General features: G+C 70.4%; 59 protein-coding genes and 2 pseudogenes. 30 read left to right on the forward strand and 31 right to left on the reverse strand.

Annotation, left to right across the window (positions count from 1 at the left end; all coding sequences use genetic code 11):
- Positions 1 to 164: 164 nt before the first annotated feature.
- On the reverse strand, positions 165 to 620 hold the full coding sequence (locus tag ABD120_RS05195; RefSeq protein ID WP_343948532.1) for a hypothetical protein: 456 nt from the start codon (positions 618 to 620) through the stop codon (positions 165 to 167).
- A 143-nt stretch (positions 621 to 763) separates the two neighbouring features.
- Between ABD120_RS05195 and ABD120_RS05200 the strand changes: the two genes are divergently transcribed.
- Positions 764 to 1,000 (forward strand): hypothetical protein, encoded by a 237-nt coding sequence (locus ABD120_RS05200; protein WP_343948533.1) that lies wholly within the window; start codon positions 764 to 766, stop codon positions 998 to 1,000.
- 35 nt (positions 1,001 to 1,035) lie between these two features.
- Here the strand turns inward: ABD120_RS05200 and ABD120_RS05205 are convergent, their stop codons facing one another.
- The 4 genes from ABD120_RS05205 to ABD120_RS05220 form a co-directional block, all read right to left on the reverse strand.
- Complete coding sequence (locus ABD120_RS05205) at positions 1,036 to 1,473, reverse strand: acyl-CoA thioesterase (protein WP_343948534.1); 438 nt, start codon at positions 1,471 to 1,473, stop codon at positions 1,036 to 1,038.
- A 2-nt stretch (positions 1,474 to 1,475) separates the two neighbouring features.
- Positions 1,476 to 2,108 (reverse strand): TetR/AcrR family transcriptional regulator, encoded by a 633-nt coding sequence (locus ABD120_RS05210; protein ID WP_343948535.1) that lies wholly within the window; start codon positions 2,106 to 2,108, stop codon positions 1,476 to 1,478.
- Between the two features lie 10 nt (positions 2,109 to 2,118).
- The gene (locus ABD120_RS05215; RefSeq protein WP_343948536.1) at positions 2,119 to 3,024 is read right to left on the reverse strand and encodes a TIGR03619 family F420-dependent LLM class oxidoreductase; all 906 of its coding nucleotides are present in this window, start codon (positions 3,022 to 3,024) and stop codon (positions 2,119 to 2,121) included.
- 150 nt (positions 3,025 to 3,174) lie between these two features.
- A complete protein-coding gene (locus ABD120_RS05220; RefSeq protein WP_343948537.1) occupies positions 3,175 to 4,356 on the reverse strand; it encodes an SUKH-4 family immunity protein in 1,182 nt (393 codons plus the stop codon).
- Positions 4,357 to 4,570: 214 nt separating this feature from the next.
- Between ABD120_RS05220 and ABD120_RS05225 the strand changes: the two genes are divergently transcribed.
- The 3 genes from ABD120_RS05225 (at position 4,571) to ABD120_RS05235 (ending at position 7,467) form a co-directional block, all read left to right on the forward strand.
- Positions 4,571 to 4,966 (forward strand): hypothetical protein, encoded by a 396-nt coding sequence (locus ABD120_RS05225; protein WP_343948538.1) that lies wholly within the window; start codon positions 4,571 to 4,573, stop codon positions 4,964 to 4,966.
- A gap of 265 nt (positions 4,967 to 5,231) precedes the next feature.
- Complete coding sequence (locus ABD120_RS05230) at positions 5,232 to 6,746, forward strand: amidohydrolase family protein (RefSeq protein ID WP_343948539.1); 1,515 nt, start codon at positions 5,232 to 5,234, stop codon at positions 6,744 to 6,746.
- A 34-nt stretch (positions 6,747 to 6,780) separates the two neighbouring features.
- On the forward strand, positions 6,781 to 7,467 hold the full coding sequence (locus ABD120_RS05235) for a hypothetical protein (protein ID WP_343948540.1): 687 nt from the start codon (positions 6,781 to 6,783) through the stop codon (positions 7,465 to 7,467).
- A 106-nt stretch (positions 7,468 to 7,573) separates the two neighbouring features.
- Here the strand turns inward: ABD120_RS05235 and ABD120_RS05240 are convergent, their stop codons facing one another.
- On the reverse strand, positions 7,574 to 8,152 hold the full coding sequence (locus ABD120_RS05240; RefSeq protein WP_343948541.1) for a hypothetical protein: 579 nt from the start codon (positions 8,150 to 8,152) through the stop codon (positions 7,574 to 7,576).
- 60 nt (positions 8,153 to 8,212) lie between these two features.
- Between ABD120_RS05240 and ABD120_RS05245 the strand changes: the two genes are divergently transcribed.
- The 3 genes and pseudogenes from ABD120_RS05245 to ABD120_RS39685 all read left to right on the forward strand — a co-directional run bounded on the left by ABD120_RS05245 (position 8,213) and on the right by ABD120_RS39685 (position 9,087).
- Positions 8,213 to 8,722 carry a DUF4240 domain-containing protein gene (locus ABD120_RS05245; protein ID WP_343948542.1) on the forward strand — a complete coding sequence of 170 codons (510 nt, stop codon included), beginning with the start codon at positions 8,213 to 8,215 and terminating at the stop codon, positions 8,720 to 8,722.
- A gap of 66 nt (positions 8,723 to 8,788) precedes the next feature.
- A pseudogene (locus ABD120_RS39680) lies at positions 8,789 to 8,886 on the forward strand (phosphotransferase-like protein); the annotation flags it as partial.
- A gap of 81 nt (positions 8,887 to 8,967) precedes the next feature.
- A complete protein-coding gene (locus ABD120_RS39685) occupies positions 8,968 to 9,087 on the forward strand; it encodes a phosphotransferase-like protein (protein ID WP_425563926.1) in 120 nt (39 codons plus the stop codon).
- 49 nt (positions 9,088 to 9,136) lie between these two features.
- On the opposite strand, the gene ABD120_RS05250 is transcribed toward ABD120_RS39685, so the two are convergent.
- Positions 9,137 to 9,472: a hypothetical protein gene (locus ABD120_RS05250; RefSeq protein ID WP_343948543.1), complete on the reverse strand. Its 336-nt coding sequence runs from the start codon at positions 9,470 to 9,472 to the stop codon at positions 9,137 to 9,139.
- A 660-nt stretch (positions 9,473 to 10,132) separates the two neighbouring features.
- Here ABD120_RS05250 and ABD120_RS39690 point away from each other — a divergent pair.
- Positions 10,133 to 10,549: pseudogene (locus tag ABD120_RS39690) on the forward strand (discoidin domain-containing protein); the annotation flags it as partial.
- Positions 10,550 to 10,588: 39 nt separating this feature from the next.
- Positions 10,589 to 11,824: a cellulase family glycosylhydrolase gene (locus ABD120_RS05260; RefSeq protein WP_425563935.1), complete on the forward strand. Its 1,236-nt coding sequence runs from the start codon at positions 10,589 to 10,591 to the stop codon at positions 11,822 to 11,824.
- A 66-nt stretch (positions 11,825 to 11,890) separates the two neighbouring features.
- On the opposite strand, the gene ABD120_RS05265 is transcribed toward ABD120_RS05260, so the two are convergent.
- Together ABD120_RS05265 and ABD120_RS05270 are read right to left on the reverse strand one after the other, a co-directional pair.
- Positions 11,891 to 12,289: a nuclear transport factor 2 family protein gene (locus ABD120_RS05265; protein WP_343948544.1), complete on the reverse strand. Its 399-nt coding sequence runs from the start codon at positions 12,287 to 12,289 to the stop codon at positions 11,891 to 11,893.
- The gene (locus tag ABD120_RS05270) at positions 12,280 to 13,497 is read right to left on the reverse strand and encodes a trans-sulfuration enzyme family protein (RefSeq protein WP_343948545.1); all 1,218 of its coding nucleotides are present in this window, start codon (positions 13,495 to 13,497) and stop codon (positions 12,280 to 12,282) included. Before ABD120_RS05270 ends, ABD120_RS05265 begins: the two co-directional genes overlap by 10 nt.
- Before the next feature lie 68 nt (positions 13,498 to 13,565).
- Here ABD120_RS05270 and ABD120_RS05275 point away from each other — a divergent pair, with 68 nt between their 5' ends.
- Entirely contained in the window at positions 13,566 to 14,141 is a 576-nt protein-coding gene (locus ABD120_RS05275; protein WP_343948546.1) for a helix-turn-helix domain-containing protein, read from the forward strand.
- Between the two features lie 162 nt (positions 14,142 to 14,303).
- On the opposite strand, the gene ABD120_RS05280 is transcribed toward ABD120_RS05275, so the two are convergent.
- Entirely contained in the window at positions 14,304 to 15,449 is a 1,146-nt protein-coding gene (locus ABD120_RS05280; RefSeq protein WP_343948547.1) for an alpha/beta hydrolase family protein, read from the reverse strand.
- Positions 15,450 to 15,501: 52 nt separating this feature from the next.
- Complete coding sequence (locus ABD120_RS05285; RefSeq protein WP_343948548.1) at positions 15,502 to 15,966, reverse strand: MarR family winged helix-turn-helix transcriptional regulator; 465 nt, start codon at positions 15,964 to 15,966, stop codon at positions 15,502 to 15,504.
- A gap of 91 nt (positions 15,967 to 16,057) precedes the next feature.
- Here ABD120_RS05285 and ABD120_RS05290 point away from each other — a divergent pair, with 91 nt between their 5' ends.
- Positions 16,058 to 16,906, forward strand: a complete 849-nt coding sequence (locus tag ABD120_RS05290; protein ID WP_343948549.1) for an alpha/beta fold hydrolase — start codon at positions 16,058 to 16,060, stop codon at positions 16,904 to 16,906.
- A 178-nt stretch (positions 16,907 to 17,084) separates the two neighbouring features.
- Here the strand turns inward: ABD120_RS05290 and ABD120_RS05295 are convergent, their stop codons facing one another.
- The 4 genes from ABD120_RS05295 to ABD120_RS05310 form a co-directional block, all read right to left on the reverse strand.
- The gene (locus ABD120_RS05295) at positions 17,085 to 18,134 is read right to left on the reverse strand and encodes a serine hydrolase domain-containing protein (RefSeq protein WP_343948550.1); all 1,050 of its coding nucleotides are present in this window, start codon (positions 18,132 to 18,134) and stop codon (positions 17,085 to 17,087) included.
- Positions 18,135 to 18,423: 289 nt separating this feature from the next.
- Positions 18,424 to 19,221: a polyphosphate kinase 2 gene (ppk2, locus tag ABD120_RS05300; protein WP_343948551.1), complete on the reverse strand. Its 798-nt coding sequence runs from the start codon at positions 19,219 to 19,221 to the stop codon at positions 18,424 to 18,426.
- Positions 19,222 to 19,288: 67 nt separating this feature from the next.
- Positions 19,289 to 20,146, reverse strand: a complete 858-nt coding sequence (locus ABD120_RS05305) for an alpha/beta fold hydrolase (RefSeq protein ID WP_343948552.1) — start codon at positions 20,144 to 20,146, stop codon at positions 19,289 to 19,291.
- Between the two features lie 34 nt (positions 20,147 to 20,180).
- Positions 20,181 to 20,774, reverse strand: coding sequence for a TetR/AcrR family transcriptional regulator (locus ABD120_RS05310; RefSeq protein ID WP_343948553.1), 594 nt, complete (start codon positions 20,772 to 20,774; stop codon positions 20,181 to 20,183).
- A gap of 279 nt (positions 20,775 to 21,053) precedes the next feature.
- Between ABD120_RS05310 and ABD120_RS05315 the strand changes: the two genes are divergently transcribed.
- Positions 21,054 to 22,238, forward strand: a complete 1,185-nt coding sequence (locus tag ABD120_RS05315; protein WP_343948554.1) for a hypothetical protein — start codon at positions 21,054 to 21,056, stop codon at positions 22,236 to 22,238.
- Here the strand turns inward: ABD120_RS05315 and ABD120_RS05320 are convergent.
- Positions 22,219 to 22,983, reverse strand: coding sequence for a CPBP family intramembrane glutamic endopeptidase (locus tag ABD120_RS05320; RefSeq protein ID WP_343948555.1), 765 nt, complete (start codon positions 22,981 to 22,983; stop codon positions 22,219 to 22,221). The two genes, ABD120_RS05315 and ABD120_RS05320, sit on opposite strands and share 20 nt — an antisense overlap.
- 155 nt (positions 22,984 to 23,138) lie before the next feature.
- Here ABD120_RS05320 and ABD120_RS05325 point away from each other — a divergent pair, with 155 nt between their 5' ends.
- Together ABD120_RS05325 and ABD120_RS05330 are read left to right on the forward strand one after the other, a co-directional pair.
- The gene (locus tag ABD120_RS05325; protein WP_343948556.1) at positions 23,139 to 24,230 is read left to right on the forward strand and encodes a sensor histidine kinase; all 1,092 of its coding nucleotides are present in this window, start codon (positions 23,139 to 23,141) and stop codon (positions 24,228 to 24,230) included.
- Positions 24,227 to 24,865 carry a response regulator gene (locus ABD120_RS05330; protein WP_343948557.1) on the forward strand — a complete coding sequence of 213 codons (639 nt, stop codon included), beginning with the start codon at positions 24,227 to 24,229 and terminating at the stop codon, positions 24,863 to 24,865. Before ABD120_RS05325 ends, ABD120_RS05330 begins: the two co-directional genes overlap by 4 nt.
- Here the strand turns inward: ABD120_RS05330 and ABD120_RS05335 are convergent.
- From ABD120_RS05335 to ABD120_RS05345, 3 genes are all read right to left on the reverse strand, one after another.
- Positions 24,850 to 26,946 carry a polysaccharide lyase 8 family protein gene (locus tag ABD120_RS05335; protein WP_343948558.1) on the reverse strand — a complete coding sequence of 699 codons (2,097 nt, stop codon included), beginning with the start codon at positions 26,944 to 26,946 and terminating at the stop codon, positions 24,850 to 24,852. The genes ABD120_RS05330 and ABD120_RS05335 overlap by 16 nt on opposite strands.
- A gap of 88 nt (positions 26,947 to 27,034) precedes the next feature.
- Positions 27,035 to 27,829: a PrsW family intramembrane metalloprotease gene (locus ABD120_RS05340; RefSeq protein WP_343948559.1), complete on the reverse strand. Its 795-nt coding sequence runs from the start codon at positions 27,827 to 27,829 to the stop codon at positions 27,035 to 27,037.
- A gap of 94 nt (positions 27,830 to 27,923) precedes the next feature.
- Positions 27,924 to 28,088, reverse strand: coding sequence for a DUF3073 family protein (locus ABD120_RS05345; RefSeq protein ID WP_343948560.1), 165 nt, complete (start codon positions 28,086 to 28,088; stop codon positions 27,924 to 27,926).
- 87 nt (positions 28,089 to 28,175) lie between these two features.
- On the opposite strand from ABD120_RS05345, the gene ABD120_RS05350 reads away from it, so the two are divergent.
- From ABD120_RS05350 to ABD120_RS05365, 4 genes are read left to right on the forward strand one after another with little or no spacing between them, the layout of a single operon-like run.
- A complete protein-coding gene (locus tag ABD120_RS05350; protein WP_343948561.1) occupies positions 28,176 to 28,511 on the forward strand; it encodes an ArsR/SmtB family transcription factor in 336 nt (111 codons plus the stop codon).
- A gap of 38 nt (positions 28,512 to 28,549) precedes the next feature.
- Positions 28,550 to 29,074 carry a PadR family transcriptional regulator gene (locus ABD120_RS05355; protein WP_343948562.1) on the forward strand — a complete coding sequence of 175 codons (525 nt, stop codon included), beginning with the start codon at positions 28,550 to 28,552 and terminating at the stop codon, positions 29,072 to 29,074.
- Between the two features lie 10 nt (positions 29,075 to 29,084).
- Positions 29,085 to 29,963, forward strand: a complete 879-nt coding sequence (locus ABD120_RS05360; protein WP_343948563.1) for a 1,4-dihydroxy-2-naphthoyl-CoA synthase — start codon at positions 29,085 to 29,087, stop codon at positions 29,961 to 29,963.
- 7 nt (positions 29,964 to 29,970) lie between these two features.
- Positions 29,971 to 30,894 (forward strand): aminoglycoside phosphotransferase family protein, encoded by a 924-nt coding sequence (locus tag ABD120_RS05365; protein WP_343948564.1) that lies wholly within the window; start codon positions 29,971 to 29,973, stop codon positions 30,892 to 30,894.
- A gap of 70 nt (positions 30,895 to 30,964) precedes the next feature.
- Here ABD120_RS05365 and ABD120_RS05370 read toward each other — a convergent pair whose 3' ends face one another.
- Positions 30,965 to 31,825 carry an alpha/beta fold hydrolase gene (locus ABD120_RS05370; protein WP_343948565.1) on the reverse strand — a complete coding sequence of 287 codons (861 nt, stop codon included), beginning with the start codon at positions 31,823 to 31,825 and terminating at the stop codon, positions 30,965 to 30,967.
- Between the two features lie 88 nt (positions 31,826 to 31,913).
- Here ABD120_RS05370 and ABD120_RS05375 point away from each other — a divergent pair, with 88 nt between their 5' ends.
- Positions 31,914 to 32,411 (forward strand): CGNR zinc finger domain-containing protein, encoded by a 498-nt coding sequence (locus ABD120_RS05375; protein ID WP_343948566.1) that lies wholly within the window; start codon positions 31,914 to 31,916, stop codon positions 32,409 to 32,411.
- Between the two features lie 177 nt (positions 32,412 to 32,588).
- On the opposite strand, the gene ABD120_RS05380 is transcribed toward ABD120_RS05375, so the two are convergent.
- The gene (locus tag ABD120_RS05380) at positions 32,589 to 33,515 is read right to left on the reverse strand and encodes an NADP-dependent oxidoreductase (RefSeq protein ID WP_343948567.1); all 927 of its coding nucleotides are present in this window, start codon (positions 33,513 to 33,515) and stop codon (positions 32,589 to 32,591) included.
- Between the two features lie 97 nt (positions 33,516 to 33,612).
- On the opposite strand from ABD120_RS05380, the gene ABD120_RS05385 reads away from it, so the two are divergent.
- Both ABD120_RS05385 and ABD120_RS05390 read left to right on the forward strand, forming a co-directional pair.
- Positions 33,613 to 33,798 carry a hypothetical protein gene (locus tag ABD120_RS05385; protein ID WP_343948568.1) on the forward strand — a complete coding sequence of 62 codons (186 nt, stop codon included), beginning with the start codon at positions 33,613 to 33,615 and terminating at the stop codon, positions 33,796 to 33,798.
- Positions 33,799 to 33,844: 46 nt separating this feature from the next.
- The gene (locus tag ABD120_RS05390; protein ID WP_343948569.1) at positions 33,845 to 34,345 is read left to right on the forward strand and encodes a DUF1269 domain-containing protein; all 501 of its coding nucleotides are present in this window, start codon (positions 33,845 to 33,847) and stop codon (positions 34,343 to 34,345) included.
- A gap of 522 nt (positions 34,346 to 34,867) precedes the next feature.
- On the opposite strand, the gene ABD120_RS05395 is transcribed toward ABD120_RS05390, so the two are convergent.
- From ABD120_RS05395 to dapA, 5 genes are all read right to left on the reverse strand, one after another.
- Positions 34,868 to 35,488 (reverse strand): ATP-binding cassette domain-containing protein, encoded by a 621-nt coding sequence (locus ABD120_RS05395; RefSeq protein WP_343948570.1) that lies wholly within the window; start codon positions 35,486 to 35,488, stop codon positions 34,868 to 34,870.
- 2 nt (positions 35,489 to 35,490) lie between these two features.
- Complete coding sequence (locus tag ABD120_RS05400; protein ID WP_343948571.1) at positions 35,491 to 35,781, reverse strand: ATP-binding cassette domain-containing protein; 291 nt, start codon at positions 35,779 to 35,781, stop codon at positions 35,491 to 35,493.
- The gene (locus tag ABD120_RS05405) at positions 35,778 to 36,170 is read right to left on the reverse strand and encodes a GntR family transcriptional regulator (protein ID WP_343948572.1); all 393 of its coding nucleotides are present in this window, start codon (positions 36,168 to 36,170) and stop codon (positions 35,778 to 35,780) included. Before ABD120_RS05405 ends, ABD120_RS05400 begins: the two co-directional genes overlap by 4 nt.
- Positions 36,171 to 36,201: 31 nt before the next feature.
- Positions 36,202 to 37,875, reverse strand: coding sequence for a ribosomal protection-like ABC-F family protein (abc-f, locus tag ABD120_RS05410; RefSeq protein ID WP_343948573.1), 1,674 nt, complete (start codon positions 37,873 to 37,875; stop codon positions 36,202 to 36,204).
- A 146-nt stretch (positions 37,876 to 38,021) separates the two neighbouring features.
- Positions 38,022 to 38,894, reverse strand: a complete 873-nt coding sequence (gene dapA / locus ABD120_RS05415; RefSeq protein WP_343948574.1) for a 4-hydroxy-tetrahydrodipicolinate synthase — start codon at positions 38,892 to 38,894, stop codon at positions 38,022 to 38,024.
- Positions 38,895 to 38,965: 71 nt separating this feature from the next.
- Here dapA and ABD120_RS05420 point away from each other — a divergent pair, with 71 nt between their 5' ends.
- The 4 genes from ABD120_RS05420 (at position 38,966) to ABD120_RS05435 (ending at position 42,234) form a co-directional block, all read left to right on the forward strand.
- Entirely contained in the window at positions 38,966 to 39,874 is a 909-nt protein-coding gene (locus ABD120_RS05420; protein ID WP_343948575.1) for a LysR family transcriptional regulator, read from the forward strand.
- A gap of 4 nt (positions 39,875 to 39,878) precedes the next feature.
- Positions 39,879 to 40,853 (forward strand): polyprenyl synthetase family protein, encoded by a 975-nt coding sequence (locus tag ABD120_RS05425; protein WP_343948576.1) that lies wholly within the window; start codon positions 39,879 to 39,881, stop codon positions 40,851 to 40,853.
- A 97-nt stretch (positions 40,854 to 40,950) separates the two neighbouring features.
- Positions 40,951 to 41,613: a hypothetical protein gene (locus tag ABD120_RS05430; RefSeq protein WP_343948577.1), complete on the forward strand. Its 663-nt coding sequence runs from the start codon at positions 40,951 to 40,953 to the stop codon at positions 41,611 to 41,613.
- A complete protein-coding gene (locus tag ABD120_RS05435) occupies positions 41,614 to 42,234 on the forward strand; it encodes a thymidylate synthase family protein (RefSeq protein WP_343948578.1) in 621 nt (206 codons plus the stop codon).
- Here the strand turns inward: ABD120_RS05435 and ABD120_RS05440 are convergent.
- On the reverse strand, positions 42,214 to 42,921 hold the full coding sequence (locus ABD120_RS05440) for a class I SAM-dependent methyltransferase (RefSeq protein ID WP_343948579.1): 708 nt from the start codon (positions 42,919 to 42,921) through the stop codon (positions 42,214 to 42,216). The genes ABD120_RS05435 and ABD120_RS05440 overlap by 21 nt on opposite strands.
- Positions 42,922 to 43,046: 125 nt before the next feature.
- On the opposite strand from ABD120_RS05440, the gene ABD120_RS05445 reads away from it, so the two are divergent.
- From ABD120_RS05445 to ABD120_RS05460, 4 genes are all read left to right on the forward strand, one after another.
- Positions 43,047 to 44,426, forward strand: coding sequence for an LCP family protein (locus ABD120_RS05445; protein WP_343948580.1), 1,380 nt, complete (start codon positions 43,047 to 43,049; stop codon positions 44,424 to 44,426).
- Between the two features lie 306 nt (positions 44,427 to 44,732).
- A complete protein-coding gene (locus ABD120_RS05450; RefSeq protein ID WP_343948581.1) occupies positions 44,733 to 45,668 on the forward strand; it encodes an ATP-binding protein in 936 nt (311 codons plus the stop codon).
- An 86-nt stretch (positions 45,669 to 45,754) separates the two neighbouring features.
- Entirely contained in the window at positions 45,755 to 46,141 is a 387-nt protein-coding gene (locus ABD120_RS05455; protein ID WP_343948582.1) for an SCO5389 family protein, read from the forward strand.
- A 301-nt stretch (positions 46,142 to 46,442) separates the two neighbouring features.
- The gene (locus tag ABD120_RS05460; RefSeq protein WP_343948583.1) at positions 46,443 to 46,985 is read left to right on the forward strand and encodes an MFS transporter; all 543 of its coding nucleotides are present in this window, start codon (positions 46,443 to 46,445) and stop codon (positions 46,983 to 46,985) included.
- 374 nt (positions 46,986 to 47,359) lie between these two features.
- Here the strand turns inward: ABD120_RS05460 and ABD120_RS05465 are convergent, their stop codons facing one another.
- Together ABD120_RS05465 and ABD120_RS05470 are read right to left on the reverse strand one after the other, a co-directional pair.
- On the reverse strand, positions 47,360 to 48,514 hold the full coding sequence (locus tag ABD120_RS05465; RefSeq protein ID WP_343948584.1) for a hypothetical protein: 1,155 nt from the start codon (positions 48,512 to 48,514) through the stop codon (positions 47,360 to 47,362).
- The gene (locus ABD120_RS05470; RefSeq protein WP_343948585.1) at positions 48,511 to 49,647 is read right to left on the reverse strand and encodes an MFS transporter; all 1,137 of its coding nucleotides are present in this window, start codon (positions 49,645 to 49,647) and stop codon (positions 48,511 to 48,513) included. The genes ABD120_RS05465 and ABD120_RS05470 overlap by 4 nt, the downstream gene beginning before the upstream one ends.
- Positions 49,648 to 49,682: 35 nt before the next feature.
- Between ABD120_RS05470 and ABD120_RS05475 the strand changes: the two genes are divergently transcribed.
- Positions 49,683 to 50,243, forward strand: a complete 561-nt coding sequence (locus ABD120_RS05475) for a sigma-70 family RNA polymerase sigma factor (RefSeq protein WP_343948586.1) — start codon at positions 49,683 to 49,685, stop codon at positions 50,241 to 50,243.
- Positions 50,244 to 50,278: 35 nt separating this feature from the next.
- On the opposite strand, the gene ABD120_RS05480 is transcribed toward ABD120_RS05475, so the two are convergent.
- Positions 50,279 to 51,871 carry a class I adenylate-forming enzyme family protein gene (locus ABD120_RS05480; protein WP_343948587.1) on the reverse strand — a complete coding sequence of 531 codons (1,593 nt, stop codon included), beginning with the start codon at positions 51,869 to 51,871 and terminating at the stop codon, positions 50,279 to 50,281.
- Positions 51,868 to 53,625: a CoA transferase gene (locus tag ABD120_RS05485; protein WP_343948588.1), complete on the reverse strand. Its 1,758-nt coding sequence runs from the start codon at positions 53,623 to 53,625 to the stop codon at positions 51,868 to 51,870. The genes ABD120_RS05480 and ABD120_RS05485 overlap by 4 nt, the downstream gene beginning before the upstream one ends.
- Between the last annotated feature and the right edge of the window lie 50 nt (positions 53,626 to 53,675).

A 53,675-nucleotide genomic window follows, 5' to 3' on the forward strand; every position in this document is an offset into this window, starting at 1 on the left:
TGCCACACTGAGAACTTCCTCACTGTGTGTCCCATTTGAGCCTGACACAGAGGGACTCGGGAGACGAACTCACTGGCCTGCGCCATTGGCATCATCCGGGCGTGCGGCCGAAGGACCGATTCCCGGGCGGCCGGCGTGTGTCTTCCCCTGAGTGGGTGAGGTGTTCAGGTGTCGTAGGAGCCGTCCCACGGTTCGTAGAAGCCGATGTTGTTCGGGTAGAACTCAGCGTGCTCCTCGCCGTCGAAGGTCTCGATGATCAGACCGAACAGGACTCCGTCCTGCGTATGCCGAAAGGGTCGGATGGCGATATCGCCGTAAAGCAGGCCGGGAAGCGCGTCGAGCCATCGGTTCAATCGTTCTTGCGCGCTATCCACGGCTGCCCGATAGTCGTCGTCTGCGCCGGTGTGCTCGATGCGGGATTCAAGGTGGTGGCCAGCGGCGTCGAAGGTGTGCAGGACGGCGTACCAGCGTTTGCGTGATCGCCAATCGTCGGTGTGGACATCGCCTTCGCGGAAGGCGGCGATGACGGAGCCGAAGAACTGGCCGCCTGCCCAATGGCCGATCGTGTCGGTGTGATATTCGGGTTCGCGCATGATGGGAATGATCTCGGGGACCGTCATGGCCGGAGAGTAGTCATCGTGTACGACAGTTCAGGACGGTCGCGTTTCCGGACGGCGACGTACTGCAGCATCGGCTGGTGGGGACGACCGGGCGGGTCCCGTCGCGCTTTCCGCGTCGAGGACCGACGCCTATCGTGGTGGGCGTGGATCACGCGGAGGCGAGCGGACACGTCTGGCGAGATCTTGTGGAGCGCAACGGTTCGGTGGAGCAGGATCGTGCTGTGCTCGGCGGCCTGATCGGCTATGACGCCGATCCGTTCGAGGTGGAGTTGTTCGAGCACGCCTCGGATCCTCAGGTCCGCCTCATTGATCGGGCACAGCGCTCGTACGCGGGACAGTATCGGCGCCGCCTACGTCGCCTGCGGAGCCGAGGGGCTTAGGTCACCGCCGGCTGGTCGGGTGTCGCGGTGGGGCTTCAGCATGGGGTCGTTACGCGGAGCAGGGGTTCGGCGGCGGTGCGCAGTTCTTCGCTGAACGGTGTGGGTCGCAGGGTGGCCGGGTCCAGGTTGACGTTGACGCGGTAGCCGTCGGCGTGCACCACCGTACGGTCCGCCGACAGCACGCGAAAGCCGTAAACACCGCTGGTACGGCCCATGCGTTCCACCCAGAAGTGCACCTGCTGCTCGCCCGCCCCCGCGATGGGCACGTGGTAGGTCACCTTGAACTCGCGCACGGCCAGGAAGACGTCCTTGAACGCCGACCCGGCCGGATCCGGCGTCCAGCCCAGGCGGTGCCAGAACGCGCTGATCGCCCGCTCGACCAGCAGCGCGTACCGGGAGTTGTGCAGCAGCCCCATGGCGTCGAGGTCGTCGAAGTGCACCTGGACAGGCTCGTACGCCCCATTTTCGATCATGATCAGTCCTCCGGGAGAAGCGTCGGGTCGGGGCAGAGGGCGCGCAAGCGTTCCAGTACGGCCCGGCGGGCGCGGGCGTGCGCGGCCGGCCCGTCGTACAGGCGGGAGTAGCTGACCACGGACTGCCCGAGGGCGTCGATCTCGTAGGCGAGCTGGCCGGCGTCCACGCCGTCCGCCAGTTCGCCCATCGCCGTGGCCTGCGTCACCAGGCGCTGGATGAACTCCAGCCATTCGCGCATGGCCTGCGCGACGCGGTCGTGCACCGGGCCGGGCCGATCGTCGTACTCGGCCTGGACGGTGAAGAAGAAGCACCCGCCGGGCAGTACGGCGTCGCCGTAGAACCGCAGCCGCGCCTCGTGCAGCGCGAACAGCCGCCGCACTCCGGCCGGGGCCCGCAGGGCGGGCGCGACCACGCGCTCGGTCCACTGGCGGACGGCCCAGTCCACGGCATCCACCTGTAGTTGCTCTTTGTCGCGCCAATGGGCGAAAAATCCGGACTTGCTGGTGCCGGTTGCGGTTGCCAGCCGTCCCAGGGAGAGTCCGTCCAGCCCTTCGACGGAGGCCAGCGCCACCGCCTGCTCAAGGATCGCCTCACGACTGCGCAACCCGCGCAGCCGCCGACCATCTGTTGTCATGGGCGACAAACTACATTAACGACCGATCGTTTGTATACTTTTCCCCAGCGTCCCGGAGCAACCGCCCCAGCGCATCGAGAAGGTGGTCGGGGTCGTGGTCCGGGGCCACCCAGAAGACGTGGTCGACGCCCAGCGACGCCAGCTCGGCCAGCTCACCGGCCACCTGCCGCACCGGCCCGGTCAGCGGCGCGCGGTCCTCGACCGGCGCGGTGGTGACCGCCCCGTTGACGTGGACCGCCACGGGCAGCGAGCCGGCGTTCCGGAACGTCGCGATCGTGCTCCGCAACGTGTCCCAATCGGAGAACACCGTGATGAGGCCCAGGCCCATGCTCGCGGCCCGTTCGACGGCGGCGGGAGCCCAGGCGCCGGCGAAGAGCGTCGGACCGTCCGGACGGCTCGGCTTCGGACCGGCCTCGCCCTCGGGGATCCGGTAGAACCGTCCGTCGAACCGCACCGGATCCGGACCCCACACCCTGCGCATCGCGGCGATGTGCTCGGCGAATCCGGCGCCGCGCCGGACCGGCGGCACGCCGGTCGCGGTGAACTCCTGGGCCATCCAGCCCTGCCCCAGGCCGACCGTGAGCCGGCCGCCGCTGAGCCGGTCCAGGGTGCTCAACCGGCGGGCCAGCACGATCGGCGGGTGGAACAGCGCGTTGAGGACACTCGTCCCCAACCGGATCCTGCTGGTCCTGGCCGCGACGTAGCTCAGCGTCTCCCGCGGGTCGTACACGGCGGCCTGGAACTCCGGCAGCGGGACGGTGCCGACGCCGAGCATCATCGGCTCGGCCGGGCGAAGCAGGCGTTCGTACGTCCAGACTGCGGCCAGGCCGATCCGCTCGGCCGTCTCGGCCGCCCGGCCGATCGCCTCCGGACCCGCGTAGGGGCCGCATACAGGAAGACCGATCCCCAGATCCATCGGGTGCCTTTCGTCGGGTGTGGACGCTTCCGACGGACGAGCGGCGACCGTACCCGCGCATCGGGCTTCGGGTTTCGGACCGCCGCGAACGCACGAACCGGTCAGCGGCGAGGGGGCCGCACCGATGAATCCTGGCAGCGACAGGGCCTGCTACGGCGTTTCGGCGGGGCCGAGGATGAAGGTCGTGCCCTCGTTCTCCGGCACCTTCACCGTGAGCCCCGTCTCCGCGAGAGCTGCGGCGATCTCCTCGTGGTCGCCTGCCCACCCGAGGTAGAGCTCGTCGATCAGGTCGCCCCTGGCGTCGAAGGCCCTGTCATGGCTCTGGGTGTTCCAGAAGACGGCTTTGGGCGAGTCCGTGTCCTCGGTTCGCTCGGCCACCCGCTCCCAGCATCCCGACGTGGTGGGCCACAGCGCGGGCTCGGCGACGTACCCCTTCGCGGCCAGCCGTCCGAAGGCCCGCAGGATCCGGCACAGGTCGCTGGTCTCCTCGGTGGCCAGGCAGGTCAGGGTGCCATCGGTCGGCTGCTGCCGGTCGTGGATCGCCGCCAGCATCTGGTCCATGATGGCGTCGAAGTCGCCCTCATCCTGTTCCTCCTCGGAGACGAGGACCACGAGCCCCTCCCACGCGAAGGCCGACTGGATCTCCGGCGGCAGGCCGCCCCTCCAGCGTGCGCTGAAGTCCCTGATCAGGGCACCGTCTGCGGCGAACGCTTTCGAGAAGTCCTCCGGCAGAGTCAGCAGTCCGTACTCATCGGTGGCGGAGGCGAACTCCTTGCCCGAGACGTGCCGCCACCCCTTCTCCTCCAGCCGGTCGAGGGCTCTGTCGAAGGCGTCGCTGTGCGACGCGGCGGGCGCCGACATCCTCTCGCGCCGTGCCGCCTCCCGCCGGTAGCGGGCCGCCACCATCGCCCACCAGCAATGCGGATGCCGGAACGCCTCCGGGTCGAGCTTCTCCAGTTCCGCGCCGGTCGACTCGGTGTACGCGCCCAACCGGACGACGAACTCGGCGAAGGCGCTCAGCGTGGTGTTCACCCCTTCGTACTGGGGCTCTCCGTCGTCATCCCAGGAGAGGAGGACGACGTTGCCGTCGTTGACGTCCAGGAAGTACACCAAGCCGCCGTCGGAGCTGGTTCCGCCCAGGATCAGGGCGTGGTTGTCGGCGTTCAGCCGGCGGACGGCGAACAGTCCGAACGGGCCGTCGGGGATGTCCGTGCAGAAGTGATCGGCCACGTCCCTGGGCAGCCCGGTCTCGGTGAGAAGCACGAAGTCGGCCTCTGACAGCCCGAGTTCTCGCCCCTTCTCGGCGTCTAAGGTGATGAATTCAACGGACATATCGTTTCCTTTCAGCGAGTCAGAGAGGAACCGTAGTGACCCGACCCGGCGGGTGTCCTCAGATCGGTGACATCGGCTACCCGACCGGCCGGGGACGTCGGTGCCCTGTTGTCGCCGAGCAGGTTGCCCGGGTGGGCTGTAGAGGCACACGACGTACGTGGTGGACCGGCCGGAGCTCTGCCTGACGACCCGTACGGTCTGGGATGATCCCCTGGTGCGGTTCCTCCTGCGATCGGCTCTTGCGGGAGCGGGGGTTGCGATCCTGCTGCTGCCCGTCGTCTCCTGGCCGTTCTACGACTCGGCCGCCGAGCACAGGTGGGTGCTGGCGATCCTGCTGGTGCCCTTTCTGCTCAGCATGCCGGCCGCCCGGTTGGCGCGCCTGCCCGTCTGGCCGCTCGTCGGCCTGCTGGCGCCGTTCGCCATGATCGCCGTCCTCCTCGTCCAGCCCGACTACGACTCCTGGATCTCCCACGAGAACATCGCGTACGCCATGCTGGTGGGCGTCCCTGCGGTGACCGGCTTCGTGATCTCGGCCGTTCTCTGCAACGCGTTGTTCGGGAAGTCACCTGGTGGTAAGTCGGGCCCGGACCAGGCGCCGATGGTCCGCTGACCGGCCCCGGGCCGCCATGGCCCGGTACAACAGGTCGAGATCGCACCCTTGGGCGCGCACGTGTTCGACGGTGCTCATGCCCCGTTCACCTCGTGTCTGGCAACCGGTCTCACCCGTTGGCAACATGCTGCAGAGATCTTCCAGGTGCCCCTTCTGCGTCGGTAGAGTCCGTCGGCACCGACCGACCGTCTCCAATCGCGGCTCTCCCCTGCCTCCTTCAGCGGCACCGTTCTGGAATCGATCATTGTTGACGTTGAGGAATCCCATGCCGAGTGACCCGACCGTTCCCGCCAGCCGCCGCGACGTCCTGCGCCGGCTCACACTGGCGGGTGCGGGCGCCGCGCTGATCAGCCCGGCGCAGTCGGCGGCCCACGCCGACTCTCCCGACGACGTCACAGTGCTGCGCGGGGTCACCCTGATCGACGGGACGGGCGCCCCGCCACGCCGGGGAGTCAGCCTCGTGGTCGCCGACGGCCGGATCGCCTGGATCGGCGAGGACCACCACGCCACCGCGCGGCGTGCACGCCGGGTGGTGGACCTGCGGGGCAAGTTCGTCATCCCCGGGCTGTGGGACATGCACACGCACGGAACCCAGGATGAGAAGATCGTCCCACCGCTGCTCATCGCCAACGGCGTCCTCGGGATCCGGGAGACGTGGGGCTTCCCCCAGCTCCACCAACTGCGCGACCGGATCGAACGCGGCGAACTGCTCGGCCCCCGCATCGTCCTGGCCGGCAACATCATCGACGGCCCCGTCTCGCTGCTGTCACCGATCCACACCAAGGTCGAGACAGAGGCAGAGGCCAGGCAGGTGGTACGCGCCCAGCAGGCCGAAGGCGCCGACTTCCTCAAGATCTACCCCTACCTCGGTCGAGAGCCCTTCCTGGCACTGACCGACGAGGCCCGCAAGGCGGGCATCCCGGTCGACGGGCACATCCCGTACCTGGTCCCCATGTCCGAGGCAAGCCGGGCCGGACAGCGCAGCTTCGAGCACCTGTACGGCCTGCCGCTGGCCACCTCCGGCCGCGAGCAGGAGCTCCGGCGCCGGATGGAGGACACCCCGATCGACCCGGCCGCGCCCCGCGAATGGTTCAACCTGGCGCGCTCCCTGGAACGGCAGGCCGCCGACAGCTACGACCAGGCCAAGGCGCGCGAACTGTACGCGCAGCTCGCCCGCGACGGCAGCTGGCACTCACCCACCCTGACGGTCCTCAACGTCTTCAGCCAGCCCGCCGAGACGTACGCCGACGATCCGCGGCTGAAGTACATGCCCACCCATCTCCGGGCCTACTGGGCGGAGGGCATCAAGCTCTTCACCCCCAGCACCCCTGAGGAGATCACCCGGGAGCGCCGCTTCTTCCGGCAGCTCCTGGCCCTGGTCGGACGCCTGCACCGGGCCGGCGTCGGCCTTGTCGGCGGCACCGACTGCTACAACCCCTATGTCTTCCCCGGATTCGGCGCCCATGACGAACTGTCCCTCCTGGTCCGGGCGGGCCTGAGCCCGATGGCCGCACTCCAGACCATGACCCGGGACGCCGCCCGCTTCCTCGGCCGCGAGGACACCCTGGGCACCCTCGCCCCAGGCAAGGCCGCCGACCTGGTGGTACTGGACGCCGACCCGCTGGCCGACATCCGCAACACGCGCCGGATCCACGCCGTGATGACCCGGGGACGCCTCATCGGCCCGCAGGAACGCGAGCGCATCCTGGCGGACGTCCAAGCCGCCGCCCAGGCCCCGGCCGCTCAGGCCGTGGTACCCGCCTGCGCCTGCCACCGGTAGCCCCGGCGTAGCGCCATAAGATCACTTTGTGGGTATGGGCGCGGTAGGGCTGATCGCGGCGTGGGCGCCGCTGGTGGCCGCCTGCTCGTCGGCGGGCACCGCGGCGTTCGTCCTCGGTGAGGACGGGGTGAGGGTACGTCCCGATCGTCCGCGCCGCTGGGTCGAAGCGGACTTCGCCGGGATCACCTGCGCCTTCGCCTGGGACGAGCACGGAGACCTGCGGGTCCGGGCACAGGGCCGGTTCACGCTGGAGCTCGACGAGCGGGGACGCCCTCGGGCGCGGCCCAGGAAATCCCTGTCGTCCGGGGATATGCGGCTCGGGGTCCTCCCCCAGCTCGACCGGCGGCCGCTGCGGGGAGTTGGCCGGTTCCTGCCAGAGCTTCCGCAGATGTACGACTCGTTGCGCCTCGCGCTGCCACCGCCACTCCGGAAGCCGGCCGACGCTGTGATGGGGCTGCTCTTCCCTGACCGCGCGGGGGCCGACGAGTTGAGGGTGGACGCCGGTGTGGCGCCGCACCCGAACCTACTGTGGTCGCTGCGTCCCGGCACCGTCCGGGAGGTGGCACTGCTCGCGGCGCTGGTGCCGTGGGCGGCGATCGACGAGGTCGCCTCGGGCAGAGCTGGGTCCGAGCAATACACGACCATGCTGGCCCAGCAACTCGACTGGATCGAGGAGGCCTCCGCACGCGGCCGCGGGGCGCTCGTGTGGCTCACGGTCTGACCGGGAGCGCCTGCCACGGTTCACAGCGGAAGTTCTCCTTCGAGCCTGATGACGAACATCAGAAAGCTACGACACGTCGTTCAGGAGGAGCCTGCGGTCGCATAGGTCACCCATCGACGAGGCGGGACCGGACCAGGCGCCGATGTTCCGCCGACAGGCCCTGGGCCGTCATGGCCCGGTGCAACAGGTCGAGGTCGCACCCTTGGGTGCGCATGTGTTCAAGAAGGGGTTCGTAACGGTCGGCTCTGTCACGGACGAGTTCCGACGCCAGCCGCAGTTCCAGACGGACGGCGGGAACCTGATGCGGGCCACAGTCGACCCACACGACGTGCTGCCATGGGCCTCGGCCGATGCATTCCATCGCGTCGGAGTCGGTCTCCCTTTCGACGGTGCTCATCTCCACCATCGCCCCGTTCACCTCGTATCTGACGAAATACTGTGAGGCTGTCGGCAGCCAGGAGGCGGCGTACATGCAGGGGAACGAGGTGAGGGCGGCGGCGAAGTCGTCCACGTCCTTCCGTCGCGACGCCAGGAGGTCGATGTCCCCGACAGGCAGCCGAACGCCCTGGAGGAGGGCCGCGCTCGTGCCTGCGAGTCGGTAGGTGAGGTCGATACCTGCTGCTCGCAGGGTGGTGAGCACCGTGTCCAGTGCCGCCGTGACGTCGGACGCTTGGAGAGAGATCATGCCGGGCACCCTACGAGCGCGAGACCGCGAAATGTCAGTGCCACATGCGAAGATCTGCCCGTGGACGTGGACGCCTTCTGGGCCCTCATCGAACAGTCCGGGCGGGAAACCAGCACGAAGAGATCTCGCCGGGAATGGCTGGAGAATCAGCTCGGCGGACGCCCTGCAGACGATATCATCGACTTTCAGAAATGGCTGACACTCTGCGAATACCAGGGTAATACGTGGGACGTTTGGGGTGCCGGCACCGCCGCTTTCTTGACGTCGTCTGCGGATTCGTTTCTGTACTTCCGCAGGTGGCTCATCGGCCTCGGGCGTGAAACCTTTGAGCGTGTCATCGCTGATCCTGAAACGCTGTTCGAGATTCCGGAGACCCGCAATCTCATCGATCTTCGGACGTGGACCGCTGAGGAGTGGCCGGAATTCGAGTTCCTCGGTTATGTCGCGTTCAAACCGTACAGAGACCGAGCCGGGCTGGACTTGTGCACGCTGCATGAGCAGGCGGCGGCACGCGCCGGACTGGGTGAAGACTGGGACACGATGCGCGGCACACCGCCGGACCACCATTGAACTGGGCTGTGGAAACTCGTTTGAATGCGGGGCGGTCGGGTCTAGCGTGGCGCGGTGGCGACTCAGGTGATTGTTCTCAACGGCGGTTCCAGTTCGGGCAAGTCCGGGATCTCGCGGTGTCCGCAGGCGGTCCTGGCGGATCCGTGGCCAGCGCTCTCGGTCGACACGCTGGTCGACGCGATGCCCGCCGCCATGCGGGCGTCGGATGCGGGTATCGAGATCGCCCGGGTGACCGGATCGGCGGGATGGCCGTCTCACAGGCGGAAGCGGTCCACGAGGGCGCGGCCTATGACCTGGTGGTGGACACCACGCACACCGAGTCCGTGGTCTGCGCGCACACCGTCGCAGCCCGGGCACGTCGTTAGCAGCTCGGCCCGCCTCCCGAAACCGGCATCACCGGCCGCTCATTGGGGCTCACAGGGGAAATCTTCCTTCGAGTCCGACGATGAACATCAGAAAGCTGTGTCCCTCGGGCTCGTGAAGAAACGCGTCGATTTCGCCGACGACGTCGATGCGGACGTCCGGGCCGCCGTTCGGCGCGGGCAGTTCGACGAGGTATCGAGCATAGGTCGGTGACTGCGGATCGATGTCCACGACCCATTTTCCGGCGAACTTGCCGATGAGATAGACGCCGACGTACGACATCAGCCGGGCGGTTATCCAGTCGGCGTTCTCCTCGGCCGCGTCGATGTCCTCGTACGCGAGGAGTTCACCGAGCGGCGCGATTCCTTGCGCGGATCCGACAGCCACGTCTGCGGGGAACCGACCCCCACCACCTCGGCGAGTTCGACGACGTCCTCCTCCATGGCCGCCGCCCAGTCCGCGAGGTCTCGAACCCGTTGCGCACACAGTTCGTCTCTGTCGGTGATCGCCACGCCTGTCCCCCACGGAGCCTACGACCCGATAGCGAGCCCCAGTGTTCCATACATGGATCGGCACACAAGCGGTTTGCCGCTACCCGATGACCGCACCGCCAACGGCGGCGCCACAAGATCGTCCACCAAAATTCCTCACATAACCTCCAAAACTATATATAAGAGGATATTTCACCCAAACCTATAAAATTCCACCCCAGCCACCACCCCAAATCACCCGCCCCATTCACCCCTGACCTGCGGCGATCATCCGCACTCATGACCTTGCCCTATGACCGGTTTGACCTAGCGTGGTGGTAGTCATGCGTTTGTGGGCCTTGCGCAACCAACAATCGGCGATTTACGCTCCGCCTAAAGTTAGGAAACCTTCCTAACGATCGACTGCCCGGCGGAGGCACCGAGGTCTTCGTCGACACCCCCCAACCCCCCAGGAGCGCCAATGTTCCGTACGGTGCGCCCATCGCCCCCTACTCAAGGACGCCGCCGCTCACCCCTCGTGATCGCGGCAACAGTGCTGGCCCTCGCCGTACAGTCCATGATCGGCCTGCCGTCCCAGGCCCAGGCCGAGACCGCGAGCACCACCGCGACGGCCGTCCAGGCGGACCCCCTCGTCTCCAGGAACAAGTCCACCACCTCCTCGTCCATCGAGGACGCCAACTTCACGCCGAACAAGGCGGTGGACGGAAACACTTCGACCCGCTGGGCTTCGGAGGAGGGCAGCGACCCGCAGTGGATCCAGATCGACCTCGGCTCCACCCACACGATCAGCCGGGTGGTGCTGAACTGGGAGGCCGCCTACGCCTCCGCGTACAGCATCGAGACCTCCCCCAACGGCAACGACTGGACCAGCGTCCACTCCACCGGCTCGGGTAACGGCAACATCGACGACCTCGCCGTCACGGGCACCGGCCGCTACGTCCGCATGAACGGCACCAGCCGAGGCACCCCGTACGGCTACTCGCTGTTCGAGTTCGAGGTCTACGGCACCCCGGTGAGCGGCGGCGACATCACGCCGCCGAGCACTCCGGGCAACCTGCGCTCGACCGGCGCCGGTTCCAACTCGGTGTCGCTGGCCTGGAACGCCTCCACCGACAACGTCGGCGTGACCGGCTACGAGGTGCTGAGGGGCGGTTCGGTGGTGGCGACCGCGTCCGGCACCAGCCACACCGACACCGGCCTGGCCTCCTCGACGCCGTACACCTACACCGTGCGCGCCCTGGACGCGGCGGGCAACCGGTCGGCGGCCGGCGGGCCGGTGACCGTACAGACGACGGGTGGCAGCGGGGGCGGCACCCCGGTCGCCGCGAACGGACAGTTGCGCGTCTGCGGCGTCAAGCTGTGCAACGAGAACGGCAAGCAGATCCAGTTGCGCGGCATGAGCAGCCACGGTCTCCAGTGGTACAGCCAGTGCCTGACCGGCGGCTCGCTCGACGCCCTGGCCAACGACTGGAAGGCCGACATCCTGCGTATCTCGATGTACATCCAGGAGGGCGGCTACGAGACCAACCCGCGCATGTTCACCGACCGGGTCCACGAGCTGATCGAGATGGCCACGGCGCGCGGCATGTACGCCCTGGTCGACTGGCACATGCTCACCCCCGGTGACCCCAACTACAACCTCGCGCGGGCCAAGACGTTCTTCACCGAGATCGCCCAGCGCCACAACGGCAAGAAGAACGTGCTCTACGAGATCGCGAACGAGCCCAACGGCAACAGCGTGACCTGGAGCGTCATCCGCAACTACGCCAACCAGCTCGTCCCGGTGATCCGCCAGTACGACCCGGACGCCCCGATCATGGTCGGCACCCCCGCCTGGTCCTCGCTCGGTGTCTCCGGCCCCGGCGACCAGACCGACACGATCCGCGCCAACCCGGTCAGCGGCACCAACATCATGTACACCTTCCACTTCTACGCCGCCTCGCACGGCTCGTCGTACCTGAACGCGCTGTCGCGGGCGGCCGACGTCCTGCCGATGTTCGTGAGCGAGTTCGGCACGCAGACGTCCTCCGGTGACGGCGGCAACAACATGGCGATGTCGCAGCAGTACATCGACCTGATGGCGCAGAAGAAGATCAGCTGGGTCAGCTGGAACTTCTCGGACGACTTCCGCAGCGGCGCCGTCTTCACACCCGGCACCTGCCCGAACGGCCCCTACGCCGGGACGAGCAGGCTGAAGGAGGCGGGTATCTGGATCCGCGACCGGATCCGCACCCCTGACGACTTCTGATCCGGAAGCACCGCGAGACGCGTGAGGGCGCCCGGCCGGACGCCCTCACGCGAAGTCACTGGTGAGTCACCCCTGAAGCGGGGACGCCTGACCGCCGAGCTCGGCGTGGACTCGGCGGTAGGCGTCCTTGACCCGGATCAGGTCGCCCTCGAACTCGAACAGGTCGCAGCCGTGCACCCACTGGGTGCGACCGTCCTCGCCGGTACGCGAGTAGGACCACTGACAAGCGCCCCGGTCGCCGGCGACGAACGCGTCGCCACCGTGGGACTCCCAGGCGGCGTCGTAGGCGATCATCAGCGCGAAGCCGCGCCGTACCTCGGCCTTGCCTCGGAAGGTGGCGCCGGGCTCGGGGCCGACGGAGGAGCGGAAGACGCAGTCGTCGGTCATGAACTCCAGGAGCCGGTCGAGGTCCTGGGCGCTCCACGCGTCGCCGAACTCCGCCAGCCGCTCGGGGGTCATCGCCATGGGTCGGATCCTTCCATCAGTGCTCTGCCCAGGTCGTCGCACAGGTCGCCGGGGTCCTCCAGCCCGATCGACAGGCGGAAGAAGCCGTCTCCGGCCCAGGCGCGGTAGCGCCGTAGGTGCTCGTCGTCGAGTTTGAACGTGGTGCGCTGGAGGTCGTCCGTACGGGCCTCCAGGATGAGACTGCGCGACAGCCCCAGTGATGCCGCGTAGCGGAAGACCTCAAGCCGGTCCTTCAGTCCCGCGCCGAAGGCGTCGTGGTCGGCGACGGTGAAGGAGATCATCCCGGACGGGCTGCTCATCTGCCGTTCGGCCAGGTCGTACTGCGGATGCGACGGCAGCCCCGGGTAGCGGACCGAGCGCACCCGGGGGTGCTCTTCGAGGAAGCGGGCGACCCGCGTGGCGCCCTCGGCGTACGCGGCCATGCGGATCGGCAGGGTCTCCAGGCCGCGCATGATCAGCCAGCAGTTGAACGGGCTGAGCGTGCCGCCGAGGTGGACGCCGATGCCCCGGCGCAGCCGGTCCATCGGCTCGGCCCGGCCGAGGACCGCGCCGCCGAGCGCGTCGCCGTGTCCGCCCATGTACTTGGTGAGGGAGTACACGACGTAGTCGGCCCCGAACCGCAGGGGGCGGGTGACGGCGGGGGTGGCGAAGGTCCCGTCTACGCACAACTCGGCGCCGTGCCGGTGCGCGAGGTCGGCGAGCGCCGCGATGTCCACCAGCTTGAGGACGGGGTTGCAGGGCGTCTCGGCGTACACCAGGCGGGTGTTGGGCCGAAGTGCGGCCTGTACGTCGTCGAGGTCGGACAGGTCGGCGACACCGACCTCGATGCCCAGCGAGGGCAGCAGCCCTCTGGTGAACTCGGCGGTGCCCGCGTAGCTGATGTCGCTGACCAGCACGTGGTCTCCCGGGGAGAGCACGTCGAGCAGCAGGCCGGAGATCGCGGCGATGCCGGTGGAGAACACCACGGCCGCCTCCGCGCCGTCGAGCAGGGCCAGCCGGTGTTCGAGCTGGGCGGCGTTGGGGTGGCCTTCGCGGGCGTAGGCGAAGGGCACGTCCTCGTCGACGGTCGCCTCCGCGCTGAAGCCGATGGTGCCGTACTCGGCCGCGAAGGTGACCGAGGTCGCGATGGAGGGGGTGACGGCGCCGGTGACGGGGTCGAGTTCGGTTCCACCGTGGACGGCGAGCGTGCTGAAGCCGAGCTGTGTCATGTCTCCTCCTCGGACCGGATAGTGCACTACAATGCACTATTGAGTGCAGCCTATTCAAGGGGTGGCGAATGACGAGCCTTCAGGACATGTCCCAGGTGATCGCGTCCAACGTGCGCGCCGCCCGCCGCGACCGAGGCTGGACCCTCGACCAGATGGCCGCACGCTCCGGCCTGAGCCGACGGGTGATCGTGCAGATCGAGCAGGGCCAGGCCAACCCGAACGTCGCCACCCTGCTGCGCATCTCGGACGCGCTCGGACTGGGGCTGCCCGCACTGGTCGCCTTCCCCGAGCCGCCCAGGCCGAACGTCGTGCGCGCCGGTCAGGGCCCCCGGCTGTGGGAGGGGGCGGGCGGCGGGCACGCCCACCTGGTGGCGGGGTCGGGGCCGCCGGACGTACTGGAGCTGTGGGACTGGACGCTGTTCCCCTCGGACGAGCACACGAGCGAGCCGCACACCAGCGGCACCGTCGAGCACCTGCTCGTCATCAGCGGCGGGGTCCGGCTCCAGGTCGGCGAGCACGAGCTCCGCCTGGACGCCGGTGACGCGGTCAGCTTCAGCGGCGACCAGCCCCACGCCTACGCGAACCCGGGGGACGGCCCGGCGCGTTTCACCCTCAGCGTCTACCAGCCGGGAGTCGGCGCGTGAGGGACTTCACCTGGCCCGCCGGTACCTTCCCGGCGCGATGCCGTGGCGGCGCTTGAAGGCGTTGGCGAAGGCGGGGCGTCGAGCAGGGCCGTCCCACGGCCCGCCCGTTCGAGTCCTGGGTCCGGGAGCATCGGCACCTGTTCCTCCAGCTACTGCCTCCAGCTACTGGTGGAAGGCCACTTCCGGGTTGGCGGCGGACGGGCCGGTCAGCAGGGGGCGGTGCTCACCGCGAAGGTGCTGGTCGAAGAAGGCGCCCACGTACGACGTGGTGATCTCGCCCGACCGCTTGCCCGACAGCGGCACCTCCGGGTCGGTGGCGCCGGCCTGACCGGCGAGGACCGGCAGGTCGATGAAGGTGAAGTGACCGCTGCCCTCGACCGACAGCCAGCGCTTCCAGCCGTCCAGCCGCTTCCACGCCTTCGACCAGGTCGTGTCCACGGAGCCGGGCGCGTGCAGCGTCCGGGTGCCGAGCATGAGGAAGGGCCGCCCGTTCAGCCCGGATTTCGGAAGCTGCGAGAAGAAGGTGCCGTCCATGTTCACTCCGGCGCGGACCCGGCGGTCGGCGGCCATGACGGCGCTCGCGCTGTTGCCGCCGATCGAGTGACCGGCGGCGCCGACGCGCCCGCTGTCGATCAGCCTGCCGTACCTGCCCCTGGTCAGGGTGTCGATCACGAAGGAGAGGTCGGCGCCCCTGCCCACCGCGACCTTGCCGAGCAGTTCGCGGCTCTTCTCCTCGGTGGGGGCGCTCTCGACGGTGTCGCAGGCGACACAGGTGAGGGTACGGTCACCCGGGAAGGCCGCCCCGAACGACTCGTAGGCGTGGTCCACCAGCGCGACGACGTACCCCTTCGAGGCCAGTTCCTCGGCGAGCATGGTCAGCGTGGCGCGGTTGAGCGTGAAGCCCGGCGAGAGCAGCACCAGCGGGTGCTTTCCGCCGACCGGACGGGCGCCGGTGCGGGCGTTCACGCGGACGCCGGTGAGGTGCTCCGGCTTGTACACGGCGTCGAGCTTGAGGCCCTTGAGCATGAGCCCGGCCTCCTCGGCGCCCATGTACTCGGCGGTGTCGCCGCCGGAGCGCGCCGGGTAGTACAGCGAGACCATCAGCTCGCGCCCCTTGGCGCTCTGGACCCAGGGGTCGCGGCGCTTGCCGTCCACGAGATGGAGGGTGTCGCGGCCCACGGCGTACTGACCGGTCGGCTTGGGGATGGAGAACTGCGGCGCCTGCCGCGCGGCGGCGGGGAGGGCGACCGCCGTGGGGAGGGTCAGGGCGAGAAGGGCGGTCGCGATCACGCGGCGGGTCTTCGTCATGGCAGGAGCCTAGGAATCCTCCTGTATCAGCCATCACCGCCGAAAGACCGGTTCACCCCTTTACTTTCGGCAGGGGACGGTCCGCCGAAAGGACCAGGCCGATGGTGGTCAGCGCCGTGAGCTGATCGGGGGTGAGGCGGTCGGCGAGGCGGTGCCGTACCGAGGCCAGGTGGACCGGAGCGGCCTGCTCGTGCGCGCGGCGGCCGGTGTCGGTGAGGACGACGTCCTCACCCCTGCCGTCGAGCCCGCAGCTTTCCCTGGCGATGAGGTCGCGGCCCTCCATGCGGCCGAGCTGGCGGGACAGGCGGCTGTGTGCCCAGCCGAGGTGTTCGGCGAGGCCGCGTACGCGTACGCAGTGCTCGCCACCGGACAGCTCGGTCAAAGCGGACAGGACGTCGTAGTCGGGCATCGACAGCCCACAGTTCCGCTCCAGGTCGCGGGCCACTTCGGCGTCGAGCGTCAGGCGCAGGCGCCGGTAGGCCTCCCACGCCTCCCGAACCCGATCATCTGAGGTCATGACCACAGTTTAGATGATTTTTCGTGACATGTAACGGAGTTTGGGTTAGTCTTCGTTACACGTAACCAACTTCTGCGGAGGAGCTGCGGTCATGGAGCGGACGATCGACGTCAACGGGATCACCCTGGGAGTGCGCACGGCGGGACGGCCGGAGGACCCCGCCGTCCTGCTGCTGCACGGTGCCGGGCAGTCACTGCTGGCCTGGGAACAGGAGTTCGTCGACCGGCTCGTCGCCGGCGGCCGCCACGTGGTGGCCGTGGACGCCAGGGACACCGGCCGCTCGACTTCCTTCCCCGTCGGACAGCCGCCGTACGGCCTGCGCGACCTGGTCGCCGACGCCGCCGCACTGATCGAGGCACTGGGCCTGGCGCGGGTGCACGTGGTGGCCCTCTCTCAGGGTTCCGCCGTCGCCCAACTGCTCGCCCTCGACCACCCCGAGCGCGTCGCCACGCTCACCCTCGCCGCCGCGACGCCCGGCGGCCCCGGCCACGAGCAGCCCGACCTCCCGCCGATGGCCGACCACATCCTGGCCCTGTTCACCGAGGAGGCGCCGGCGCCCGACTGGTCCTCCCGCGAGGCCGTGATCGAGTACCTGGTGGAGGGCGAGCGGCCGTACGCGGGCGACCGCTTCGACCCGGCCGGCTCGCGCGCCGCGGCCGAGCGCACCTACGAGCGCACCCGGGACCTGGCCGCGCAGCTCACCAACCCCTTCCTCATCGACCCGGGCAAGCCGTGGCGCGACCGGCTGGGCGAGATCACGGCCCCGACGCTGGTCGTCCACGGTTCACAGGATCCGCTGTTCCCGCTCGGCCACGCCGAGGCGCTTACGGCCGAGATCCCCGGCGCCCGGCTGCTCGTCCTGGACGGCGTCGGCCACGAGATCTTCCCGCGCCACACGTGGGACGCGGTGGTCCCGGCGATCCTTGCCCACACCAGCTAGTTCCACATCGAATAGTTAGATGTTGTTGCCGCCGCTGGTGGTGTCTACACCGATGAACCGTAGGGCCGTGGCCGCCTCCGCTGTCGTAGATTCGCACGGACTTGCATACCAAGCCTGAACAACGTGAGCAGGACAGTCGCGGACCGACGCTCACCCTTCGGGCAGACCCGTCCGGGGGCTAGCAGAAGACGGTCTTGAGTAGTTTGGGCATGGCGTCGGCGGGCATCTGGCCGGTGTACGGGTTGGCCGACACGATGAGTGTCTTGCCCGCGTCGGAGCGGATCGCGTACGTCAGATAGCCGAACCAGCGCCCACTGTGGCCGTACGCCTTCCCGCCGCACGGCAGCGGGAACGCCTGGAGGCCGAGGCCGTAGTCGGAGGCGTTCACCGTACGCATCTGCTTGAGGGTCGTCGCGCTGATCAGCTTGCCGCCCAGCAGCGCGTCGAGGAAGGTCGCGAGGTCGGCCGTCGTCGAGATCATCTCCCCGGCGCCGTGTTCCAGCGACGGGTTGGCCCGGGTGGCGTCGACCATGCGGCCCCGGTAGGGCTCGTAGCCGCGCGCGTGCGGCCGGGGCATCTCCGTGTCGTGGCCGGGCACGTGGGTTCGCCGCATGCCGAGCGGCCGCAGGATCCGGTCCTCGATCTCGGCCGCGTACGGCCGACCGGTCTTCTTCTCGATCAGCATGGCCGCGACGATGTAGTTGGTGTTCGAGTAGCGCCAGCCGGTGCCGGGCTGGAAGTAGGGCGGTTTCGAGCGCCCGACGGCCAGCAGTTCTTCGGGCGTCTGATCGTAGAGAGACTCCTTGGGCCGGTAGTCGCGCACCGACCAGCCGGGGATGCCCGCGCCCGCGTAATCGAACAGGCCGCTGGTGTGGTCGAGCACCTGCCGTACCGTGATCGGGCTGCCTGCCGGAAGCGCGCCGGGCAGGTGGGCGTCGACCTTGTCGTCGAGCCCGATCCGGCCTTCTTCGACGAGCTGCAGCAGGACGGTCGCCACGAACGTCTTGGTCACGCTGCCGATGCGGAAGTGGCCGCGCTCGTCGGCGGGGGCCTTGGAGCCGAGGTCGCGCACCCCGGCCGCCACGCTCACGTCGCGCCCTTCGTCGCGGACCAGCGCCAGGACGGCGGTCGCCGCCTTGGCCTTCACCACGGCGTCGAGCTGATCGCGCAAGGCGTCGCCGTCGACGGGGGCGAGGGTGGACAGTGCGAGGGTCAGGGCGAGGAACATGGGCTCAACGCTAGGGAGCGCGGATAGCCGGGGACACCGGGCAAGCCACACACTCTCCCTGCGGAAAACCGCAGCGGTCTGCTGCGTGACGGATGCTGACCCCGGGTTGCGGCTTCTGCGGCGTCCGCCCCCAGAACCACCGAACCCCGGAACCACCGAACCCTCCAGAACCCGGCCCCCAACCCCTCGGGACCCCGGGACCACGGGGAAACGGGGCCACGGGAAACGGGGCCACGGGAAACGGGGCCACGGGATCACGGAACCGTCCCGGCGGCGGGCGAAGGGGCGGCTAGTCCCGGTTCAGCTTGGCGGCGACGTCCGGGACGGCGGTCTCGGCGCGGCGGGGTGGACGGTGGTAGTGCTCGGCGGGCGGGCGGGGTGGGATCTCCAGCGGCTGCAGCCGTACGTGCTGGTAGGGGATCGTCGACAACAGGTGGGAGATCATGTTGATGCGGGCGCTGCGCTTGTCGTCGCTCTCCACGTCGTACCAGGGCGCCTCCGGGATGTCGGTGTGGACGAGCATCTCGTCCTTGGCCCGCGAGTAGTCCTCCCAGCGGTTGATCGACTCCAGGTCCATCGGCGACAGTTTCCACCGCCGCATCGGGTCCTTCAACCGGTCGTGGAACCTGCGTTCCTGCTCCTCGTCGCTGACCGAGAACCAGTACTTGCGCAGCAGGATCCCGTCCTCGACGAGCAGCCTTTCGAAGATCGGGGCCTGGTGGAGGAACCGCGCGTACTCCTCCTGGGTGCAGAAGCCCATGACCTTCTCCACCCCGGCGCGGTTGTACCAGCTCCGGTCGAACAGCACGATCTCCCCCGCCGCCGGCAGGTGGGCGATGTACCGCTGGAAGTACCACTGCCCGCGCTCGCGCGAACTGGGCGCGGGGAGGGCGGCGATGCGGGCGACGCGCGGGTTGAGGTACTCGGTGACGCGTTTGATGGTGCCGCCCTTGCCGGCGGCGTCACGACCCTCGAAGACGATGACGACCCGCGCGCCCTCCGCCTTCACCCACTCCTGCAGTCGCACGAGCTCGCCCTGCAGGCGGAGCAGTTCCTTCTTGTACGGCTTGCCGCCGAGCCCGCCCATGCGCGTCCCCCTTAGCAGACTCCCCCTGTGAGAAGGTCTGCCCTGATTCGCGCATGAGGTACCTGGATCAGCGGGTGTGGGCGATGACGGCCGGGATCACGATGTCCTGCACGGCGGCGGACAGCCCGTGGCCCATGCCCTCGACGGGCAGGAAGACGCTGCCCTCGATGGCCTCGGCCATCGCCTTGCCGTGCGCGAAGGGCGCGAGGCGGTCCTCCGTACCGTGGATCACCAGGGTGGGGACGGTGATCTGGGAGATGAGCCCGGTCCGGTCGCGCGAGGCGGCGAAGGCCTTGGTGTGGTTGTCCATCGCCCTGCCGACGTCGGAGGAGCGGGTGAGCTCGGTCATGACGGTTTTCCGCACCGCCTCCTCGTCGAAGTCGCCCAGGGAGCCGTGGACGATCCTGGCCAGGTCGATCCGCGTCTGGACGAGCCCTTCCACGGTGGTCGGCGGGTTCGTCGCCAGGTCCTCGGTCCAGGCGGCCACCTCGGGGTCGGTCTCCGTCCCCGCGAAGCCGCCCTTCGACCGGTCGGCGGCTGCGGCGCTCGACATGATGAGCGTCAGGGTGCGCAGGCGCTCGGGGTGCTCCAGCGCGAGTTCCTGCCCGATCATGCCGCCCATGGAGGCGCCGACCACGTGCGCGGTGCCCACGCCGAGACCGTCGAGCAGCCCGACGGCGTCGGCGGCGAGGTCTGTCATCGTGTACGGCCGTTCGTCGAAGTCGACGACGGAGGACAGGCCGGTGTCGCGGTTGTCATAGCGGATGACGTAACGGCCGGCCTCCTGGAGTTCCTTGCACAGCGGCTCGGGCCAGGTGATGCCCTGCGCGCCGAGTCCCATGACGAGCAGGACCGCCGGGTCCGAGGGGTCGCCGAACGTCTCACACCAGAGTTGGACACCGTTGGTGTCGATCTTTTGCTCCATGAGCAAAAAGTATAGGTCCGTTAACTTTTCTGTTTCAAGCGTCGAGCACTGCCAGGATCTGGGTCCGCAGCCGGGCTCGGGCCGCGTCCAGGTCGCCCGCCAGCCGGGCGAGGAACACCGACGACGGCATCGCCAGCGCGGTGGTGACCGTGATCATGGCGTCCAGCTCGGACAGGCCCGGCCGTACCCGCAGTAGCGCTTCCTTCCACCGTTCCTGCAGCTCGACGACCTGTTCCACGAAGCGCTGCTGCTCCTGCTCGGACAGCTCGGTCAGCCGGGCGTACATGATCACCGTCAGGTCCCGGTTGCGCAGGGTGCAGTCGAGGAAGCGGTCCACGAGCGCCTCCAGCATCTGCTCGGGTTCCCTGTCGGGCACGTCGAGGGCCTCCCGGGTCGCCTCGCACAGCCGTTCCAGGCACAGGTCCTTCAGCGCGGTGAGGATCGCCTGCTTGCCCGCGAAGTGCCGGTAGACCGCGGGCCCGCTGACCCCCGCAGCCGCGCCGATGTCGTCGATCCCCGTCGCGTCGTATCCGCGCTCGGCGAACAGCCGGGCCGCCTGCAGCAGAATCAGTTGTCTGCGCGCACCGTGTTTGCGCCCGGCCGCGATGAGTTCTTCCAGTTCGGTCACCCGCCCACCGTACCTTTATCTCTTTTTTGAAGCCATAAATCATGAAAAGCGGGACATCGACTAGGGCTTTATCGGAAACTCCGGTTCGGCGCCGCACCAGGGAAGACACGTGTTGAAAAAACTTGCATCACGGGTGAGGAATTCTTCTACTCGGCCGATGAACACCCATCGTTTGACGTACCGTGGTGACGAATGGCAAGACCATCGGCCAATTGCGAGAATCTCGCGAAGCCCTCTTGAGTCCCCCCGCCGAGAGGAATATCAATTATGCCCGACAATATGGTGAACGGAAGGCACACCCGAGAGGACCTCCTCACCGAGGAGCATCTCACCACCGCCCTCGACTGGCTCGACCAGCAGACCGGCTGGCCGGACGGCGCCGCCCGCGCCAAGCTCACCGCCCACCTCGAACACCTCGACGAACGGCGCCTCCGCGACCGCGCCAGGCTACGCCGACGCGTCCGCCGCGACCAGGTCGCCCGTGCCCTCGCCGCCTACTACGCCGAGGCCGCCGACGGCTTCCGCACCTACCGCGTCCGCTGCGGCCCCGAACTGCTGTCCACCAGCCTGCTCACCCGCCCCGACTGGCTCGGCCTGAGCCTGCCGTACGGCACCGCCTTCAACCTCACCGACACCCGCAGCCCCCGGCTCCCGATGGACGCGACCGGCTCGCGCGCGGCCGTCGAGTGGCTCGCCGAGGCCGTCACCGGCGGGCACCCCACCTTCAACGCCCCGCTCTACCGCATGACCGGCGTCGACCTCGGCGGCGACACGGTCGGCGCGGGCTTCGGCGCGGCCGAGTTCGTCGAGTACGCCCTGTCCATGAGGCTGCTGGAGCGCGAACTCCTCGACGCGATCGTCGACGGCCGGGCCGTGCGCCCCGGCGCGCTCCCGCTGCGCGACCACTACCTGCCCGACCGCGCCACCGTCACCCACCCCTCCGTACGGCTGTGCGGCGGCGGCCCGCTCGCCCTGTGCGCGGTGGCGCGCGAGAGCGACTACGTCGTCCTGGTGCGCGAGAGCGAAAACGGGCGGCTGACGCTGGTCCCCCAGACCTTCCACGAGCCCGCCACCGACTTCGAGGAGGACGTGTCCGTCGCCGCGACGCTCCGGCGCGAGCTGGCCGAGGTGCTCGGCGAGGCCCCCATGGCCTGGCTCGCCGAGCACCCCGGCCGGTGGCGCGTCGAGTGCACCGGGTTCGGGTTCGAGCTGGTCAGCGGCGACTTCGCGTTCGCCTCGCTGATCGTGGTGGACGACGCGGGGTGGTGGGACGGGTTCGGCGCGCGGCTGCCGTCCGGGCTGCGCGCCCATTCCACCCGCGACCCCGAAGGGCTCGCGGAGCTGCTGTGCGACCCGGGCTGGAGCAGCGAGGGCCTGTTCGCGCTGGCGGAGGGCCTGCGGCGGCTGAGCGCGGTCGGCGGCGACCGGGTACGGCTGCCCCGGCTCAGGCCGGAACTCGGCTGACGGCCGCCTTCCGCCTGGGGAAGGCCAGGATCGCCGGCGCCGCCAGCGACAGAACGACCGTCTGGCAGATCAGCAGCACCCCGAAGTCGATCGGCTCGACCACCGGCCACTGGAGGTACACAGCGGTGTGCAGGCCGGCCGCCGGCCACACCGAGCCCGTACGCATCCGGGCTGCGCCGCAGGCGAAGCCGAGTGCGGTCGCGTTGACGACGTACAGCAGCCGCTCGCCGAGGCCGTCGGCGGCGCTCTGCGAGATGATGTGCAGCGCGCCGAAGGACACCGAGGTGAGCAGCAGGACCGTCGCCGGGCGCACCCGGTCCGACAGCATGTCCCACAGGTGGCCGCGAAACAGCAGTTCCTCGGCGTAACCCGCCCGCAGGACGTAGATCGGTATCCCGAGGAGAAAGGCCCAGGGCGTCGCCAGGTTCTGCGGCGCCGCCACGTACTCGGCCGCGCCCAGCGTGACCGCCGCGAAGCTGCCCGCCCCCAGGACCACGACGCCGGCGAGGACCCCGAGCAGCACCTGCGGAATCGACCACCGCGTGAACCCGGTCCCGAGGCCGGCCCAGGAGCGCCGGACGACGAAGCGCCGATAGGCCCACACCAGCAGCAACGCGAGCGGCGGGACCGCGACCAGCATCACGGCGAACGGGGGCAGACCGAGCCCGACGGCGACCAGCGCGGGCAGTAACTGCACGACGAACATCATCACGACCGCGACCAGGATCTCACCGAGTATTCGCATGGCTGCGACCCTAGGAACCGGACGGTCCCGACCACATCCGGCGTGCGAATGATCATGGACATGACCCCGGTCACCATGACTTTCGTCGGATGCCCGGTCACCCGATACCCACGTAAGGTTTATGCGTGAGCACCCGAGAGCATCAGCGTCCTCCCATGCTCTCCGTGGTGTTCTGGGCGGGCTTCGTCGCCGACCTGGCACTGATCCTGCCCAGCAAGGTCGGTCTCACGGACACCCTGGTCTACCTGGCCCTCATGGCCGTGGCGGCCGTGCTGTGGCCGCGTCTGCCCTGGAGCCAGCAGGCGAGCTTCTGGTGCAAGCTCGGCGCGCCGCTGCTCCTGGTCGTCAGCCTCGTCCTCGGCTCGAACATGAGCTGGCTCAGCGGAGTGTTCGGCATGCTCGCCCTGAGCAGCATCGCCTTCCAGTACGGCAGCCGGGTCGCGTGGCCGGTGGTGGGCGGCTACGCCCTGCTCGTCTTCCTCTCCGTCACGCTGCTGGTCGGCAGGCCCTTGCTCGCGGGCCTCCTCCAAGGGCTCGGCGCGGTGTTCATCGCGGCGTTCGTCCTCGGCATGACCTCGGCCATCCAGGAGGCCCGTGACCGGCGTGAGGCCGCCGACCACCTCAACAGACGTATCAGAGAACTCGTCGTGGCGGAGGAACGCGCCAGGATGGCCAGAGACATGCACGACTCGATCGGCCACCATCTCACCGTCATCAAGATGGGGCTGGAGAACGCCGAACGGTTCAAGACCCACCGCCCCGACGCGGTCTGGGACGAGATCGCCCAGGCCAAGGAGATGACCGTCCGGGCCTTGGCCGACGCCCGAAGGTGGGTGCGCGCGCTGCGCCCGCTCGACCTCAACGGCAACCTGGGCAGCGCGGCCCTCGGCCAGCTCGCCCAGTCCTTCGCCGGCACCGACCTGCGGGTCTCCTTCGAGGTCAGCGGCGACGAACGCCCGCTCGACCCCGACGCCGAACTCATCCTGTACCGAGTGCTGCAGGAGGGGCTCACCAACGCGGTCCGGCACTCTGAGGCCACGAAGGTCCGCGCCCGGCTCTCCTTCGAGGAGCGGAAGGTCGTGCTGGTCGTCGGCGACGACGGCAAGGGCGCGGACGCCGACGCGTACGGCTTCGGCCTGGCCTCGCTGCGCGAACGGGTCCGCGTCGTCGGGGGCAGCCTGTGTTCCGGCACCGCCTCCGGCGGCGGTTTCGAACTGCGCGCCGAGGTCCCGGTGGGAGCGATATGAACCGGCGGATCAGGGTGTTCCTCGTCGACGACCAGGAGCTGATGCGGCAGGGGCTGCGCAAGCTCCTGGAGATCGAGACCGACATCGAGGTCGTCGGCGAAGCCCCGGACGGGGTGACGGCACTCGCCGAGGTGGGCCCGTGCGATGCCGACATCGTGCTCGTGGACGCCCGGATGCCCCGGATGAACGGCGTCGAGCTCATCGCCCGGCTGGCCGCCGAGCGGCCCGACCTCACGACGCTGGTACTGAGCACGTTCGACGAGGACGAGTACATCTTCGGCGCCCTGCGGGCCGGCGCCAGAGGCTACCTGCTGAAGGACTGCTCGCCCGACGAACTGCTGAACGGGATCCGCAAGGCGCACGCGGGCGAGACCGTCCTCGACGGGCCCGTGGCCGCCCGGCTGGTCGCCGAGTTGCGGCGCGAGCACCCGTGGGTCGCCGACCTGCGCGGCGCCGACCTGCTGTCCGGCCGCGAGATGGAGGTGGCTCGGATGATCGCGGTGGGCGCCAGCAACCGGGAGATCGCGGGCAGGCTGCACATCACCGAGGGCACGGTCAAGAACCACGTGTCGAGCATGCTGCGCAAGCTGGGGCTGCGCGACCGCACCCAGCTCGCGCTCTACTTCGCCGACTGAAGGCGCACCACGACGGTCTTCGAACTGCCGCCCCGGTCCGCCAGACGGCCCCAGCGCAGGGTGAGCCGCCGCCCGGTGCGGGCCCGCGTCAGCAGCGGATGGCCGCGCACGACGGCGGCCACCGGCCGGTCCCAGGTGACGGTCAGCCCGTCCAGGTCGCGGCGGGGGTCGGCGACGGTGAGGGTGGCGGTGCCGTCCCCGCGTTCCCTGACGAGCACCGCGCACGGGGCCGAGGCGGTGAGCGGGCCGACCGTGCCGGGCTGCCAGAAGTTCACGGCCGTCAGCCCCGCTGACGCGACCGAGACGCCCTGCCCGCGATCGGTGTTGGCCAGCACGTCCACCCAGCCGGGGTCGGCGGCCCGCGCCCGGGTGAGTTCCGGGCTCGCGCCGGGCAGGAGCAGGTAGCGGTAGCTCGCGGCGTCCGGGTCGGTGCCGTGGTCGAGCCAGAGCGTCGTGTACGCGCGGCGCACGGTGCCGCGTTCCTCCCGCAGTGTCCGCAGCGGGCCGTCCACGACGTACCCGCCGTGCCCTGCCAGGTGCGCCCACCCGCCGCCGAGGGTGAGTGCGGCGTCCGTGCGCCGGTTGTCGACGATCGTCTCCACGGGTACGCCGTCGGCGCAGCGGATGCCCGCGCCCAGGCAGAGGACGGCGTCGTCCAGGAAGAACCACGACTTGAAAGCCTCCAGCGTGCTGCCCAGCCCGTAGAGATGCTGGCCCACGCAGGCGAAGTGGCCGTCGGTGGCGCCGCCGACCCAGCGGGCGGGCGGACACTCGCCGCCCCACGCCGCCCCCGCGCCGTCGGGCAGCCGCAGCGTCGAGACGGTCGTGCCGGGCAGGCGGTAGGGGTCCACGCTCTGCCAGAAGTGATCGGAGTACTGCTCGCGGTGGCCGCGCGCCCACCAGTAGAGCATCCCGGCGCCGGTGTGCCAGCCGCGCAAGTTCTCGCCGTTGCCGTGCTCGTAATGGGCGATCCGGTACGAGGCCATGCTGAGCCCGGCCACCCACTCCCGCCTGCGGTGGACGGCGCGGGCGCTCATCGCCATGAGCCGGTGCCCCTCGGCGGGCTCGACCGTCTCCGCCTCCGGGGCCAAGTCGGCGAAGCCCCAGCCCCTGACCAGGCCGCGCCAGCGGGTGCGCTCTGCCGGGGAGGCGGACTCGCCGAGCAGCAGGACGGCCTGCGCCACCTCCCGGCCGCGCCGCCGGTCACCGTACGGGTGCCGGCCGATGCCGCGTCCGCTGACCAGGTCCATGCAGAAGCCGTCGTGCATGAAGGGTGCGAACGACTTCTCGACCAGGTCGAAGACCCGCTGGTCCGAGGTGGCCCAGCGGGTGCCGCGCAGCACCGCGAACAGGGTGGCCAGGCCCGACAGCAGGACCCTGCCGTATCCGCCCTGGTAGGGGACGGTCGAGTGCTGGATGAAGGTGCCGTCGCGGTAGAGGCCGTCGCCCTCGCTGACGTACGGGAAGACGGGGGTGAGGGCGGAGGCCGCGAGCGCGGCCCTGGCCGGATCGGCGCCGACGACGGCGCGCAGCAGCATGACCTGGCACAGGTCCACGCGGTTGGCGGCGGTGCTGTGGCCCTCGTAGGCGGCGAGGTGGCAGGGGTGGACGAAGTGGTCGACGGCCTCGACGAGGGGGCGGTCGGCGCGGCTGGGGCCGATGAGCAGGGCTGCTTCGAGCAGGCGTCTGGGGATGCCGATCCGCCAGTTCCACCAGTTGCCGTCGGCGCTCGCGCCCGGTGTGTACACGTGGCGCACGTAGTGCTCGATGCCACGCGCGACCGGGTCCGCCAGGGCGGGGTCGCCGGTGCGGGCCATCGCGAGCAGCCGCGCCGGGGTCTCGGTGTACGACGGGTAGGGCAGGTCGGGCCACAGCGAGGTGGCCGTGGGCGCGATGGCGCGGACGGCTGCGGTGCCCGGCCTGGTCGCAAGGGCCCGCCACCGGTGACCGATCCTGGCCAGGTCACCGTCGTCGGAGAGCGCGCCGTTCAGTGGCCCGGCGTTCAGTGGCGCGGCGGCGCCGCCGGGCAGCAGCGCCAGCTCGCCGAGACCCAGCAGCGAGCGCCGCGACATCCCCGTCATCGGCTACGAGGGTCGGCGACAGCGCAGGAAACGGTCAACCCCCCTGAGTTTCCGACTGAAACGAGCGCATCGGCGCCGGGCCGCGCTCCTACGCAGGAAGGCCGACCTCGTACGGTCGCAGCCCGCGAGTGGCCCGGTGGAAGAGTGAGTAGCTGATGGCGGCGACGATCAGGTACAACGCCCAGCGCCAGGCGGGCAGCGAGCCGATCGACAGCAGGCTGTCGTTGGCGGAGTGCAGGACGGCGGCCAGCAGCCAGCCGCCGAACACCGCCGCCGTCCAGACGACCCGGCCGTGCCGCTCCCACACGCCGAAGGCGACGGCGCAGGCGAAGCCGGTCCAGGCCAGGTGGCTGAACGGGGTGGTGAGGCCGCGCACCAGCAGGGTGCCCTCGGCCTGGACCAGGCCGCCGGCCTTGAGCGCGGTGTAGCCGTAGCTCATCGACTCCAGGACGGCGAAGCCGGTCGCACAGGCGAGCCCGAGCGCGACCCCGCCGCCCTTCGTGAGGTACTGGCCGGTCAGTGCGATGCCGAGCGGCACCAGCAGCTTGGCGCTCTCCTCGATGAAGCCGACGGCCAGGATCTGCGGGCCGTGCTCGTCCTTGATGAGGGAGGCGTCGAACAGTCCGGCCAGCATGAGCGCGACCCCGCCGCCGAACAGGAACGTGCTCAGCAGGCTCGCGGGCGGCACCCGTTCGCCGACGCCGGTTCTGTCGTGGGTGGCGACCAGCATCGCGACCGGTCCGGCGGCGGCGCCGTAGAAGATGGCCGCCGGAACCACGGCCTGGTTGCCTGTCGCCTCGAAGACGACCGCCATGCCCAGCGCGGTGGACACCATCAGCACCCAGACGCGGAACCATCTGGCCTGCCACAATCGCCACTTCACGTGCCGGTGCATACCCGCTGACCAGGTAGGACAAAGCCGCGCTGCGCCGCCTGGGGATCAGCCAGGCGGCCCGCGCGGCGCCCGTGGGCCCGGCTCAGCGGGCGGGCTCGGACTCCTGGTCGTGCGACGCCGCCTGGTCGTCGCGCGGCGCGTCTGCGGCCAGCTCCTTGCGGAGCCGGTCCATGTCGATGTGGTGGTTGGTGTACTTCAGTTCGCGAGCGACCTTGGTCTGCTTCGCCTTCTGTCTTCCTCGGCCCATGGCAACTCCCTATTCCCCGGGTGTCATCCTAACCAAAGACGTTACGACTTGAACAATTATGCAACTGCACTGGATTAGCCTGGAAGCATGCCCGTCCCGCTCTACCAGGCAAAGGCCGACTTCTTCCGGACGCTCGGTCACCCCGCTCGCATCAGGGTGTTGGAGCTGCTCCAAGAGGGTCCCAAACCGGTCCGGGATCTCCTGGCCCAGATCGACATCGAGGCGTCGAGCCTCTCCCAGCAACTGGCGATCCTACGCAGAGCCGGCATCGTGAGCGCGATCAGGGAAGGCAGCACGGTCGTGTACTCCCTGGCCACGCCCGAACTGGCGGACCTGCTCGACGCCGTCCGGCGGATCCTCACGGAGATGCTGGCCGATCAGGGGGAACTCCTGGCAGAGTTGCGGGCAGAAGCGCACGGCTGAACTTTGACAGTCCTATACTGACATGTCTTTATAGGACCATGAGTCTTCGCCACGCCGTGCTCGGGCTGCTCTCCGAGCGGCCTGCCAGCGGGTACGACCTGATCAAGGTCTTCAACGTCTCACTCGCCAACGTCTGGCCCGCCACCCAGAGCCAGGTCTACACCGAACTCGGCAAACTGGCCAAGGCCGGACTGGTGAGCGTCGCCGCCGAAGGCCCGCGCGGCCGCAAGGAGTACTCCATCACCGAGGCCGGTCTCGCCGAGCTGCGTCACTGGATCACCGACGTGGAGCCGACCCGGGTCCGGCGCGACGACATGCTGCTGCGCGTGTTCTTCCTGTCGCAGATCGGGCGCGAGGAGGCCGTCGCGTACCTGCGCGAGCAGGGCGAGCACGCGCGCGAATGGCACGAGCACCTGACCAGCCTGCTGCAGTTCGTGGAGGACAAGGACGCCGACCTGACGCAGGGCCTCGCCACCGGCGGACGGCTGGCGCTCGAATGGGGCCTGCGGGTCACGGCCGTCCAGCAGGAGTGGGCGACGTGGTCGGAGGAACGCATCCATTAGGCTCGGCGGCATGGTCTCCGAGCTGTTCGATCCCAAGGTCTGGCGCGAGGTCGAGGGCTTCGACTTCACCGACATCACCTATCACCGGGCCATCGACCAGGGCACCGTACGGGTCGCGTTCAACCGCCCCGAGGTGCGCAACGCCTTCCGCCCGCAGACCGTCGACGAGCTGTTCCGGGCGCTCGACCACGCTCGGCAGAGCACCGACGTCGGCTGCGTCCTGCTCACCGGCAACGGGCCGTCGCCGCGCGACGGCGGCTGGGCCTTCTGCTCGGGCGGCGACCAGCGGATCAGGGGCAAGGACGGCTACCAGTACGCCGACGGCACCCGCGCCACCGGCCGCCTGCACATCCTGGAGGTGCAGCGGCTGATCCGGTTCATGCCCAAGGTCGTCGTCTGCGTGGTGCCCGGATGGGCGGCGGGCGGCGGGCACAGCCTCCACGTGGTGGCCGACCTGACGCTGGCCTCGGCCGAGCACGCCCGCTTCAAGCAGACCGACGCCGACGTGGCGAGCTTCGACGGCGGCTTCGGCTCCGCCTACCTGGCCAGGCAGGTCGGCCAGAAGTTCGCCCGCGAGATCTTCTTCCTGGGCGAGACCTACTCGGCCGAGGACGCCCACCGGATGGGCATGGTCAACGCGGTCGTGCCGCACGAGGAGCTGGAGAGCACCGCGCTGGAGTGGGCGCGGAAAATCAATGGCAAATCACCCACGGCACAGCGCATGCTGAAATATGCCTTCAACCTCATCGACGACGGTCTGGTCGGACAACAGGTCTTCGCGGGTGAGGCGACCCGGCTGGCGTACATGACGGATGAGGCGGCCGAGGGGCGCGACTCCTTCCTGGAGAAGCGCGAGCCCGACTGGTCGCCTTTCCCCTGGCATTTCTAGGAAGTTCGTGGCGAAGATCGAGATCCCGGCGGCCCTGGTCGCCAACCACCGGCAGATCAACGAGGACGAAGGCGGCCCCGCCTGGCTGGCCACGGTGCCGACCCTCGCCGAACGCTACCTGGAGGAGTGGAACCTCCGGCACGACGGCGACCCGATGCACGGATTCGTCTCCCTGGTGCTGCCCGTGGTGCGGGCAGACGGGGTGCGGGCCGCGCTCAAGCTGCAGCCCGTCACCGAGGAGAACGACACCGAGGCGGTCGGGCTGACGACCTGGGACGGCGACGGCATCGTCCGCCTCCTCGACCACGACCCCGCCACCGGCACACTGCTGCTCGAACGGCTCGAAGGACACCGCTCGCTGTCGCAGGTCGCCGACGACACCGAGGCGCTGACGCTGCTCGCCGACCTGCTGGCCCGGCTCGTGGCCCATCCGGCGCCACCCGGCATCCGGCACCTGCGGGACATCTCCCGGCAGATGGTCGCCGACGTACCGGCCGCCGTGGAGAAGGTGGCGAGCGAGCAGGACCGCGCCCTGCTGAGGAACTGGGGCGCGATCGTCGCCGAGCTGACCGAGGAGGCCGGCGACCGGCTGCTCCACTGGGACATGCACTACGACAACGTCCTCGCCGCCGACCGCGAGCCGTGGCTGGCCATCGACCCGAAGCCGCTGGCCGGCGACCCGGGCTTCGACCTGTGGCCCGCGCTCGACAACCGGTGGGAGGACGTGGTCGCCACGGGCGACGTGCCGAAGGCCGTGCTGCGCCGCTTCGACCTGCTGGTCGACCGGCTCGGGCTCGACTCGCAGCGGGCGGCGGCGTGGACGTACGGGCGGCTGCTGCAGAACGCGCTCTGGGACGTACAGGACGGCAATCCCGAGTTCGACGGCGCGCAGCTCGCCATCGGCGAGGCGCTGCGCCCGCGCCTGACCTGAGCGGGTGCTCGTGGCCCGGCGAGCGCGGCGGCCCTCGCCCTCGCCGCGGACTTGACCGGCGACACCCGCCTCAGTCCGACAGGCCGCGGAGGAAGTCCCTGATCAGGGCGGCGCTCTGGCCGAGCCTGGTGGTCCAGGGGAAGTGCCCGGCGTCCAGGACATGGACGCGGGCGTCCTTCACGTCGCGGGTGAAGGCGCGGGCGCCGTCCGGGCCGAAGATGTCGTCGTTGCGGCCCCATACGGCGAGCACCGGCGGCTGGTGGTTGCGCAGGTACTCCTGCCACTGCGGGTACCGCCCGGGGTTGGTGCCGTAGTCGAGGAACAGGTCGAGCTGGATCTCGGCGTTGCCCGGCCGGTCGAGCAGGGCCTGGTCGAAGGCGGCGAGGTCGGGGTTGACCAGTGAGGTGTCCGGGACGCCGTGGGTGTACTGCCACTCGGTGGCCTCGCGGGTCAGCAGGCCGCGCAGGCCGTCGCGGTTCTCCTTCGAGGGATCGGCCCAGTAGGCCTTGATCGACCCCCAGAACCGGGTGAAGCCCTCGTCGTAGGCGTTGCCGTTCTGGGAGACGATGCCGGTGACGCGCTCGGGGTGGCGCAGGGCGAGGCGGAAGCCGACGGGGGCGCCGTAGTCGTGCACGAAGAGCGCGTAACGGTCGGCGCCGATGGATTCGAGGAGCCGGTCGACGATTCCGGCCAGGTTGTCGAAGGTGTAGTCCCACTCGGCGGTGCTCGGGGCGTCGCTGTGGCCGTAGCCCGGGTAGTCGGGAGCGATCAGATGGAACTCGTCCTGCAGTTCGGCGATCAGCTCCTGGTAGACGACCGACGAGGTCGGGAAGCCGTGCAGCAGGACCAGGGTGGGGGCGGACGGGTCGCCCGCCTCCCGGTAGAAGACGTTCAGTCCGTCGACGACAGCGGTGCGGTAGCGGATGGTCACGGCTCTCTCCTAACCGGCTATAACTTCTTTGCTGGTTAAGTGATAGCATGACCAGAGTTAACCAGTCAACTCGCATTTAGGGGTTAGGGTGGAGATCAGGCCACTACGTGGCGAGCCCTTGGGGCTGGACCTGGTGAACACCATGTGGATCTGGCAGGGCGAGCGCCGCGACCAACTGGGCACGGCGGAGGGAATGACGGCCTGGCTCACGGAGCACGGGCTGTCCGGTGAGGCGGAGCCGCTGCTGGAGGCGCGGGCCGCGATCCGCGACCTGCTGGAGGGGCGGGGGCCCGAGCGGCTGAACGCCGTGCTCGATCACGGGAGCAGACGGCCGAGGATGGGGGCCGGCGGGCCGTACGAGACGGTGGTGCTGGACGAGCCGGGATGGGAGGCGGCGTGGCTGGCGGCGGCCGACACGGTGCGGGTGCTGGGCGAGCGGCCGGAGCGCGTGAAGGGGTGCGGGAACGAGCGGTGCACCCTGTGGTTCCTGGACGTGAGCAAGAACGGCAGCCGCCGCTGGTGCAGCATGGAGGTCTGCGGCAACCGCGCGAAGGTGTCCCGTTTCAACCAGCGCCACAATCGCTGATCCGGTACGGCGAAGCCCCCGCCCACGCCTCCCGCCGCCATCACCTCACGGCCTCTCCGAGCGCCCCTCCTCCGCCACCCTCCCGCCGCGACGCCGCCCCTTACGCCCCTCCCCCGGCCGCCCCACCCCTCCTGCCCCCAGACCCGCCCCCTTGGCGCCCCTACCATGGCCCGCCTGTCACGGGACGATGATGGCGATCTTGCCCTGGCCGTGGCCGGTCTCTATCTCCTTGTGGGCCTGGGCGGCGTCGGCCAGGTCGTAGGTGCGGCGGACGAGGAAGGTGAACTCGCCTTCGGCGTACAGGTCGGCGTAGTGGGCGAGCCTCGTCGAGAGGCGTTCGCCCGCCACCACGCGGATGCCGAGTTCCTCGGCCTTCGCGTGTTCCACCAGCGTGAGGATGCGACCTCGGTCCTCCACCAGGTCCAGTGACACCTCCAGCGCGGCTCCCCCGGCGCCGTCGAGGGCGGCGCTCACGCCCTCGGGGGCGAGAGCCCGCACCCGGTCGGCGAGTCCCGGGCCGTACTCGACCGGCTCGGCCCCCAGCCTCCGCAGGTAGTCGTGGTTCTCCGCGCGGGCGGTCCCGATCACCCGGGCGCCGCGCGAGCGCGCGATCTGCACGGCCGCCGTCCCCACGGAACCCGCCGCGCCATGGACCAGCAGGGTGTCGCCGGGGCCGACCGCCAGGTTCTCCAGGGCGATGTCGGCCGTCTGCACACCCGAGGTCAGCGCTCCCGCGACCTCCCACGGCACCGCGTCGGGCTTGCGGGCGAGCGCGTCGTCCGGGACGACGACGTACTCGGCGTAGGCGGTGAGCGTGGTGAAGCCCAGCACGGGGTCGCCCACCGCGAAGCCGTCCACCCCCTCACCGACCTGGTCAACCACTCCGGCGAACTCGTTGCCCGGGATGCCGGGCGACAGCTTCGGCGCCCCCGGGGGCTGCCATCCGCCGCGCACCGCGGCGTCGTACGGCTGCACGCCGGCGGCCTTCACGCGGACCCGCACCTGGCCGGGCCCCGCCTGGGGCGCGGGGACCGTCATCAGGCGCAGCACCTCCGGCGGGCCCGGGGTCTCGAACGCGGCGGCCTTCATCGTCTCTTTGCTCATGTCCGCCACCTTGCAAGCTGAAGCCAGCTTGAGGTCAACCCCTACCCCAAAACGGACAAATCGCCTAAACTTGTCCACAAGGGAAAGGTAAAGGACCATGCAGAAGATCGTTCACGTGCGGCCGCTGGACGACGCCATCGGCCACGAGGAATCGCACGACTGCCCCTGTGGCCCGACCGGCCAGGGTGTCCGCAACCCCGCCACCGCCAAGATGGTCGGCGTCATCTTCCACCATCACGCGCTCGAACCATGCCACCAGTGGGAGGCATCCGACCTCTCGTAGCCGGATGTGTACTATCGGTGAGGGCTCATAGCAATCGGGGGATACCATGAGCAACCTCATCGTCATCAGCTATCCGGACGTGGCCACGGCGGAGACCGTCCGCAACCACCTGTTCGAGCTGCAGAAGCAGAACCTCATCCAGCTTGAGGACGCCGCGATCGTCGAGCACCTGCCCGACGGGAAGATCAAGCTTCACCAGATCAGGAGCACGGTCGGCATCGGCGCCGCGGGCGGCGCGCTCTGGGGCGGGCTGATCGGCCTGCTGTTCTTCATGCCACTGTTCGGCATGGCGGTCGGCGCGGCCGCGGGCGCCGCGGGCGGTGCCGTGACCGACTCCGGGGTCAACAACGAGTTCATGCGCGAACTCGGGGAGAAGATGCCGCCGGGCACCGCCGGACTCTTCCTGCTCGTCGTCAAGAGCACTCCGGACAAGGTGATCGAGCAGGTCGGACCGTACGGCGGAGAAATCATCAAGACCTCGCTCAGCACCGACCAGGAGAAGCACCTCAAAGAGGCCGTCGCGGCGGCCAAGGTCGGGCACTCCTGACCCTCGCGAGCACACAGGCCGGACCTTCCGAAGGTCCGGCCTGATTTTTTCGTCTTGCGGGAACTTGTCGACTTACGGTTTCTTTATAGGGGATGGAAACCGTCGGGGGACGGGGACACGGGGCTGATGACAGAGTTCTTATCTGCGGTGCTGAGCTTTCCGACCGTGCTGCTCATCGCGCTGTTCGTCGTGATGATCCCGCCGAGGCGCCCGGCGCCACCGCCAGGCAGGAGGTCGAGAAGATCTCCTTCGCCCTCGAATCGGGTAGCAACACGCTGCTCTACCTCGACGACATCCAGCACACGGTCGGCCTTCCTCCGCGCCCGCGCGCTGGGCGGCGCCGAGGACCCGCGCGGTCGGCGCACTGGGGCTGCTCGCCGGCCGGGTGAGCGAGGTGGGCGACGCCATCCGCCACACGACGTGAGAGAACGCCACGAGGGCGGGGGCGGTGGACCCGTGTAGGCGTGACAAGTGGGCGAGGGCAAGGTCCTCCAGCCCGACTCCGCTGAGTGGTCGGCCGGGTCAGCGGACGAGGGTCAGCGAGGGGCGTGAGGACGCGGGCGCAGGACCCGTGCAGGCGCGAGGCTCGGGCGGGTGCGACAGGTGGGCGAGGACGAGGTCCTCCAGGGTGAGTCCGCTCACCGTCCACGCCGGGTCGATGATCGGCTCGTCAGTGCGGACGATCAGCGTCGTCTGCCGGTCGGTGTGGCTCTCGGCGACGACCTGCTGGGCGGCGGGCAGCCTGGTGGTACAGCGCGGGCCGACGAGCCGGTGGTGGGAGGCGAGCAGGTTCTCGACGTCCCCGGCCAGCCGGAGCCGGGAGCCGACGAGCACGACCAGGTGGTCGCAGATCCGTTCGAGGTCGGTGACCAGGTGAGAGGAGAGGAGCACGCTGAGGCCGTGCTCGGCGACGACCTCCATGAGGTCCTGGAGGAACTCGCGGCGGGCGAGCGGATCGACGGCGGCGACGGGCTCGTCGAGAATGCGGAGTTCGGGGCGTTTGGCCAGGCCAAGGGTCAGGGCGAGCTGGGCCCGTTCGCCGCCGGAGAGCCGTCCGGCCCGCTGGCGGAGGTCGAGGCCGAGCCGTTCGACGCGCCTGCGGGCGAAGGCGGCGTCCCAGCGGGGGTTGAGCCGAGCACCCATGGTCAGGTGGTCCCGGCGACGGTGAGGGTGGGGTAGACGGGTGCCCCTTGGGCGACGAACCCGACCTTGGCCAGTTGTTCGGGGTCGCCGCCCGGCGTCCCGCCGCACACCTCGATCGTGCCCGATGTCGGCGGGATCGCCCCTGCCGCCAGGTTGAGCAGCGTGGACTTGCCCGCGCCGTTGGGCCCGACCAGGCCGGTCACCTGCCCGGCCGGAAGGTCGAGGGTGAGGTCGGCCAGCGCCCAGCGTCGTCTGTACTGCTTGCCGAGGTTCCGGGCACGCAGGACGGTCACGCTATGTCCTGTTGCGCGGCGGTCCGAAAGGTGGTGAAGAACAACGCCTCGATGCTCTCGTCGTCGAGCCCCGCCCGGTGGGCCTTGTCCAGCCACCGCTGGAGTTCCCGCCGCAGCGGGGCGTGCGCGGCGAGCGAGGCGCCGGTCAGCGTGCGGGTGATGAAGGTCCCGACGCCGGGCCGGGCGGCCGCGAGCCCCTCGTGTTCGAGCTCGCGGTACGCCTTGAGCACGGTGTTCGGGTTGATCGCCAACCGGGCGACGACCTCCTTGACCGTCGGCAGTTGGTCGCCCTCTTCCAGCAGGCCGAGCCGCAGCGCGTGCCGTACCTGCTGGACGAGCTGCATGTACGGCGAGACCCCCGACCGTGCGTCAAGATGGAACTCGATCACCGATCCCCCATATTCAGCTAGATTACTAGCACTATAGACTCGGGGCCGGATCGGCGGTCAAGCCGTCCGAGGTGAGGGCCAGCCGCGAGCCGGTGAACCCGGCGCGCATCCGGCGATCGTGGGTGACGACCACCAGGGCGCCCGAGTAGGCGGCCAGCGCCTGCTCCAACTCTTCCACCAGCATCGGGGACAGGTGGTTGGTCGGCTCGTCCAGCAGCAGCAGTTCGACCGGTTCGCTGACCAGGCGGGCCAGGTCGATGCGGCGGCGCTGGCCGTACGAGAGCCGACCGACTTCGAGCCGCAGGTCGGCGGGCCGGAACAGGCCCATGGCGAGCAGCGCGTCCGCGTGCTCGTCCAGGCTGCCCGGCCGACCCTCCGCGTACGCGCGCAGGACCGTGCGATCGAGCCGCCCAGCCGTCTCCTCCTGCCGCAGGTGGCCCACTTTCCCCGGACGGATCACCCGCCCGGCGTCAGGGGTCAGCTCACCGGCGAGTACCCGCATGAGCGTCGTCTTGCCCGCGCCGTTGGGACCGGTCACGAGCAGTCGCTCCCCCGCCCTGATCCGCAAGGCCGCCACCCGCAACCGCCCGGCGACCACCACACCGTCCAACTCGACCAACGTGTCACCTGCCAGTGCCTTCTCCGTCTGCGCGTCGCCTGCCTGTGAGAGCTGGGTGGCCGGTGTGGTGAGGGCGGCTGGGGTGAAGCGGAGCGGTTCCGGTGGCGGTGGGACCGGGTTGTCGTGGAGCCAGGTCAGCCGCTGCTGCGACTGCCTGATCCGCCCGGCGGCCCCGTGGGTGCGCGCCCGTGCTCGCCACGCGCCCGTGCCCATGCCCGCCTTGGTCATCTTGCGGGGGATCGCCGACATCCGTCCGGCGTTGGCGGAGACGAGCGAGGTGTGCCGCGCCGCCTCCGCCTTCCACTCCTCGTGCGCCTGCGCCCACGCGGCCAGTTCCGCCGCCTTGGCGGTGAGGTAGCCCGTGTAGCCGTTGCCGTACCGTCGCACCCGGGCCCGGTCGACCTCTAGGACGGTCGAGGTGATCCGGTCCAGGAACAGCCGGTCGTGGGTGATGGCGACGACGGTGCCCCGGTGGCCGCGCAGGTGCTCTTCGAGCCAGGCCACGGCCTGGTCGTCCAGGTCGTTGGTGGGTTCGTCGAGCAGGAGCAGTTCGGGGGCGGCGGCCAGGGTGGCGGCCAGGGCGAGCCGGGAGCGTTCGCCCCCCGACAGGGTGTCGAGGCGGCGGGCGCGGTCGAGGCCCGGCAGCCCGAGCGCGTGGAGGGCGACGTCGACGCGGGCGTCGGCCGTGTACCCGCCGCGCGCCTCGAAGGCCGCGACCAGCTCGCCGTATTCGGCTGCCACGTCGTCATGATCCTGCATCCGGGCCTCGGCGGCCCGCATGCGTTCCTCCAGGTGTCTGATGTCGGCCAGCGCCCGGTCGACGGCGTCGGCGACGGTCGAGCCGGGCGGCAGGTCGAGCGACTGCGCCAGGTAGCCGACCCCGCCCGGGGCCGTCACGGTGAGCTCTCCGTTGTCGGGGGTCGCAAGGCCCGCGATGAGCTTGAGCAGGGTGGACTTGCCCGAGCCGTTGTCGCCGATCACCCCGACGCGCTCGCCGGGCCTGATGGTGAACGAGACCCGGTCGAGCACGACGCGGTCGGCATAGCGCTTGGTGATATCGGAAAGTGAAAGTTGGGCGGCACGCATAAGGCAGCCACCTCCCATTCTCGGCACAATGCCGCATCGAATGACGGATCGATGGCGGTACGGAACGCGGAGCGAGGCTCTACGCGCCCGGTGCGAGAATCACAGGGAACCCATGCGGAAGAGGTTGGGGCCAATAGAGGGATTTGTCAACCCCCAAATGCCACCGTGTCCGCATGGGCGACGGACGCGGCGCTCGCGGGCAGCAGCGGCAACCGTACGTCGGCCGTGGGGATGAGCCCGCGCACGTGCAGCACGCCCTTGAGGACGGTCGGGTTCGGCTCGGTGAACAGCGCGGCCGACAGCTTGAACAACCGCTGCCCCAGCTCACGGGCCCGCTCGGCGTCGCCTGCCTGCCACGCCTGCGCCAGTGCGACGAACCGGTCGGTGGCGAGGTTGGCGGAGGCGACGATGCCGCCGGAGGCGCCGAGGGCGAGCAGCGGCGAGACGAAGGGGTCGTCGCCGCACAGCACGTCGAACCCGGTGGGCAGGTCGGCCAGCAGGTCCAGGGCGTCCTGGTCGACCGAGCCGGTGGCGTACTTGACTCCGGCGATCATCGGGTGGGCGCCGAGGTGCCGCAGCGTGGCCGCGCCGACCTGCTGCCCGGTGCGGTAGGGGATGTGGTAGACCACCAGCGGCACCGGCGTCACCTCGGCGAGCGCCTCGAAGTGCGCGATCACGCCGCGTTCCGAGGGCCGCAGGAAGTACGGCACCGGCACCAGCGCCGCCGTCACGCCGCCGGGCAGCGCGCGCAGGGCGGCGATGGTCGAGCGGGTGTCGTTGCCGGACACGCCGACGGTGAGCGGCACGTCCCGCCCGGCGCAGATCCGCACGCAGGTCTCGATCACCACCGCGCGTTCCTCGGCGCTCAGCGCGGCCACCTCGCCGGTGGTGCCGAGCGCGACCAGGCCGCTCGCGCCCTGGTCGAGGACGTGGTGGGCGAGCTTCTCGAACGACTGCGCGTCCACGGCGCCCGAGGCGGCGAACGGGGTGATCAACGGTACGTGGATTCCGGTCAGCATGGATCGAGCGTGGGCCATCGGCATTAATTAGGTCCAGCTCCGATTTCTACGGTTGAGCTTAAGCTCGTCTTATGCTGGACCCTCGTAAGCTCCGCCTGCTGCGCGAGTTGTCGCGGCTGGGCACGATCGCCGCCGTCGCGCAGGCCGCCAACTTCACCCCGTCAGCGGTGTCGCAGCAGCTCAGCGCACTGGAGCGGGAGGCGGGCACGACGTTGCTCGAACGCACCGGCCGTACGGTGGCGCTGACCCCGGCGGGGCGGGTGCTGGTCGAGCACGCCCATGCCGTACTCAAGGAACTCGAACGCGCGGCCGCCGCGCTGGCGGCGATCGGCGGCGAGCCGTCGGGGCCGCTGCGCATCGGGGCGTTCCCGTCGGCCACGCGGGCGCTGCTGCCGAAGGCGCTGGCCGAGCTGGCCCGCGCGCATCCGGGTCTCACTCCGATGGTGTCCGAGATCGACCCGGCCGACGTCGCCGCCGCGCTGCGTGCGGGCGAACTGGACGTGGCGCTGGTGCACGAGTACGACTTCGTGCCGCCGGTCGTCGATCAGGGCGTCCGCGCCGAGCCGCTGTTCGAGGAGGTGATGTTCCTGACCAACCGGGCCTCCATCCGGGCGGCCAGGCGGGACCCGTGGATCCTCGCGACGCCCGGCACGCTGTGCCACACGATGGCGATCAGGGCCTGTCAGGCGGCCGGGTTCGAGCCGAGGGTGCACCATCACGTGGACGACTTCGACACCGTGCTCGCCTTCGTCGCCGCAGGTCAGGGCGTCGCGCTGGTGCCCAGTCTGGCCGCCGCCGCGCCGCCCGACGGCGTCCGGCTGACGCCGCTGCCGCTGCGGCGCCGCACGCTGGTGGCCTTCCGCAGCGGGTACGGCGACCATCCCGCCGTGTGCGCGGCGGTGGCGGCGCTGCGGGCCACCCGCCCTGAGAGCGCTCTCAGCGTTTCTCAGGGCTGGCACAGTACGGCGGACGCAGGCTGAAGGCATGGACGCACTCGTGCTGCACCCGCCGATCGCCGCCGGACTTCGCAAGGTCGAGACCAGGATCCAACGGCTGAGCGCCTCATCGACGCTGCCCGGCATCAACGCGGGCACCGCCACGGTCGTCGACGCCGGGGGCAAGCGGCTGCGCCCGGCGCTCACGCTGGCGACCGCACTCGGGCTCGGCCGCAGCCCCGACCGCCGGGTGGTCACGGCGGCGGCGTGCGTGGAGCTTATCCATGCCGGCTCCCTGGTCCACGACGACCTGATGGACCATGCCACGCGGCGGCGGGGCGCGACCACGCTGAACGCCTCGCTGGGTGACGGCAAGGCGCTGCTCATCGGTGACTTCATGCTGGCCAGGGCCGGGCTGGCGGCGCTCACGTCCGTGTCGCGACCGGTGGCGGAGGTGCTGGCGGCGACGGTGGTCGAACTGGCGGAGGGCCAGTACCTGGAGACGGCCGAGTTGTTCGACGCCGGGCGCACTGAGGAGAGCGCGCTGCGTTCGATCACCGGCAAGACGGCGGCACTGTTCCGGGCGAGCTGCCTGGTCGGGGCGATCTGCGCGCAGGCGTCGCCGGAGGAGCGGGCGGGGCTGGCGACCTACGGCGAGCGGTTCGGCCTGGTCTTCCAGATCCTCGACGACCTGCTCGACCTGACCGCGACGAGCGAGCAACTGGGCAAGCCCGCCAGCAACGACCTGCGGCAGGGCGTCCTGAGCCTCCCAGCAATCCTCACAAAAACCGATATTTCACTACATAAGGGGATGAACGATGATGAAGTTCGCGACGCCATCGCGGCCCTGAAAGCGGACGGGCTGCTCGAAACCACCGAGGAGTACTGCCGGGCACTGGCCGCCGACGCGCTCTCGGCGCTGCCCACGCTACGCAATTCCGGGATTGCCACAATCATGCACAAGCTTCCCACTACTTATCTGGAGAAAGTACTGGAAACCATACGTCGACCTGCGTTGACGTAGCGTAGTCAACATTTGTTGGAATGATTGGCAGGAAAGGCGGGCAAATCCCCGAAAGTGTGTTCATACTGGGTTGACTAGGCCATCCAGGAGCACGCTCATGCGGAAACCTCCCCCCGTAACGGGGCCGCTCGAAGCGACCCAGTTTCTCCAGCTTGCCGCAGTGGACTTCAGCGGCATCTACCAGGTCCACCTCGCCGCCAAAGAGGAACGCCTCAAGATGACCAGGCTCGCGATGAGCCTGCTGTCGGTGCCGTTCCTCGCGACGATCGCCCTGACCAGCGCCAAGGTCGTCCATCCCCAGCAGCTGACGACCTGGCAGAGTGCCCCGCCGTACCTGTTCGCGCTGGTCGCGGCCTTCGGCCTGCTCGGCGTCCTGCCGTACCTGCGGCTCATCGAGGCCGTGAACGCGCACGCCAGAACCGCCAGGGCCATCAACAACTTCCGCCTGCTGTACGCCGCCCGCCTCAAGGACGAACTCGACTGGTCCCCGAACCTGCCGGTCGATCCGCGCTTCCCCGAGACCTACGCGCCACTCGCCTGGCCGGGCGTCAACGTCATGATGATGTCGGTGGTCAACTCGACCTACCTGACCGTCGGCGTCACCGGGCTGGCCAGGCAGTACCCCAACCTGGCCCTGCTGCTCACCAGTGTGCTGCTCGTGTCGCTGGTGCACTACGCCGTCTACTACGTCCGCTGCAACGTGACCAGGCGGCGGCGGCTCCCCCACAACCCCTTCGACTTCCCGAACCTGGAGACCTGAATGGACGACAGCCCATCCCTGTGGGCGTCATGTGGGGAGGCCTGGCTGGGCCTGATGCGGCACGTGTGGTCGTCCGGCACCCCCGCCGACGACGACAGGGGGCCGGTGATCGAGGCCCCGCCGGTGCTCGTGGAGATCGCGGCGCTCACCGCCGACGACCCCATCATCGAGAGGTACGGCGACGCCGCCAAGCTGGCCCTGTACACCAGGAAGTTCACCGAGGACGTGGTCGTGGCGCCGTTCAAGTACAGCTACGGCGCCCGCATCAGCGGGCAGTTGCAGTGGGCGGCCGACCTGCTGACGGCCCGGCCGTACAGCAAGAGCGCGTGGATCTCGCTGACCGGACCGGGCGAGCAGTACGACTGCGTGCCGTGCCTGACGAGCCTGGCCTTCCGCATCCGGGAACGTTCCCTGCACATGACGGCGGCCTTCCGTTCGCAGAACGCCTACACCTGCTACCTGAACTACCTGCCGCTCGCGGACGTGCAGGCCCGGATGGCGGGCGGTCTCGGGCTCTCGCGCGGGCCGATGCGGGTCTTCGTGGACGTCCCCCACCTGTACCTCGCCGACCTCGAACCGGCGCTGCGCATCATGCGGCCCTCACCGCACCGGCTGCGCTGAGCGCTTGTACGCCTCGACCATCCAGGTGGCCGACCACGGTCCCCCGTACCAGTAGCGCCAGCCGAGGTCGCGGCGGCGCACGTCGGCGGCGCCGAGCCCGCGCAGCACGGACTCGTAGTCCACGCTGTGCCTGACGTCGGCGATCAGCAGCCGCCCGCCCAACTTCGCCACCCGGTACGCCTCGCGGACGGCCTGCGCCCGGCACTCGGCCGAGCCGAGTTCGCGCAGCGCCTGGCTGGAGACGACCACGTCGAAGACCTCGTCGTCGAAGGGCAGTTCGCGCAGGTCGGCGGAGACGAACCCGCTTCGGTCCGCGACGCCTTCGGCGGCGGCGTTGGCGGGGGCAGCGGCGGCGGACGCCACCCCGACCACCCGACCGTCCGGCAGCCGCAGGGCGGCCCGGGTGAGGACGACGCCGTTGCCCGAGCCCAGGTCGAGCACGTGCTCGCCGCCCTGGAGGTCGAGTTCGTCGGCCCAGACCCGGAAGCGGCCCCGGCGGGTCGTGTAGGCGTAGCTGATCGCGCTGGCCAGGGTGTAGACGCCGACGAGGAGGAAGGAAACGGCTGCGGGCAGCGCCCCGGCGGCGAAGGAGACACCGGTGAGGGTCAGCAGCACGACGGCTCCGACGATGAGCCCGGCGAAGGCGCCCAGAGCATCGAATCCGTAATTTCCGCGTCTGTTACTCACCCTTTCGTTTCTACCGCACACCGCCCTTGCCGGGAATTGACCCGACACCATCCAATCTTGGTCCCAATAATCCTCAAACCGTTACTAATCTGAGATGATCTGGCTTGATTGGGGGTTGACCGGGGATGGCAGCCGCAGACCGTGAGTTCAGCCCGGCGTCCAGCATCGCGCTGACCGTCGGCTCGGCGCTGCTCTGGGGGGTGGCGCACCTGGCCACCGGCCGGCGGCGCATCGGCCTGACGCTGCTGGGCTCGTACGCGCTGCTCGTCGCCACGATCCTCAGCATGGTCACCCTGGTCGGCAGCGACCTGCTCACCCTGGCCGTCCAGCCGGGGTGGCTCACGGCGCTCACGTTCATGCTGCTCGCCATCGCCGCCGCCTGGACGGTGGTGATCGTGTGGTCCTACGTCCTCGTCCGGCCCGACTCCAGCCACCCCGGCCGCCGGATCGCCACGATCGTCGCGGCCGTGTTGTGCGGGCTCGTCGTGGTCCCCACGGTGTACGCCGCCCGCCTGGCCTCCGTCTCGCGCGACGTGGTCACCAGCCTGTTCACGCCGTCGTCCGCGCCGATCATCGCCGACGACCCGTGGAACGGCCGCCCGCGGGTCAACTTCCTGCTCGTCGGCGCCGACTCGGCCCCCAGCAGGCCCGGGGTGCGGACCGACAGCATGACCGTCGCCAGCGTGGACGTCGCCACCGGCGCCACCACCCTGCTCGGGCTGCCGCGCAACCTGCAGAACGTGCCGATGCCGCCCGGCCCGGCGCGTCAGCGCTTCCCGTCGGGGTTCACCGGCGAACCGCCGTACACGCCGGGTCTGCTCAACGAGGTCTTCCAGTACGCCGAGGACTACCCGGAGGTCGTGCCCGGCGTCCGCAAGGGGTATCGCGGGCCCACCCTGCTCAAGGAGACGGTCGGCGGCATTCTCGGCATCCGCATCCACCACTACGCGATGGTGGACATGGCGGGATTCGCGCAGATCATCGATGCGATGGGCGGCGTCCGCATCACCATCAAGGACCCGATCGTGTACGGGAAGTACCGCGAGGGGCTGCTGCCGTCCGGCACGCGCAAGCTCTCCGGCGAACAAGCCCTCTGGTACGGTCGCTCCCGCACCGACAGCGACGACTACGTGCGCATGGGCCGCCAGAAGTGCCTGCTCAACGCGGTCGCCAAGCAGGCCGATCCGATGACCGTACTGAACAGCTTCGAGAGCCTGGCCAACGCCACCAAGCGGGCGATCTCCACCGATCTCCCGCAGAACCTGCTCCCGGCCATGGTGGAACTCGCGCAGAAGATCAAGGACACCCGGATCCGCAGCCTCAACTTCGTACCGCCGCTGATCAGCACCGCCTATCCGGACTACGAGTTCATCAAGCGGAAGGTCGAGCAGACGCTGGCCGACCGTCCGGTCAACAAGACCGCCACCGCTCCCGGCAGCAGGCCGCAGAGCACGCCGCAGCAGAGCCCGGAACGGCCGCTCACCCTCGACGAGGCGTGCGCCTAGCTCCTGGCTTCCAGCTCCTGACGAGGACGTGCACGGGTTCGCCGACGCGGTCGGCTGTGTGCAGCGGTATCCACACGCGGCCGGGTGAGGCCGGCACGCGGCGACGAGGTCGCCCTCGCCGTGGACGAATGGCAGCTTTGGTCTGCCGGAGGTCGATCTCGACGCGGTCGGCGGCGCCGAAGCGAGGGCAGCCGTCCCCCATTCTCGCGAAGCCGGTGTCGCGGAACAGTCCCCATGCCCTCACGCTCTGTGGCATGATGGCGATGCAAACGGAAACGGTTTTCATCGTCACCAGGGAGCTCGAACGTGCGAGTAGCCTTCGTCGGAAAGGGCGGCAGTGGCAAGACCACGATGTCCGCGCTGTTCTCCCGCTATCTGAGCGCACAGGGCAGCCCCGTCACCGCCGTCGACGCCGACATCAACCAGCACCTCGCCCTGATCTTCGGCCTCGACGCACAACCCGAGCCGCTCGGCGCCCACCTCGACGAGCTCAAGGACTGGCTGCGCGGCGACAACCCGCGCATCCCCTCCGCCGCCGCCATGGTCAAGACCACGCCGCCCGGCCGGGGCTCCCGGCTGCTGACCTACGACGACCTGCCGTACTCCGTGCCCACCCCCGACGGCCCCCTCCTCATGGCCACCGGCCCGTTCACCGACGACGACCTCGGCGTCGCCTGCTACCACTCCAAGGTCGGCGCCGTCGAACTCCTGCTCAACCACCTCGTCGACGGCCCCGGCGAGTACGTCGTCGTCGACATGACCGCCGGGGCCGACTCCTTCGCCTCCGGGCTGTTCACCCGCTTCGACCTGACCGTCCTCGTCGCCGAGCCCACCAGGCAGGGCGTCAGCGTCTACCAGCAGTACCGCGAGTACGCCGCCAGCTACGAGGTGCCCATCGTCGTCCTCGGCAACAAGGTGCACGACCAGGCCGACGTCGACTTCCTGCACGAGCACGTCGGCGACGACCTCGCCGCCTGGATGGAGCACTCGGCCGCCGTCCGCGCCCTCGAACAGGGCCGCGTCTTCACCCTCGCCGACCTCGAACCCCACAACAACGACGCCCTCGCCCTCCTGCGCAAGCATCTCGACGCGCAGACCAAGGACTGGGCCAGGTTCGGCAGGCAGACGGCCGAGTTCCACCTGCGCAACGCGCACGCGTGGGCCAACGAGCGCACCGGGCTCGACCTCGCCGTACAGATCGACCCCGCCTTCGAGTACGGCCCCGCGTCCCTGCGCGAGTAGACGACTGTCCCCCTCAAGCCATCTGGAGCCTTTCCCGCGACGCACCTAGCGTCAGAGAGATCCCGTCACAACAGTGAGGAGACAGCATGTCGCTGACCGTTCCCAACGATCTGCTCGACCAGGCCCGCGCCGGAGACGTGGACGACGCGGCGTTCATCGCCTGCGTCCGCGACTCCCTGCCGTACGCCTGGTCGGTGATCAGCGAGCTGGTCCAGCAGCGTGATCAGAGCGGAGCCGACTTCGCCGACAACCAGGTGCCGCCGCCCGACGAGCAGGCCCGGGGACAGCTCCTGCGCTGCCTGGCCAGCGACTCGATGCGGGGGGCGCTGGAGCGGCACTTCGGGGTCCGCCTGGCGTTCCAGAACTGTCATCGGGTGGCGGTCTTCCACCCCTCGGCGGAACAGGCACGCGCGGAGTTCGTCACGCCCCGCGCCCAACTCCTCAACCAGAGCCCCGCCCTGGTCGACTGCTGACCCACCCCTCCCGTGGCCCGAGCCCTGCTCGGGCCACACCCATGCCCGGAGCCGGCCGCGTTCACGGCCCTTTCCGTCGTCACACCCGCCTTCGTCGTTACGGCAGAGCGGAGTTACCCGCCACCCACCGCGTTTGGCTGACGGCCTCCAGGAACACGCTCCTCCTTGCGACGCCACCCACCGCGACGACTCCGCACCTCCGGCATTTCACCAGCGCCCTGGTTTCACCGGCTGACGGCTCGCGTCCGGGCGATCAGGGTAGGGGTTCTCACGCGTGGGTCGCCCTGTCAGGATGGTGATCGTGCCCCCGGTTTTCCGCCTGATCCGCGCAGCCGCGTTCGCCGCGGTCTGTGTGCTGGTCTCGGCCGGTGGTCACCTGTTCGCCGGTGGTGGGGCCATCTCGCCGATCGCGCTGGGTCTCGGGTTCGGTGTTCCGTACGTGCTCGCGTTGGTGGTCAACGGGCGTGAGCGGTCGCGGGAGAGTGTGCTTGTCGCGACCTCGGTCGTGCAACTCGTGCTGCATCAGGTGTTCGCGCGGGTGGCGCCCGTCGCCGAGCTGGACACGGGGCACGGTCATCTCAACGTCGGCATGACGATGGTCCACCTGACGGTGGCGCTGCTGAGCGGGTGGTGGCTGCACCAGGGCGAGCAGGCGGTGTGGACCGCGTTGCGCCTTTGGGGTGTGGCGCCGCTGCTGCTGTTGTTCGCGGCGCCGGTTCCGGTCGAGGCCGGGGTCGGGCTGTGGCGGGCCGTACCGTGTGATCGGGTCGGTGTGTGGCGTTCGCCGGTGTTCACGCGAGCGCTGCGCCGCCGGGGGCCGCCTGGGTTCGTTCGCGCCGTCTGACGTTTCCGCGTCCGGCGCGCTGAGGTCCGCTCGCACGGACCGTTCCGGTCATGGGCATGCGGCGTCGTCTGGCAGCGGCCGCCCTGACTGGGGCCGTGCAGTGTCGCCTCGCACCGGCCGCCCCAGTGGGGCCGTGCAGTGTCGTCTGGCACCGGCCGTCCTGACCGGAGCCGTACGGCGGCAGGCCGCATGCCCTGGCCTGGAAGCGGGCGTGCGGCGGTAGCTCGCACTGACCGCCCCGGATGGGGGCGTGCGGTGTCTCCTTGTACCCGGCCGCGCCAAGCGCTGTCCGGAAATATCACCATGGAGTGTTCCGTGTTCCTTTCCCCCTGCGCGGGGGTGGGTCGCGCCGACGCGCTGCTGATGGAGCGTTCTCAGCAGGCGAAGGGCGTGATCGCACCGGTGATCATCGCCAGTCCCAGAGCCAGGAAGAAGTCGCCCCACACCAGTTCGTGGCGGGTGGCGACGCCACGGTGACGGTCATAGCAGCCGTCGAGCAGGCGTCCCTCTCGGACGTGGTCGGCGACCAGATCGCGCAACATCCGCTCAGCCCGGCCCCGCAGGTGCCCGTGGTCGCCGACGTGACCGGCGCGGTTCGCGCGGCCCATGCGGGCGTCGTGGTCGGGGCGCGCGGCGAGGTCGGCCAGCTTCAGCATGGCGACCGCCTCGATCGCGACGGCGGAGGTGTCGCCCCCTGTCGGCGTCGCGCCGAGCCCCTCCAGAATCCTGCGAACGCCCGGCAGCGAGAGCGGGTCCATGAGAACGGCGTCAGCGTGCTGAGCGCCGGCGGAAGCGTGGGAGGCGACCTGATCGTCAGGGTCGACGCGGGCACCGCAGGCCGCGCCGGTGCAGGCGGTGTCGGCTTGGGCTTGGGCGTGACAGGCATCGGCGAGGGCCAAGGCGAGCCACGGCACTGTACGGCTCCAGCCCGCCGGCGGGTCGGGGTGGGACAGCCAGTCGCCGTCGGGCACGGCCCGCCAGGCGGGGATCGGCGGTGCGCCACGCGTCACGAGGTCCACGTGCCGGTCGAGGTGGTGGCGCATCACCCGCAGCCCTTCCGGGCCCGCGCCGCCGAGCAAGGGCACCAGCCCCGGCAGGCTGTCCACGCGGGCGAGTTCGCGCGGCCCTCCGAACGCCGCCCCCCAGGGGATCACGCCGAGGTCCGGGTCGTAGGCGGCCAGCAACGCGTCGGCGGCGGCGGCACGCAGATCGCCCAGGTCGGTGAAGGCCGTGCCGTACCAGAAGATCAGGCCCCTGGTGGCGGTGTCGGCGCCGGTCCAGGGGGCGAGCGCGGACGCACGGCGGCGGGCGGCGGTGCGGGCGGCGGTGCGGGCGGCGGGGTCGGTGCCGAGGGTGGCGCGCAGGTTCAGCAGGCCGGCCCAGAAGCCGCCCGCCCATGAGCCGCGTCCCGTGGTCGTCCACTCGCCGGTCTCCGGGTCGGCGAACAGCGGCCAGCGCGTACCCACCGCCGCCTCCGTCGCCGCCACCCGATCGAGCATCGCGGCCAGCGTTCGTTCCGCCCAGGTCATGGCCGCCGCCGCAGGGGCAGCGCGACCACGGCCGCGAGGGCGAACTCGACCGCCACGAGCAGCCAGGCCGAGCCGTACCCGGTCAGCTCGATCAGGGCGCCGAACAGCGGCGGGCCGGCCGCGAACCCGGCGAAGAAGCCGGCGGAGACCAGGGCGGAGTCGCGTCCGGACCCGCCCCTGCCGATCACCACGACCATCGTGACGGCGTTGGCGGCGACCGCGAAGGCACCGAGGGCGGCCGCTCCCGTCCAGACCGCCCAAGCTGCCCCCGGCGCCCAGGCGGCCGTACCGACCAGCAGCGCGGCCACGCACGCGCCGGCCGCCAGCAGCGTGAGGTAGGCGGCGGCCCTGCCGGACCGGTCGGCCCGCCGCGACCAGCCGATCCGTCCGGCGATCCCCGCCACGCCGAGGACGGCGACCAGCCAGGCCGCCGTCACGGGCGCCAGGTCCAGTTGCTGGGCCCCGAACAGCGCCAGGTAGGTGTTGACCGCGGCGATCCCGCAGCCGAGCAGGAAGGAGTATCCCGCCAGCCTGCCGATCCGCCCGGACGGCGGCCCGGCCCGACCGGGGTTCCCGGGCACGGGGTCGGCGGGCAGGCTCCGCGCCGCCCAGACCGCGACGGCCACCGCGATCCCCGCGGTGGTCCACATGACGCCTCGCCAGCCCAGCCACCCGGCCAGCGCGGCGAGCGGGAGCCCGGCGGCGAAGGTCCCCAGTTGCACGCCGGACTGCTTCCAGCCGGTGACGGCGCCCCGGTCAACCGGCTCCACCGACGTCACGATGATCTTGTTGGTGGCCGGGTTGGCCAGCGCCTGCGGCACTCCGCCGAGCGCGAGGGCCGCCAGCAGCATCGGCGTGCCGGCCGCCGCGCCGATCAGCGTCAGCGCGAGCGCGACCAGCAGCGACAACGCCACGATGCTGCGCCGGGCACCGAGGCGCTCCACCCAGGGACCGGCCCCCACCGACAGCAGCGCGGCGACGCCGAACCCCGCCGTACTCGTCCACCCGAGCACCGCACGCGGCACGTCCGCCTGGGTCACGAGCAGCGGGCCCAACGCGCCCACCAGGAAGATCTGGGCCATCGAGATCGCCATGACCGCTGTGAGCAGGGCCGTGACCGACCTGTTCGGCATTCCTTCTTCTCCTTCTTTCTCCGGAAAGGATCACGATGAGGACCGATCCCAGCGACGACGTACTGACCGAACTGGCGGTGAACGCGCGGGACGGCTCGCCCGCCGACCTCGAAGCCTTCGTCCTGGCCGCCTATCCGTGCGTGCGGCGCTTCGTCTCCTACCTGACCGATCCGCAGTCGGCCGACGACCTCGCGCAGGAGACGTTCCTGCGGGTCGTCGGCAGCCTGCGCACGTTCGCGGCCCGGTCCTGCGCGCGCAGTTGGCTGCTGTCCATCGCACGCCGGGTCGTGGTCGACCGGTTCAGGTACGCGGCGGCCCGGCCGGCCTTCGCCGACCTGCCCGACTGGCAGTCCGTCGTCGAACGGCGCCGCCTGGCTGGCACGCCCAGCCCGGAGGACGAGGTGGTGCTGACCGACCTGCTGGCACACCTGCCGGGCGAGCGCCGCGTGGCCTTCGTGCTCACGCAGCTCATCGGGCTGCCGTACACCGAGGCGGCCGAGGTGCTCGGCTGCCCGGTCGGCACCATCCGCTCCCGTGTCGCGCGGGCGCGGCTCCAACTCGCTGACTCCGTCCTGGCGGCCGACGGGGCCGCCTGACGGCGGGGCCGGAGGCCGTCCTCCGGCCCTGCCGCTCATCTCGATCGCGCGATCAGCTCGCGCAGCGCGTCTCTGTCCGGTTTGCCCGCCGGGGTCAGCGGCACCCGCTCGATCAGGAGCAGGTGTTCGGGGTGCTTGGTCCGGTCGAGCCCCTGCACGGTCAGGTGGTCCGTGAGGCCGCCGAGAGTGAGGCTCCGGCCGCCGCGCGGCACCACGCAGGCCGCCAGGCGTTCGCCCATCAGCGTATCCGGCACGCCCAGGCACACCGCCTCCCGGACGTCGGGATGCGCGGCCACCGCCCGCTCGACCTCGGCCAGGCTGATGTTGGCACCGCCTCTGATGACGACCTGTTTGAGCCTGCCCACCAGGCGCAGGCGTCCCGCCTCGTCGATGGTCCCCAGGTCGCCGGTGCGCACCCAGCCCTCCGCCGTGCGGTAGCGGCGGTTCAGTTCCGGCGCGCCCACGTAGCACATCGGGGTCATCGGGCCGCGCGCGATGATCTCCCCGAACTCCTCGTCCGGTACGGCGGCGATGCGGATCTCGGCCACCCGAGGATCCGGCGGACCCACCAGGACACCGGGTCCCCCGTCCGCGCCGGGCAGATGGCCGAGTCCGCCGTGGCAGTTCACGCCGTCGGCCGAGCCGTACAGGTTGACCACGGGGCAGCCGAACACCGCGCGGGCCTCGGCGGCGGTGGCCGCGTCGAGTTCGGCGCCGCCGAGCACGAGCGCGGTCATCGGCGGCGGCGCCGCCGTCCCCGCCTGGTCGAGCATCATCCGGATCATCGTCGGTACGGCCAGCACGTGCGTGGGCCGATGCTCGCGGATCGCGGCCAGCGCCGCCTGCGGCGTGAAGCGGTCGAGCAGGATCAGGGAGCCGCCGTGCCTGGCCACGGTGACCGCCGTGCCGTTGCTTCCGAACGCCGAGCCCAGCGGCACCAGGAACAGGCAGCGTGGCGGGCGGCCGTCCGGGATCAGCGTCGCCAGGAAGTTGCCCCGTCCCCCGGCCAGGGCGTTGTGCGAGTAGGCGATCATCTTGGGCTCGGTCTCGGAGCCGGACGAGACCAGGATGCGGGCGGCCGCGTCGGGGTCGGGCCGGGCGGGCACGAAGGCCGCCGGTGAGGCCGACAGCAGTCGCTCCCAGGACTCGCTGCCCGGCGGCGGTTCGTGCCCGGCCGCGATCACCGTGCGCAGCGTGGGCAGCCGAGCGGCCACGGCCAGAAGGTCACGGGCATGGCCGGCGGCCACGACCGCCCGCGCTCCGGAACGGCCCAGCAGGGACCTGGCCTCCCCGGGGCCCCTGCCCACCGGGAAGGGCAGCGCGACGGCGCCGAGCGCGGCCAGCGCCAGCTCGGCGGTGACCGCGTCCCTGCCGTTGGGCAACTGGACGCCCACCACGTCTCCTTCGCGGACGCCGAGTTCCCGCATCCCGGCCGCGACGGCGCGGACCCGCAGGTCGAGTTCGGCGTAGGTGAGCGTCCCTGCGGGGTCCACGACGGCGGGCCGGTCGGGAGCGGCGACGCGGCGTGCCCGGAAGAGTGAGTAGAGGTCGAGGTCGGGGCAGGTCCCGTCGGCGGCCCACGCTCTGCGGAGGGTGGCGGGGACCAGGTCGATCAGGTGGGCGCTCACGCGAACCTCCAGGGGGCGGGGACGACGACGGCGCCGTGCGCGTCACGGCTGAGCGCGGCGGCGAAGCGGGGGTCGGCGGGAAGGGCGTCCAGGCCGGTGGTCACGGCGGTCGCCCGCAGGCCGTGGCGTCGCAGCAGGGCGACGGCTTCCGCCGTACTCGCTTCGCGGGGGAGTTCCGGAGCGGCGGCGGCGTGGTCGTCGGCGAGCGCGACCCACCCGTCGGCGGTGGGGGACGGCCGCCGGAACCCCTCCGGGGCACGGGGGTCGAGTCCGGCCGCAGCCCGGCGCAGCGCGGGCGCGGTCAGCACCTCGGCGGCGCCGAGCAGCGAGGAGTCCACGCGCACGCCGGTTCCGGTCCGCTCACGCAACAGCAACCCGGCCAGTACGGTCTCCGCACCGAGCAGCCCGCCCAGCACGTCCAGCAGCGTCATCAGCGACGGCGCCGCCGGTTCGCCGCGCGGCCGGACGGCCTCGCCCGTGCCGGTGCGGGTCTGGACCATGAAGTCGGTGCCGAGGGGCACGTCGGCGAGCCGTCCCGCCCAGCCGCTGGTGTAGGCGTAGACCAGGCCGGGATTGACCGCCGCCAGGTCGCGGTCGTCGAGTCCGAGGCGTTCGGCCGTGCCCGGCGCCCAGTTGTGCACGAACACCTGGGCGTCCGCCGCCAGGTCGCGCAGTTCGTCCCGGCCTGCGGCGGTCTTGATGTCTATCTCCACGGCCCGTTTGCCCCGGTTGAGGGCCAGCCAGCGGGCCGACAGCCCGCCGCAGGCGGGGGGCATGCCGCGCAGGGGGTCGCCGCCGGGCGGCTCGATCCTGATCACGTCCGCGCCGAGCAGCCCGAGGAGGTGGGCGGTCAGCGGGGCCTGGATGCGGCGCCCGGCCTCCAGGACGGTGAAGCCCGCCAGCGGGCGGGAGATCTCGGATGCGCGGATGGGCGCCGGGTCGGCGGGCTTGCCGGGTGAGAGCAGCCAGGGTGTTTCGGGGGCGGGTTCCGACAGCCGGTCGGCCAGGGAGGTGAGCCGGCACACCGAGGCGCCGGATTCGCGGGCCGCCCGCCGTACCGCCGGCCAGGTGGCGTGGCGGGCGTGCAGGTCGGCGGGCAGCGGCGAGCAGGCGGTGGCGTAGCGGAACTGGAACGCGCGCCAGGCCGCGCCCGCGACCCGCTCCGGGACGCCGAGGCCGCGCCAGAACGCCACCCACACCGCCGGGTCGAGGGTCTCGACCTCGAAGAGCACCCCGTCCGAGGAGGTGAACGGCGGGCCGCCCGGCGCGATCGGCACCGCCTCGGCGTCGTCCGCGGTGGCCGCCGCGAGGTACTGGCTGACGGTGAGCAGGCCCGCGAGGTCCACACCGGTCCGCACCTCGGCCGGGTCGGCGCCGAGGGTTCTGGCGAGCGTGGCCGCGAGCAGCCCTTGGACGGTGAGCAGCGCGCAGGCCGTGGACAGGTAGTCGGCGGCGAGGCCGCGCGGTTCGCCGTCGCGCCGCCCGTGGACGTGCATGACCCCGGTGGCGGCCTGTGCGGTGGCCTCGTCGCCGACGTCCTCCGCCGGGGCCGCCCGCGCCCAGGCGATCTCGGCGTGCAGGTTCTCACCGAGGGTGATGCGGCCCGGGCCGGGCCCGGTGGTGGCTTCGGCGCGGTGGCAGCCGAGCAGTTCGAGATGCCGGGCGGCCAGGCCGACCAGGGCGGGCGGGCCTGCCGTGCGCAGGCTGACGCCGTCGAGCGGACGTGCCGTACTGACTGTTGCGGGATGGGTCATTGGCTCTCCTCTCGTGGGGCGGGAACCCGGTGGCGCGTCCGCGCGACCTG

The sequence above is a fragment of the Nonomuraea longicatena genome (assembly GCF_039525605.1).
In the GTDB taxonomy this organism is placed as follows: domain Bacteria; phylum Actinomycetota; class Actinomycetes; order Streptosporangiales; family Streptosporangiaceae; genus Nonomuraea; species Nonomuraea longicatena.

Excerpts from the sequence above, each read along its gene's own strand:
- ABD120_RS05195 (WP_343948532.1), bottom strand. The coding sequence starts at position 620 with ATGACGGTCCCCGAGATCATTCCCATCATGCGCGAACCCGAATATCAC.
- ABD120_RS05205 (WP_343948534.1), bottom strand. The coding sequence starts at position 1,473 with ATGATCGAAAATGGGGCGTACGAGCCTGTCCAGGTGCACTTCGACGAC.
- ABD120_RS05210 (WP_343948535.1), bottom strand. The coding sequence starts at position 2,108 with ATGACAACAGATGGTCGGCGGCTGCGCGGGTTGCGCAGTCGTGAGGCG.
- ABD120_RS05215 (WP_343948536.1), bottom strand. The coding sequence starts at position 3,024 with ATGGATCTGGGGATCGGTCTTCCTGTATGCGGCCCCTACGCGGGTCCG.
- ABD120_RS05220 (WP_343948537.1), bottom strand. The coding sequence starts at position 4,356 with ATGTCCGTTGAATTCATCACCTTAGACGCCGAGAAGGGGCGAGAACTC.
- ABD120_RS05230 (WP_343948539.1), top strand. The coding sequence starts at position 5,232 with ATGCCGAGTGACCCGACCGTTCCCGCCAGCCGCCGCGACGTCCTGCGC.
- ABD120_RS05235 (WP_343948540.1), top strand. The coding sequence starts at position 6,781 with ATGGGCGCGGTAGGGCTGATCGCGGCGTGGGCGCCGCTGGTGGCCGCC.
- ABD120_RS05240 (WP_343948541.1), bottom strand. The coding sequence starts at position 8,152 with ATGATCTCTCTCCAAGCGTCCGACGTCACGGCGGCACTGGACACGGTG.
- ABD120_RS39685 (WP_425563926.1), top strand. The coding sequence starts at position 8,968 with ATGGCCGTCTCACAGGCGGAAGCGGTCCACGAGGGCGCGGCCTATGAC.
- ABD120_RS05265 (WP_343948544.1), bottom strand. The coding sequence starts at position 12,289 with ATGGCGATGACCCCCGAGCGGCTGGCGGAGTTCGGCGACGCGTGGAGC.
- ABD120_RS05270 (WP_343948545.1), bottom strand. The coding sequence starts at position 13,497 with ATGACACAGCTCGGCTTCAGCACGCTCGCCGTCCACGGTGGAACCGAA.
- ABD120_RS05275 (WP_343948546.1), top strand. The coding sequence starts at position 13,566 with ATGACGAGCCTTCAGGACATGTCCCAGGTGATCGCGTCCAACGTGCGC.
- ABD120_RS05280 (WP_343948547.1), bottom strand. The coding sequence starts at position 15,449 with ATGACGAAGACCCGCCGCGTGATCGCGACCGCCCTTCTCGCCCTGACC.
- ABD120_RS05285 (WP_343948548.1), bottom strand. The coding sequence starts at position 15,966 with ATGACCTCAGATGATCGGGTTCGGGAGGCGTGGGAGGCCTACCGGCGC.
- ABD120_RS05290 (WP_343948549.1), top strand. The coding sequence starts at position 16,058 with ATGGAGCGGACGATCGACGTCAACGGGATCACCCTGGGAGTGCGCACG.
- ABD120_RS05295 (WP_343948550.1), bottom strand. The coding sequence starts at position 18,134 with ATGTTCCTCGCCCTGACCCTCGCACTGTCCACCCTCGCCCCCGTCGAC.
- ppk2 (WP_343948551.1), bottom strand. The coding sequence starts at position 19,221 with ATGGGCGGGCTCGGCGGCAAGCCGTACAAGAAGGAACTGCTCCGCCTG.
- ABD120_RS05305 (WP_343948552.1), bottom strand. The coding sequence starts at position 20,146 with ATGGAGCAAAAGATCGACACCAACGGTGTCCAACTCTGGTGTGAGACG.
- ABD120_RS05315 (WP_343948554.1), top strand. The coding sequence starts at position 21,054 with ATGGTGAACGGAAGGCACACCCGAGAGGACCTCCTCACCGAGGAGCAT.
- ABD120_RS05320 (WP_343948555.1), bottom strand. The coding sequence starts at position 22,983 with ATGCGAATACTCGGTGAGATCCTGGTCGCGGTCGTGATGATGTTCGTC.
- ABD120_RS05325 (WP_343948556.1), top strand. The coding sequence starts at position 23,139 with ATGCTCTCCGTGGTGTTCTGGGCGGGCTTCGTCGCCGACCTGGCACTG.
- ABD120_RS05330 (WP_343948557.1), top strand. The coding sequence starts at position 24,227 with ATGAACCGGCGGATCAGGGTGTTCCTCGTCGACGACCAGGAGCTGATG.
- ABD120_RS05335 (WP_343948558.1), bottom strand. The coding sequence starts at position 26,946 with ATGACGGGGATGTCGCGGCGCTCGCTGCTGGGTCTCGGCGAGCTGGCG.
- ABD120_RS05345 (WP_343948560.1), bottom strand. The coding sequence starts at position 28,088 with ATGGGCCGAGGAAGACAGAAGGCGAAGCAGACCAAGGTCGCTCGCGAA.
- ABD120_RS05350 (WP_343948561.1), top strand. The coding sequence starts at position 28,176 with ATGCCCGTCCCGCTCTACCAGGCAAAGGCCGACTTCTTCCGGACGCTC.
- ABD120_RS05355 (WP_343948562.1), top strand. The coding sequence starts at position 28,550 with ATGAGTCTTCGCCACGCCGTGCTCGGGCTGCTCTCCGAGCGGCCTGCC.
- ABD120_RS05360 (WP_343948563.1), top strand. The coding sequence starts at position 29,085 with ATGGTCTCCGAGCTGTTCGATCCCAAGGTCTGGCGCGAGGTCGAGGGC.
- ABD120_RS05380 (WP_343948567.1), bottom strand. The coding sequence starts at position 33,515 with ATGAGCAAAGAGACGATGAAGGCCGCCGCGTTCGAGACCCCGGGCCCG.
- ABD120_RS05385 (WP_343948568.1), top strand. The coding sequence starts at position 33,613 with ATGCAGAAGATCGTTCACGTGCGGCCGCTGGACGACGCCATCGGCCAC.
- ABD120_RS05390 (WP_343948569.1), top strand. The coding sequence starts at position 33,845 with ATGAGCAACCTCATCGTCATCAGCTATCCGGACGTGGCCACGGCGGAG.
- ABD120_RS05395 (WP_343948570.1), bottom strand. The coding sequence starts at position 35,488 with ATGGGTGCTCGGCTCAACCCCCGCTGGGACGCCGCCTTCGCCCGCAGG.
- abc-f (WP_343948573.1), bottom strand. The coding sequence starts at position 37,875 with ATGCGTGCCGCCCAACTTTCACTTTCCGATATCACCAAGCGCTATGCC.
- dapA (WP_343948574.1), bottom strand. The coding sequence starts at position 38,894 with ATGCTGACCGGAATCCACGTACCGTTGATCACCCCGTTCGCCGCCTCG.
- ABD120_RS05420 (WP_343948575.1), top strand. The coding sequence starts at position 38,966 with ATGCTGGACCCTCGTAAGCTCCGCCTGCTGCGCGAGTTGTCGCGGCTG.
- ABD120_RS05425 (WP_343948576.1), top strand. The coding sequence starts at position 39,879 with ATGGACGCACTCGTGCTGCACCCGCCGATCGCCGCCGGACTTCGCAAG.
- ABD120_RS05430 (WP_343948577.1), top strand. The coding sequence starts at position 40,951 with ATGCGGAAACCTCCCCCCGTAACGGGGCCGCTCGAAGCGACCCAGTTT.
- ABD120_RS05435 (WP_343948578.1), top strand. The coding sequence starts at position 41,614 with ATGGACGACAGCCCATCCCTGTGGGCGTCATGTGGGGAGGCCTGGCTG.
- ABD120_RS05445 (WP_343948580.1), top strand. The coding sequence starts at position 43,047 with ATGGCAGCCGCAGACCGTGAGTTCAGCCCGGCGTCCAGCATCGCGCTG.
- ABD120_RS05455 (WP_343948582.1), top strand. The coding sequence starts at position 45,755 with ATGTCGCTGACCGTTCCCAACGATCTGCTCGACCAGGCCCGCGCCGGA.
- ABD120_RS05465 (WP_343948584.1), bottom strand. The coding sequence starts at position 48,514 with ATGACCTGGGCGGAACGAACGCTGGCCGCGATGCTCGATCGGGTGGCG.
- ABD120_RS05470 (WP_343948585.1), bottom strand. The coding sequence starts at position 49,647 with ATGCCGAACAGGTCGGTCACGGCCCTGCTCACAGCGGTCATGGCGATC.
- ABD120_RS05475 (WP_343948586.1), top strand. The coding sequence starts at position 49,683 with ATGAGGACCGATCCCAGCGACGACGTACTGACCGAACTGGCGGTGAAC.
- ABD120_RS05485 (WP_343948588.1), bottom strand. The coding sequence starts at position 53,625 with ATGACCCATCCCGCAACAGTCAGTACGGCACGTCCGCTCGACGGCGTC.